This is a genomic window from Streptomyces sp. NBC_01306 (assembly GCF_026340465.1).
Lineage (GTDB): Bacteria > Actinomycetota > Actinomycetes > Streptomycetales > Streptomycetaceae > Streptomyces.
In genome coordinates, this window is sequence record NZ_JAPEPC010000001.1 from 1,598,187 (window position 1) to 1,654,556 (window position 56,370).

Here is a 56,370-nt window from a genome sequence, read left to right on the forward strand (position 1 = left end):
CATCCAAATGCCTGCAGAACGTGCCTATTCGGTCGTCAGGACGACATTGTCCAGCGGCTCATCCGCGGCGAACCGGGTCAGCTGCGAAGCCAGCAGACGCGTGGCGCGCGGCATGAACGCCGAGGTGGGACCGCCTGCGTGGGGACTGATGAGACAGCCGGGAGCGTGCCACAACGGGTGCCCCGCGGGCAGCGGTTCGGGGTCGGTGACGTCGAGGGCCGCGTGCAGCCGTTCCGACTCCAGCTCGGCGAGGAGCGCCTTGGTGTCGACGACGGGGCCGCGCGCGACGTTCACCAGCAGCGCACCGTCCTTCATCCCCGCCAGGAACTCCGCGTCCGCCAGCCCCCGGGTCTGCTCGGTGAGCGGCGTGGAGAGGACGACGACGTCCGCTTCCGGCAACAGTTCGGGCAGATCGGTGAATGCGTGCACTTGACCGCGCTCCGTAGTGCGTGAGGAGCGCGCGACGCGCGCCACCCGCGCGCACTCGAAGGGCACGAGCCGGTCCTCTATGGCAGCACCGATCGACCCGTATCCGACGATCAGTACCGTCTTGTCGGCGAGCGCCGGGCGGAAACCGGACTGCCACTCCTCACGCTGCTGACCGCGCACGAAGTCGGGTATGCCGCGCAGTGAGGCCAGTATCAGGGTGAGGGTGAGTTCGGCGGTCGACGCCTCGTGCACACCGCGCGCGTTGCAGAGCTGCACGCCCGCGGGGAGACGGTCAAGTCCCGGGCGTACGTGGTCGACACCGGCCGAGAGGGTCTGCACCACACGCAGATTCGTCATCGCGCCGAGCGGGCGCAGGGCGACCTCCATGCCCTGCATGTAGGGGACCACGTAGAAGGCACAGTCCGCGGGGTCCGCCGGGTACTGCGGACCGCCGTTCCAGAAACGGTATCGGAGGGCGTCGGGCAGCCCGTCGATCTTGTCGGGCGGGAAGGGGAGCCACACATCAGCAGTCATGACCAGGAGGTTAGTTTGGGGGCGGGAAGAGGGAGGATGCGGCCAGGTGGAGCGCAGGACAATCGGGGCGGCAGCGCTCGAAGTGGGCGCGATCGGGCTCGGCTGTATGCCGATGAGCTGGGCGTACACCGGATCCCAGCAGCGCGGGGACCGTTCCCTGCGTACCGTGCACGCCGCACTCGACGCCGGCTCGACCCTCCTCGACACGGCCGACATGTACGGCCCGTTCACCAATGAACTGCTGCTGGGGCGGGTCCTGAAGGAGCGCAGGGCCGATGCCTTCCTCTCCACCAAGTGTGGCCTCCTCGCGGGCGAACAGCACATCGTCGCCAACGGCAGGCCGGGTTACATACGCCGGGCCTGCGATGCCTCGCTGCGGCGGTTGCAGACCGATGTGATCGACCTCTATCAGCTGCACAGGGCCGACCCCGAGGTGCCCGTCGAGGAGACCTGGGGGGCGATGGCCGAGCTGGTCGCCGCGGGGAAGGTGCGGGCCCTCGGTTTCTGCGCGGTCGGAGCGCGCGCCTCCCGGCGCCCCGGCGCACGCCTTCATGACGCGACGGTGGGACAGCTGGACCGGGTGCAGCAGGTTTTTCCGGTGAGCGCGGTACAGGCCGAGCTCTCGGTCTGGTCCCGGGACGCTCTCGACTCACTGCTGCCGTGGTGCGAGGCGCGCGGGGTCGGCTTCCTGGCGGCGATGCCGCTGGGGAACGGTTTCCTCTCGGGCACGCTCACGCCGGGGCAGGGCTTCGAGCCCGACGACATGCGGGCCAGGCATCCGCGGTTCACCGCCGAGATGATGGCGGCGAACCAGCCGGTGGTGGCGGGGCTGCGGCGGATCGCGGGGCGTCATGGGGCGACGCCTGCCCAGGTGGCGCTGGCGTGGGTGCTGAGGCAGGGGCCGCATGTGGTGCCGGTGCCGGGGACCAAGCAGGAGCGGTGGGCCGTGGAGAACGCTCGCGCTGCGGAACTGGTGCCGACAGCAGAGGATCTTGGGGAGATCGCGGAACTGCCGCCCGCACGGGGCTCCTGGGACTGAGTCGTCCCGGTGCCGCCTCTTCCGTACGGCCCTTTCTGTACGGCTCATTCTGTGTGCCCGGGGGACAGGGCTGCGCCGGGGCGGCCCTTTCGGGGCCGAACGGGCGCGGGTGGGAACCGGCGGCGGACCTGCGGTGTATGAACAGTAGCTGTGCTGTCGTCGAAGGGATCAGAACCGTGCAACGTCCAGCTGTGACAGCCGTGTTGGCGTCGGCCCTGCTGTTGTCGGCCGTCGGGTGCTCCTCCGGGGGCGGTGATGAAATCACCGGCACCGGCCGCGCCCCCGGGCCGCACGCACCCGCCTCCGCGTCGGCGTCCCCGTCCAGAGCCGTCCCGCCTGCGAAGGGGACGGTCAAAGTGGTCTCGACCCTCACCACGGGTCTCGACTCACCGTGGGGGGTAGCGGTGCTCCCGGAGGGCGATCTGCTGGTCTCCTCGCGCGATCGGGGGACGATCACCGAGGTCGATGCCAAGACCGGCCGGAAGACTGTGATCGGGAAGGTCGCGGGGGTCGCGCCCGCCGGTGAGGGCGGGCTGCTGGGGCTGGCGCTCTCCCCTTCGTACGCCTCGGACCATCTGGTCTACGCGTACTTCACCACCACGTCCGACAACCGCATCGCGCGCATGTTCTACGACGCGAAGCAGCCGGCAGGACAGCAGTTGGGGGCACCCGACACGATCTTCAAGGGCATCCCGAAGGGAACCGTTCACAACGGCGGGCGGATCGCGTTCGGACCGGACAAGATGCTCTATGCCGGGACCGGGGAGACCGGCGACCGAGGTCTGGCCCAGGACAAGAAATCACTGGGCGGAAAGATCCTCCGGATGACACCGGACGGACAGCCGGTGCACGGCGACCCCTGGGCCGACTCCGTCGTCTACTCCTACGGCCACCGCAACGTGGAAGGCCTCGCCTGGGACGCGGACGGGCGGCTGTGGGCCGACGAATTCGGCCAGGACACCTGGGACGAACTCAATCTGATCGGCCCCGGGAAGAACTACGGCTGGCCCGAGGCGGAGGGCAGAGCGGGAAAGGCGGGGTTCACCGACCCGGTGGAGGAGTGGAAGCCGGCGGACGCCTCTCCCAGCGGTCTCGCCTATGCCGAGGGTTCCCTGTGGATGGCGTCCCTGCGGGGTGAGCGACTGTGGCGGATCCCGCTCAACGGAGACAAGCCATCGGCCAAGCCGCAAGCCTTCCTCCAGGGGAAGTACGGGCGGCTGCGCACGGTGGTCTCCGCGGGCGGGGACAGGCTGTGGCTGGTCACCAGCAACACCGATTCGCGGGGCAGGCCCAAGGCCGGGGACGACCGGATCCTCCAGCTGGAGGTGAAGTAGCCCGGGGTTACGCTGGGGAGGGCTCACCGCACGGGAGTCCGGCCGGGGCTCACCGCAGGGGGTCTGGATGTTCAACCTGATAGAGCAGCTCTTCGCACCCGGGCGCAAGCACACCGAGGACGAGAACAAGCGGCTGGAGCTGTCCCGCGTCGATCTCAACGACGGCGATCCGGGGCGCGGTCCGATAGACCTCGACTCGGGCACAGTGATCATCCGGTCACAGGAGCAGGATAAGAGCCAGGACCGGGACCAGGAGCAGGAGTAGGAGTAGGAGTAGGAGTAGGAGCAGCGTCGCCCGGCGTCCGAGTCCTAGGGCCACCGGCACCCGCACCCCCGCATCCGTACAGCTGCCTGCACCCCCCATCCGTACAGCTCAGAAGGCCCCCTGAGCGGCGGCCTCCGAAAGGTCCTCCGCGGTGTCCGTGAAGAGGCGCAGCCGGTGGGTCAGGGCGGCCGCCTCGCCTCGTCCTGTGACGCCCAGCTTGGCCAGGATGTTGGAGACGTGCACGCTCGCCGTCTTGGGCGCGATGAACAGCGTCTCGGCTATCTGACGGTTGGTGCGGCCCGCTGCTACCAGGCGCAGGACGTCCTGCTCACGGCTGGTGAGGCCGAAGTCGTCGACAGCGCTGCGCATGTCTGCCGGTGCCGGAGCACCTACGTGGTCCGCGGCTTCGGTGAGGGGGAGTCTGGCGCGCTGTGCGAGCAGCCTGATCTCCTCGGCCAGCGGGCGGGCGCCGAGCCGGTCGGCCGTCGCGAGGCTGCTGCGGAGCAGCTTCGCGGCACGTTCCCGGGCCGCGGGTTCGCGGTCGGAGCCGTGCGCGAGCAGGGCGGCGGCCCAGTGCAGGTGCACCTGCGCCAGCTCAAAGGGGCGTTCCAGTGGCTCCAGGGCCCCGGCAGCCGCGCTCCAGTGCTCCGGCCGGTCCAGACCGTCGGCACGGGCCAGCTCGGCGCTGACGTGCAGGGCGTAGGCACTCCAGAGCGGTACGGGCGTGGCGAGCCGCTTCGCCGTGGAGCAGATGAGTTCCAGGGATTCCGTGCGGCCCGGCTCGGCCGCCGGCAGGCCTCGGGTGTTGGCTTCGGCGGTGGCGGCGGCGAGAACCAGGGGCCAGCCGTAGCGCTGGGTGCCGGGCGGGAACCCCGCTTCCACCGCCCCGGCCAGTACCGCACGGGCCTCGTCCAGCTGCCCCTGGGCGGCCAGAATCCCGAGGCTGAGCCTGGCCAGCGGTATGGAGTGCTGGGGCATCGGGTCATGGGTGCCGAAGTGGGCGTTGGCCGAGGCGAGGTGCCGGGCTGCCTCGTCCTGCTCCCCGCGGAGCAGCGCCAGGTCCGCGAGCCGCAGGCAGACGTTGCCCCGGGGCTTGGCGCTCTGCGCGCACCGGAGCACCCACTGCGCGCACGCCGACGCCTCCTCCCAGCGGCCCAGGGCGAACAGCGAGTCGGTCATGTTGCCCCGGACCCAGGCCTCCTGGTCCCGCAGGCCGTACTTGCCCGCGAGGGCGATACCGGCGGTGCCCACGTCGACGGCCTCGGCGGAACGGCCGATGGACTCCAGGTTCGACATCAGATTGGTGTGCGCGCGGCAGCCTTCGGCGACCAGGCCGAGTTCGGTCGTCCGCTTGAGGGCGGCCCGCATGGTGGCCAGCCCGGTCTCGATGTCGCCGGAGTCGATCAGGAGGCCGCCGAGGGTGAGGCGGGCGCTCAGTTCGATCTCCTCCGCACCGACCAGCCGGGCGTAGTCCACGGCGCATTCGGCCGCGGTCAGGCTGTCGGGTCCCGGTTCGTGGAGCATCGCCCAGCTCGCCGCAGTGGTGAGCACCTGGGCATGGACGGCCGACGGGGGCAGCCCGCGTACCAGCTCCTGCGCAGTGGCGATCTCCCGCCAGCCGTTGCCCCGGGCGAGGCTCTGCTCCAGCTTGGCCCGCTCGGTCCAGAACCAGGCGGCGCGCAGTGCGTCGTCGGCGCCGCCGTCGATGATGCGCAGGGCCTTCTTGGAGATCTTCAGGGACCGTTCACGCTCACCGCAGCAGCGCGCGGCGACCACCGCTTCGGCGAGCAGGTCGAGATAACGCAGCGCGGACGGCGCGGATGTCCCTGGTTCGTGTCCGCAGGCCGGGTAGGCATCGGCGGAGTCCATCGGCCGCAGCCCGTCCCGTACATCGACCGGCGCACTGTCCCAGACCTCCATCGCCCGCTCCAGGAGCCGCAGTTGCTCGGAGTAGGCGTGGCGCCTGCGTGCCTCCGCCGAGGCCAGCAGCACAGCGGGCAGGGCCTTCGCCGCGTCGTGCGCGTAGTACCAGTAGCCGGCGAGCCGGGTGGTGCGCGCGTCGGCCCGTACGAGCGAGGGGTCGTTCTCCAGGGCCTCGGCGCAGCGGCGGTTGATACGGGAGCGTTCTCCCGGCAGCAGATCGTCGCTGACGGCCTCGCGTACCAGGGAGTGCCGGAAGCGGTAACCTCCGCCGTCCGGCGCGGCGATCAGGATGTTGGCCCCGACGGCGGCCCGCAGCGCCTCGATCAGATCGTCCTCGGACAGCCGGGTCACGGCGGCGAGCAGCGGATACTCGACGGTCGAGCCGCCCTCGGCCGCGAACCGGACAACCCGCTGGGCGTCGTCGGACAGGGCCTCGACCCGGACCAGCAGCAGATCGCGCAGTGAGTCGCTGATCCCGGAGACCGAGCAGTTGCCTCCGCTGCAGACGGCCAGCTCCTCGACGAAGAAGGCGTTGCCGTCGGAGCGGGCGAAGATCTCGTCGGCCAGCGAGGCCTCCGGCTCGGCGGCGAGGATGCCGGTCAGCTGGAGCCGCACCTCGGACCGGGTGAAACGGGCCAGCTCGATCCGGCGGACCGTACGCAGCCGGTCCAGTTCGGCCAGGAGCGGACGCAGCGGGTGGCGCCGGTGGATGTCGTCGGCCCGGTAGGTGGCGACGACCACGAGGCGTCCGCTGCTCAGGGTCCGGAAGAGATAGGCGAGCAGATGGCGCGTGGACGCGTCGGCCCAGTGCAGGTCCTCCAGGACCAGCACCACCGTACGGTCGGCGGCGATCCGCTCAAGGAGCCGGGAGGTCAGCTCGAAGAGCCGGGCCGTGCCGTCCTCGTGGTGCGCCTGCCGGCTGGTGTCGCCCAATTCGGGCAGCAGCCTGGCCAGTTCGCCCTCCTGACCCTCCACTGCGGCGGCCATCTCGTCGGGAAGGTGGCGGCGCAGCGCGCGCAGGGCGGTGGAGAACGGGGCGTACGGAAGGCCGTCGGCGCCGATCTCGACACAGCCGCCGACGGTGACGACGGCCCCGGCGCGTCCGGCGCCCTCGATGAACTCCTCGACGAGCCGGGTCTTGCCGACACCGGCCTCCCCGCCGATGAGCAGCGCCTGCGGCTCCCCTCCGGTGGCGCGGGAGAGCGCGTCTCCGAGCACGGCCAACTCATCGGCTCGGCCGACGAATACGGGGCTGACTGAGGTGAACTCCACAGCGCCGAGCATCGCACAGCGGTCCGACAGTGCGGCACCCGATATACGGATGCCGCCTGCCGCGGTGCCGGTGTCCGGCTGCGCACCGTTCAACTGGGCATCAGGCAGCAGGACTCGTGGACGAATCATCACGCCGCGTGGACGAACCGGTCCCGGAGCGATCTCACCGTCCTCTGCGTATCGTGCCGGCCGGAACGGCGGGCTGCCCTGCGGGCCTCCCGTGCCTGTCCCGCCAGCCGCTCGGCCTCGGCCCGGCGGGTGAGTTCGGCGGCGTGGGCCTTCTGGAGCTCGTACTGAATCATCGTGTTCTCCCCTGTGGCGGAAGCCGGTTGTGCGGCGGAAGCCGGTTGTGCGGCGGAAGCCGGTTGCGGCTTCCTTCGATGCCTCGACTTTCGTCGCCCAGGGGGTCCGCCACATCGGGCGAGTGCCGCATCCTCATGGCGGAGGGGGCCTTAGGCGCTGTACGTGAATGCTTACGTACGGCCCAGGCCCCCTCGGGGATGCCTTACGGGGTTCTGCCCACCGGCCCTACTGGGTCGGGGCGGGCGCGGTGGCGGGAGCGGTCGGGAGCGCGGCGAACAGGTCGAAGTACATGCCGACGGCGACGATCAGGCCGATGACGGCAACGCCGACAGCGCCCCAGGCGACGGCGCGGACCCAGACGGCCTGCGGGCGGATGGGCGAGCTGAAGAACGGACGGGCCAGGACGAGGGCTCCGACGACCAGTGCCAGCAGCGCGAAGACGCCGTTGACGAGGGCGGTGGTGTGCCAGGAGTCGGCGTAGACCTCGTGGATCTGCTGCGAGGCGCTGGCGCTCTGCGAAAGCTTCAGCTGGCCGGTCAGGGTCTCGCGCTCGGAGAGCACCTTGCCCATCCAGCTGCCGGAAAGCCCGACGAAGCCCAGCGCGGCGGCGACGACGGCGGCCGCGCCAGCGCCGATCCCGGAGCCGGCGGCGGCGGGGCTGCCCGCCGCGAGCTCGGCCTCCGCGGCCTCTTCCTCAGCTGCTGCTTCCGCCGCGGCTTCATCCACGTCGGTGTCGGTGTCCTCAGCGGTCGCCTCCGCCGCGGCCTCATCGGCCTCGGCGTCCTGCACCTTGGCGGCGGAGTCGTCGGTCGTGTCGGTCTTGGTGGTGGCGTTCATGCGGCGCACGCTAGGCGCCCTTTCTGAGAGCGGGCTTAATGCTCTCTGTGTGCCTTCCACTCAGGCGCCAGTACCGACCAGACCTCGGTGTCGTGCCGGGTTCCCCGATGAGGGTGGTTCTGCCGCAGTACGCCCTCGCGCACCATCCCGAGCCGTTTCGCGACGTTGATGCTCCCGGTGTTCCCCGGGTCGACGTGCCACTCGACGCGGTGCATCCCGCGCTCGTGCACCGCCCAGTCGATCAGCACCCCGGCGGCGCGTGTGACCAGCCCCCGGCCCACCGCGGCCGGCTCCAGCCAGCAGCCGACTTCGCAGCAGCCGGTCGCGGCGTCGAACTGCGGGAACAGCACCCCGCCGACCAGCGTGCCGTCCAGCCGGATGCCGAAGAGCCGGCCGCCGTCGGCGGCCTGTTTGTCCGCGAACGACTGGAGGAACGCACGCGCCGAAGGGAGATCCCTGGCGGCGTCCGCCAGTCCGATGTACTGGCCGATGAATTCGCGGCCCCGGTCGATATGGGCCAGGTAGTCCGCGGCCTGCCACGGCTCCAGGAGTCCCAGCTCCGCGCCCTCACCGAGCGATATCGCGAACATGCTTCTCCTCCATCACCGGTGTGTGCTGCGGATGAATTTTCGCACGGTCACCGGTGTCACCGGCGCCGGGCGCCTCGATGCTGATGCGGGGCAGCCGCCGGTCCAGCCAGCCGGGCAGCCACCAGTTCGCCCGGCCGAGCAGGTGCATCAGCGCGGGGACCAGGAGCGTCCGCAGTACGAAGGCGTCGAGCGCCACAGCTGCGGCGAGGGCGATCCCGAACATCGCGATGACCCGGTCGCCGCTCAGCACGAAGGCGAGGAAGACGGAGATCATGATGACGGCCGCGGAGTTGATCACGCGGCTGGTCTCGGCGAGGCCGACCCGGACGGCCCGCCGGTTGTCGCCGGTCTCCCGCCACTCCTCGTACATCCGGCTGACCAGGAAGACCTGGTAGTCCATGGAGAGTCCGAAGAGCACCGAGACCATGATCACCGGCAGGAAGGGCTCGATCGGCCCCGCGCTGCCGAGTCCCAGCAGCTCACTCCCCCACCCCCACTGGAAGACCGCGACGACGACGCCGAAGGCGGACGCCACCGCTGCCACGTTCATCACGGCGGCCTTGAGCGGAATGCCGATCGAGCGGAACGCCAGCAGCAGGAGCAGACAGCCGAGCGTGATGACCACGGCGACGAAGAGCGGGAGTTTGCCGATGATCACCTCCGCGAAGTCGTCGTAGCTCGCGGTGACACCGCCGACCTCGACGTCGAGCGAGGTCCGGCTCTCGGCCCGGGGCAGGACATCCGTACGCAGCCGGTCGACGAGGTCACTGGTCTTCTGCGACTGCGGGGCCGAGTCGGGGACGACCGTGATGAAGGCCGTGTCGCCACTGCTGTTGTAGGTGACCGGGCTCACGGATGCGACGTCCTCGGTCGTACGCAGCCGGGCGGGCAGCTCGTCCAGCGCCACCCGGTCCCCCGCGCCGTCCAGCTTGGCGGCCAGCGTGAGCGGTCCGTTGGCCCCGGGCCCGAATCCCTTGCCGATGAGGTCGTACGCCTCCCGGGTGGTGGAGCCCGCCGGGCTGTTGCCCTGGTCGGACGTGCCCAGGTGGAGCCCCAGGGTCGGCAGCGCGAGGACCAGCATCACGGCCGCGGCGAGTGCGCCGAGCAGTCTGGGGTGCCGCTCCACGAAGGCCGACCAGCGGGCGGCGAAACCGGTGGGCGGATCGGGCTGCGGGCCACGCTCGGCGAGCCGTGCGCGTTCCCGGCGGCTCAGCGCCCGCATCCCGATGAACGAGAGCAGCGAGGGCAGCAGGGTCACCGACGCGGCCACGGTCAGGACGACCGTGAGAGAGGCCGCGATGGCGACACCGTTGAGGAAGTCCAGCCGCAGGATGAGCATCCCGAGCAGGGCGATGCAGACGGTCGCTCCGGCGAAGACGACGGCGCGGCCCGTCGTGCTCACCGCGTGTGTCACCGCCTCGGCGACCGGCAGACCGCGGCGCAGCGCCTTGCGGTGTCTGGTGACGATGAACAGCGCGTAGTCGATACCGACACCGAGTCCGACCAGCATCCCGAGCATCGGCGCGAAGTCGGCGACGGTCATGGCGTGTCCGAGCAGCTCTATGCCGGCGTACGCGGTGCCGACGCTGACCAGGGCGGTGGCGATCGGCAGCAGGCTCGCGGCGAAGGCGCCGAAGGCGAGGAAGAGCACCAGCGCGGCGACGGCGACCCCGATGGCCTCGCTGAGATGCACGCCGGTGGTCTGGGTGAGCGCGACGGCGCTGCCGCCCAGCTCGACCTGGAGCCCGTCGGCCTCGGCGGCCTTCGCGGTGTCGACGACGGTCCGGGCCTGCTGCACGGGGATCTCGTCGGACTGCGCGTCGAAGGTGAACACGGCGTAGGCGGTGTGCCCGTCGGCGCTGGTCCGCGGCGTCCCGACGGAGGAGATCCCGGGGAGGTCGTCGATCTTGTTGAGGGTCTGCGTCATGCGCTGTTCGACCCCGGACGCGCGCACGCTGCCCTGCGCGGTGTGCCAGACGATGGTGTCGCTGTCGCCGCCCTGGCCGTGGAAGCCCTGGTCGAGCAGGGCGGTGGCCCGCCCGGACTCGGTGCCCGGCACTTCGTAGTCGTTGGAGTACGCGGATCCGGCGAAGCCCGCGGCGGCCGCGGTGCCGCCGAGGGCGAGGAGCCAGAGAAGAACAGTCAGAAGGCGGTGCCTGATGCACCATCGCGCGATGGCTGCCAACGGACTGCTCCCTCGGGATCGACCTGGGTGGTTCGTCGGCCTTTATCGGGAATAAACCGTAAAGAGCAGAGACCTTTAGCGCATTACTCTGACATCGAAACGTGATCCTTTGCCTGTTTCGTGGGGTTAGTCACAAGGGTGCGCGTCGCCGTAGGGTCGGGGTATGGCTGCTGAAGAGGGGACCGTACGGCTCGACACCTGGATCTGGTCGGTGCGGCTCACCAAGACACGCTCGCAGGCCGCTGCGGCCTGCCGCGCCGGTCATGCCCGTCTCAACGGTGAGCGCGTCAAGCCCGCCCACCCGGTGCAGGCGGGCGACGAGGTACGGCTGTTCCACGCGGGACGCGAGCGGATCGTCGAGGTGTCACGCCTGGTGCGCAAGCGGGTGGGTCCGCCGGTCGCGGCCGAGTGCTATGTGGACAACAGCCCGCCGCCCCCGCCCCGGGAGGCCGTTCTCGACATCCCGGTACGCGACCGGGGTACGGGACGGCCGACGAAGCGGGACCGGCGTGAACTGGAGCAATTGCGCGGGGACATCGGACTGCGCTGACCGGTCCGGGGGCGGGTGAACGGAGCGGGCAGCTCCGTGCGGAGCGGCAACCGCACGCCCGGATGGACCGGCTCACACTCCGATGACCAGCAGGGCTCCCCACAGTGCGACGGTCGACACGGCCAGCGTCGCCGGTACGGTCAGCAGGCCGAGCCGGGAGAAGGTGCCGAGCTCGGGCTCCTGTCCGTACTCGTTCATGATGCGGCGCCACAGCAGCGTGGCCAGTGAGCCGACGTACGTCAGGTTCGGGCCGAGGTTCACGCCGATCAGCGCGGCGAGTACCGGTCCGGGCCCGGCGGGGCCGACGACCGGCAGCAGCGCCAGGATCGCCGGCAGGTTGTTGATGGCGTTGGACAGGACGGCGGCGACCCCGGCCACCGCGAGCAGCGCGGGGAGTGTGGCGCCGCCGGGCAGCAAGTGCCCGATCCCGTCGCCCAGTCCGTTGTCGACGACCGCCCGCACGACGACCCCGAGCGCGAGCACGAACAGGCAGAAGAACGGGTTGGCGTCGCGCACCAGGCCGGTGACGGTGGTCCGTCCGCGGCGCAGCGCGCGGACCCCGAGCACCAGGACCCCGGCGAGGGCGGCCCAGACCGGTTCGGCGCCCGCGAAGGAGGTCACCACGAAGCCGGCGAGCGTCAGACCGACCACCACCAGGGTGAACACCGGCGTCTCGGGCCGTTCGGCCGCGTCGGGCGCGTGCGCGGGCGCAGCCAGCTCGGCCGCGAAGAACCGGCGGAAGACGGCGTACTCGACCGCCACCGCGGCCAGCCACGGCAGGGCCATCAGAGCGGCGAACCGGGTGAAGGTCAGACCGCTCGCGGAGAACGCCAGCAGATTGGTCAGATTGGAGACCGGCAGCAGCAGGGAGCCGGAGTTGGCGAGGTGCGCGCACGCGTAGACATGGGGCCGCGGCCTTGCGCCGACCCGCGCTGCTGTCGCGAAGACGACCGGGGTGAGCAGTACGACGGTGGCGTCCAGGCTGAGCACCGCGGTGACCACGGCAGCGACCACGAAGACACCGCCGAGCAACCGCACCGGCCGCCCGCCGCACACCCGCGCGACCCGGTCGCCCAGGACGTCGAACAGCCCGTCGTCGGCGCAGAGCTGGGAGAGCACGAGCACCGCGGCGAGGAAGGCCACCACGGGCAGCAGGGTGCGCGTCTGGTCCCATGCCTCGGACGGCGAGACCGCGCCCAGAGCCACCACAAGTGCCGCCGCGGGTACGGCGGCTGCCGCCTCGGGCCGGCCCTGCGGACGGGTCACGGCGAAGGCGAGTACGCCCAGGAGCAGCGCTACGGAGAGGATCTCGGCGGGGACGGTGTTCAGGGCGTGCTCCGTGGTGGAAGCGGGCCGGGGCCGCGCCCCGGACCTCCGGCTCTTCCGACGCCGGGGGGATGTGATCGCGGGCCGGGCCTGCGATCACATCCCCCCGGCATCCGTGGAGCAGGGTCCGGGGCGCGGCCCCGTGCGACCGTGCGTGGGCGGGTCAGCCTTCGGCGCCGAGCTTCTCCAGGATCAGCTCGCGGACGCGCGCCGCGTCCGCCTGTCCCCGGGTGGCCTTCATGACCGCGCCGACGAGCGCACCGGCGGCGGCCACCTTGCCGCTGCGGATCTTGTCCGCGATCGCGGCGTTGCCCGCGATGGCTTCGTCCACAGCGGCGCCGAGCGCGCCGTCGTCGGAGACGACCTTCAGACCGCGCTTCTCGACGACCTCGTCCGGTCCGCCCTCACCGGCGAGCACGCCGTCGATGACCTGGCGGGCCAGCTTGTCGTTGAGGTCGCCCGCCGCGACGAGCTCCGCGACCCGAGCGACCTGCTCCGGCGTGATGGGCAGCGCGGCGAGGTCGCGGCCGGTCTCGTTGGCGTTGCGGGCGAGCTCACCCATCCACCACTTGCGGGCCTGGTCGGACGGGGCGCCCGCGTCGATCGTGGCCAGAATCGGGCCGAGCGCACCGGCGTTGAGGATCGACTGCATGTCGAACTCGGTGACGCCCCACTCCTCGCGCAGCCGGTTGCGGCGCACGCGCGGCAGCTCGGGCAGTGCGCCCCGCAGCTCCTCGACCCAGTCGCGCGCGGGCGCGACGGGGACCAGGTCGGGCTCCGGGAAGTACCGGTAGTCCTCGGCGTTGTCCTTGATGCGGCCGGCCGTGGTGGAGCCGTCCTCCTCGTGGAAGTGCCGGGTCTCCTGCACGATCGATCCGCCGGAGCTGAGCACCGCGGCGTGCCGCTGGATCTCGTAACGCGCGGCGCGTTCGACCGAGCGCAGCGAGTTGACGTTCTTCGTCTCGGAGCGGGTACCGAGCTTCTCGACACCGTGCAGGCGCAGCGACAGGTTGACGTCGCAGCGCATCTGGCCCATCTCCATCCGGGCCTCGGAGACGCCCAGCGCCTTGATCAGCTCGCGCAGCTCGGCGACGTACGCCTTGGCGACCTCGGGGGCACGCTCGCCCGCTCCCTCGATCGGCTTGGTGACGATCTCGATGAGCGGAATGCCCGCGCGGTTGTAGTCGAGCAGCGAGTGGGACGCGCCGTGGATACGGCCGGTGGCGCCGCCGACATGCAGCGACTTGCCGGTGTCCTCCTCCATGTGGGCGCGCTCGATCTGCACCCGGAAGGTCTCGCCGTCCTCCAGCTGGACGTCCAGATAGCCGTCGAAGGCGATCGGCTCGTCGTACTGCGAGGTCTGGAAGTTCTTCGGCATGTCCGGATAGAAGTAGTTCTTCCGGGCGAAGCGGCACCACTCGGCGATCTCGCAGTTCAGCGCGAGACCGATCTTGATGGCCGACTCGACGCCGATCGCGTTGACGACGGGCAGCGAGCCGGGCAGACCCAGACAGGTGGGGCAGGTCTGCGAGTTGGGCTCGGCCCCCAGCTCGGTGGAGCAGCCGCAGAACATCTTGGTCCTGGTGCCGAGCTCGACATGGACCTCCAGGCCCATGACGGGGTCGTACGTCGCGAGAGCTTCCTCGTACGACGCGAGTTCAGTGACGGTCACGATGAGACTTTCCCTCTCAGCCCAGCAGGACGTCGTCGTCGCCCAGGCGCTTCAGCTCACGTACGAGCAGAGCGATGCCGGTGGCGATGGCGGCTGCGGAGACGACGGCGTCGACCAGACGGAGCGTGTCGTTCTCGGTACGGGCCTTCTTGCCCTGCTTGATCACGCTCAGCGCACCGAAGGCGGTGGTTCCGATGGACAGGTACGTACCGGCCTTGGACTTCTTGAATCCCTTGGCCTTGCTCACAACAGCACTCACAATGACGGAGCCTCCTCAAGCAGCGGGTGTCCCCACCTTTCCACGAAGGCGGCCTCGACGGCAGCTCCGACCTTGTACAGCCGGTCGTCCTTCATGGCGGGGGCGATGATCTGCAGGCCGACCGGCAGTCCGTCTTCCGGGGCCAGGCCGCAGGGCAGCGACATGGCGGAATTTCCGGCCAGGTTGGTCGGAATGGTGCACAGGTCGGCGAGGTACATCGCCATCGGGTCGTCGGCGCGCTCACCGATCGGGAAGGCGGTGGTGGGCGTGGTCGGCGAAACGATCACGTCGACGCCGCTGCCCTCCTCGAATGCCTTCTCGAAGTCCCGCGTGATGAGGGTGCGGACCTTCTGGGCGCTGCCGTAGTACGCGTCGTAGTAGCCGGAGCTGAGCGCGTACGTACCGAGGATGATGCGGCGCTTGACCTCGTCGCCGAAACCGGCCTCACGGGAGAGCGCGGTGACGTCCTCGGCGGACTTCGTGCCGTCGTCGCCGACCCGCAGGCCGTACCGCATGGCGTCGAAGCGGGCCAGGTTGGAGCTGCACTCCGAGGGGGCGATCAGGTAGTACGCGGAGAGCGCCAGGTCGAAGGAGGGGCAGTCCAGCTCCACGATCTCGGCGCCGAGTTCCCTGAGGAGCTCGACGGACTCGTCGAAGCGCTGGATGACCCCGGCCTGGTAGCCCTCGCCGCGGAACTGCTTGACGACTCCCACGCGCAGCCCGGCGACCGAGCCGTTGCGGGCGGCCTCGACGACCGGCGGGACCGGGGCGTCGATGGAGGTCGAGTCGAGCGGGTCGTGCCCGGCGATGGCCTCGTGCAGCAGGGCCGCGTCCAGGACCGTACGGGCGCAGGGGCCGCCCTGGTCGAGGGAGGACGAGAACGCCACCATGCCGTAGCGGGACACCCCGCCGTAGGTCGGCTTGACGCCGACGGTGCCGGTGACGGCGGCGGGCTGGCGGATGGAGCCGCCGGTGTCCGTGCCGATGGCCAGCGGGGCCTCGTACGCCGCCAGTGCGGCGGACGAGCCGCCGCCGGAGCCGCCGGGGATCCGGGAGAGGTCCCAGGGGTTGCCGGTTGGCCCGTAGGCGCTGTTCTCGGTCGAGGACCCCATGGCGAACTCGTCCATGTTGGTCTTGCCGAGGATGACGACGTCGGCGGCCTTGAGGCGCTTGGTGACGGTCGCGTCGTACGGCGGGAGCCAGCCTTCGAGGATCTTGGAGCCGACGGTGGTCGGGACGCCCTCGGTGGTGAAGATGTCCTTCAGCGCCAGGGGTACACCGGCCAGCGGTCCGAGCTTCTCGCCGTTCGCCCGCTTGGCGTCGACCGCGCGGGCCTGCGCGAGCGCGCCCTCACGGTCGACGTGCAGGAAGGCGTTGACCTTCTCGTCGACGGCCTCGATCCGGGCGAGGTGCGCCTCGGTGACCTCGACGGCCGTGAGCTCGCCGGAAGCGATCTTCCCGGCGATCTCGGCGGCGGTGAGCTTGATGATGTTGATGTCCGTCATGGCTTAGTCCTCCCCCAGGATCTGCGGCACCTTGAAACGCCGCTGCTCCTGGGCTGGGGCGCCGGAGAGGGCCTGCTCCGGGGTGAGCGACGGACGGACCTCGTCCGCGCGCATGACATTCGTCAGCGGCAGCGGGTGGGAGGTCGGCGGTACGTCTTGGTCGGCAACCTCGGAGACGCGGGCGACCGCGCCGAGAATGTCGTCGAGCTGTCCGGCGAAGTGGTCGAGCTCTTCGTCCTTCAGCTCCAGACGTGCCAGCCGTGCGAGGTGGGCGACCTCCTCGCGCGTGATGCCAGGCATGCAGCGATCCTCAGGGGTGAGTGTGTGGATTTTGGCCCAATCCTATGGGGCCGGGGGCCGTGGCCACTAAACGGTTTCACCGGGGACAGCCGCGGAGACGAATCCGGCGCTGCGGAAAGCCGGGCGCAGGGACGTCTCAAGCCCGCTCGTACGCGGTCCCTGTGGTCCCCGCGGTCCCTGTCCCGCGCGGTCCCTGGGGCGGCCCCTCGGTCCCTGTGGTCGAGAAGCGGGGTCCTCACCGGAGCCCGGGTTACGGGTGTGAGGGGCCGGGTCAGGGGCGCTCCGGGGTACGGGCGCGGGAGCCGGACCCCGGGGGGAGCCCGGGTTACGGGTGCTGGTCCTGCTGCGGTCGCGGGCGGCTGTGCAGCACCACCTGCCCGGACGGCAGCTTCTCCTTCTCCGCGGCGGCCGCAGCCGCAAGCTCGGCCGGCCGCTGCCATCCCCGGGACCCCCGGGCCAGCAGCCATGCCGTCGCCTCGTGCGGCGGCATCGCGGCCGCCACCAGCCAGCCCTGTACGGCGTCGCAGCCCAGATCGCGGAGCCGCTCCCAGGTCTCGTCGTCCTCGACGCCCTCGGCCACGACGATCAGGCCGAGCGAGTGGGCCAGGTCGACCGTGCAGCGGACGATCTCGGCGTCCTCGTTGTCCACCGCGAGCCGGGCCACGAACGACCGGTCGATCTTCAGCTCGCTCACCGGGAGCCGCCGCAGATGGACCAGCGACGAGTACCCCGTGCCGAAGTCGTCCAGCGACATCTTCACGCCGTGTGCGGTCAGCCCGGCGAGGGTGTCGGCGGCCCGCTGCGGGTCCTCCAGCAGGACATGCTCGGTTATCTCCAGCTGGAGCGCGCCCGGCGGCACCCCGTGCCTGGCCAGCCGGGCTGCCACCGCTCCGGCGAAGCCGGGGGTGTGCACATCGCGCGGCGAGACGTTGACGGCCACCGGGACCTTCAGGCCCTGGAGGCGCCACTTGGCGACCTGGGCCAGGGCCGTCTCCAGGACGTACTCGGTGAGATGCGGCATCAGCCCCGACGACTCGGCGATGGCGATGAACTCGTCCGGGGGGACCCTGCCGCGCTCCGGGTGCACCCACCGGACCAGCGCCTCAAGACCCGCCACCTGTCCGTCGAACCGGACCTTCGGCTGGTAGTGCAGCTCCACATCGCCCGCGTCGAGCGCGCGCCGCAGATCGCCGAGCAACCCGAGCCGGTCAGGGGTGTTGGAGTCCCGCTTGGACTCGTACACCTCGACACCCGTGCGGTCCCGCTTGGCCTGGTACATCGCCACGTCGGCGCGCTGGAGGAGCCCCTCGGCGTCCAGCGCGTGGTCGGGAAAGACCGAGACGCCGGCGCTCGCCTCAAGGACCAGCGTCAGCCCGTCGAGGTCGAGCGGGGAGCTCAGTTCGGCCACCAGGTGGCGCGCGATGCGCATCACGCTCGTCGCCGAGTCGGCAGCCGGGAGCAGCACGGCGAACTCGTCGCCGCCGAGGCGGGCGACCTCCGCACCGCGCGGCAGTGCGAACCGCAGCCGCTCCGCTATCTGCAACAGCAGCCGGTCGCCCGCGAGATGCCCGAGCGTGTCATTGACCGAGCGGAACCGGTCGAGGTCGATCAGTACCAGTGACGATCTGAATCCGCCATTCTCCGCCTCCGCCAGCGCGGCCCAGGTCCGCTCCAGCAGCCACTGGCGGTTGGGCAGTCCGGTCAGCGGGTCGCGCAGCTGCTCCTCCGCACGGGCCCTGGCGATCCACAGCGTGGAGTCCAGAGCGATCAGCGGCACCGCGAAGAGCGGCAGCAACAGCGGCAGGGACACCGCGACCACGCAGATCAGCGGGGCGATCCCGAGCAGCGCGACGCCGACGAGTCCCTGCCTGACCAGAGCCGTACGGGCGACGGTCGGCAGCCCGCGGCTGGGCGGCGGCGCCGCGGACCAGAGCAGCATCCGCGCGACGACCAGATAGGCGGCGGCCGCCAGCACGATCTCCGCCGCGGACCCGATCCCCCAGGTGAGTGGCTGCCAGGGGTGCGCGACCGTCGAGGTCTCGCCGAAGGCGGCGAGGACGAGGGCGGCGGCGCCGATCCCCAGGATGTCGGACGCGCCGTGCAGCAGCCCCTGCCGCCAGCGGCGGCTGCGAGCAGCCCCCACGAGGACGACGACGGCTAGGCTGACCAGCGCCGCGGGCAGCCAGCCGTACAGCAGCAGGACGGCGAGGGTGAGAGCGGCGCCGGAACCGGTACCGCCCCACCAGCGGTCGCGGCCCAATGCGACCAGATGGCCCACGATGATGCCGGTGAGGACGGCGAGCGCCCAGCCCGCCGTGCCGTCGGGGAACAGCGCGCGGCCGTCTCTGACAGCGGCTAACGATCCGGTCACCAGGACGACTGCGGCCAGTCCCACGACGAACGGGAAGGCGGGCAGCCTCGCCAAGGAGTGAGCGAACTGCGCGAAACCGCGCACCCGCGACTCCGGATCGGCGCTCTCGGTCGGTTTCATGCCCGTCCCTCTCACAGCCGGCAGTGCCCATGCACGTGATGGCCCGCTGTCATGCCGTCACGGCTCATATCTTGTCCCGGACTCGGGAAGAAACTCCAGAGGAAGAATCTCCAGAAGAGCAGGGCAGGCCCATTGCAGCCGTGCGGGACGGGCGCACTCTTCAACAGTAGGCCGCGGAAGGGCCTGACGGGCAGCGTCCTGCAGGTCTTGCCCGAATGCGACCCGACCGTCCCGAACCATCTGCTATGGGCCGAACGGGTGAGCTTGGCCCCACCGTTCACTCCCGCTCCTCCGCTACTCCTCCACCGGCACCGCTGCCTCCCTGGCCGCGTCAGGGCCCTGTTCGAGAAGCACGGCGAAGCCCTCCTCGTCCAGTACGGGGACCTTCAGCTGCATCGCTTTGTCGTACTTCGAACCGGGGCTGTCCCCGACCACCACGAACGCCGTCTTCTTGGAAACGGAGCCGGTCACCTTCGCGCCGAGGCTCTGGAGGGCTTCTTTCGCGCCATCCCGCGTGTGGTGCTCCAGGGTCCCCGTGACGACCACGGTCAGCCCGTCCAGCGGTCGCGGGCCCTCGTCCGCGCCGGCCTCGTCCTCCATACGGACCCCGGCCGCCCGCCACTTGCGGAGAATCTCGCGGTGCCAGTCCTCTTCGAACCACTGCTTGAGCGAGGCCGCGATGGTCGGGCCGACGCCCTCCACGGCAGCCAGCTCCTCCTCCGTGGCCTGCTCGATGCGCTCGACCGAACGGAACTCACGTGCCAGCGCCTCCGCTGCCACCGGGCCCACATGACGGATCGAAAGCCCGGTGATCACCCGGGCGAGCGGGCGCTCCTTCGCGGCCGCGATGTTCTCCAGCATGGCCAGGGCGTTCTTCCTCGGCTCGCCCTGCTGGTTGGCGAAGACCGTGGCGATCTTCTCCTCGCCCGTCTTCGGGTCCCTCTTGGGGAGTCCGCTGTCCTGGTCGAGGACGTACGCCTTGATCGGCAGCAACTGCTCGATGGTGAGGTCGAAGAGGTCGCTCTCGTCCTTCAGCGGTGGCTCGGCAGGTTCCAGTGGCTGGGTCAGAGCGGCCGCGGCGACATAGCCGAAGTTCTCGATGTCCAGGGACTTCCGGCCGGCGAGATAGAACAGCCGCTCACGCAACTGGGCAGGGCAGGAGCGTGCGTTGGGGCAGCGGAGGTCGATGTCCGCCTCCTTCATGGCCCGCAGGGCCGTACCGCACTCGGGGCATGCGGCGGGCATCACGAACTCCCGCTCGCTGCCGTCCCTGAGGTCCACGACCGGGCCGAGGATCTCCGGGATGACATCGCCGGCCTTGCGCAGCACCACGGTGTCGCCGATGAGCACCCCCTTGGCCTTCACCACGTCCTGGTTGTGCAACGTCGCGAACTCGACCTCGGAGCCGGCCACGGTGACCGGCTCGACCTGTGCGTACGGCGTGACTCTGCCCGTACGCCCCACGCCGACCCGGATGTTGACCAGCTTGGTGTTGACCTCCTCCGGCGCGTACTTCCAGGCGATGGCCCAGCGCGGCGCCCGCGAGGTGGAGCCGAGGCGCCCCTGGAGAGGGATCTCGTCGAGCTTGATGACGACCCCGTCGATCTCGTGTTCCACGGAGTGCCGGTTCTCGCCGAAGTACGCGATGAAGTCCCTGGCACCCGCGAGGTCGTCAACCACCTTGTTGTGTTTGGCGGTGGGCAGGCCCCACTCGTGCAGCAGCTCATACGCGTGTGACAGGCAGTCGATGTCGAAGCCCTCGCGGGCACCGATGCCGTGGACGACCATGTGCAGCGGGCGGGTCGCGGTGATCTTCGGATCCTTCTGGCGCAGCGAACCGGCCGCCGCGTTGCGCGGGTTGGCAAAGGGTTTGTCACCGGCCTCCACCAGCCGTGCGTTGAGCCCTTCGAAGGCCTCCATCGGGAAGTACACCTCGCCCCGGATCTCCACGAGGTCCGGGATCCGCTCCCCGTGCAGCCGGTGCGGGATGTCCGCGATCGTCAGGACGTTGGGGGTGATGTCCTCGCCGGTGCGGCCGTCACCGCGGGTGGCGGCGCGGACCAGCCTGCCGTGCTCGTACGTGAGGTTGACGGCCAGGCCGTCCACCTTGAGTTCGCACAGGAAGTGGTAGCCCGGCGAGCCGACCTCGCGCGCCACGCGCTCGGCCCAGGCGGCCAGCTCCTCGTCGTCGAAGGCGTTGTCCAGCGACTGCATCCGGTCTCGGTGCTGCACGGAGGTGAACTCCGTCTCGTACGCCCCGGCGACCTTCTGGGTCGGTGAGTCCGGAGTCCGGAGCTCCGGGTACTCCTCCTCCAGGGCCTCCAGCGCACGCAGCTGCGTGTCGAACTCAGCGTCGCTGACGACGGGCTGGTCCCTCACGTAGTACCGGAAGCGGTGCTCCTCGATCTGCTCGGCCAGCTGGGCGTGGTTCTCCCGTGCCTCCGCAGGCACCGCACCTTGCTGTTCGACAGCCACCGTCTCGTCCTCCCGTTGATGAAACCGATCCCGCTACTCAGGGTTGTCAGCGAGTGACCTCGCCGCGCGGGCGCAGTGGGCGAGTGCCGTGCGGGCGTACTCGGGTGAAGCGCCCGCGAGCCCGCACGCCGGGGTGAGCACCAGGGACTCGGCGAGAGTCCCCGGATTCAGCCCCAGCCTGCGCCACAGCGTTCTGACACCCATGACGCTACCGGCAGGGTCCGACAATGCGGTGTCAGTGCCGGGCACCACACCGGCGAAGAGCTGGGTACCGCCCTCCACGGCCTCGCCGACCGCCTCCTCATCACGCTCGGTGAGGAGGCTGAAATCGAACGAGATACCTGCCGCACCGGCACGCCGCAGCAGGGCGAACGGCACGTCGGGCGCGCAGGAATGCACGATCGCAGGTCCGTCGCCGACCGCCAGCACGTCCCGCAGTGTGCCTTCGACCGCCTGCCTGTCCACGGCCCGGTGTGTCCGGTAGCCGCTGGCGGTCCTGATCTGCCCGCGGAGCACGGAGACGAGTGACGGCTCGTCGAGCTGAAGCACGACCTGCGCGCCGGGCACCCGCCGCCGCACCTCGGCGAGGTGGCCGCGCAGCCCCTCGGTGAGCGAGGCCGCGAGGTCCCGGCAGGCTCCGGGGTCCCCGAGCGCGGCCTCGCCGCCCCGCAGTTCGAGCCCGGCGGCCAGCGTCCAGGGGCCGACCGCCTGGACCTTGAGCGGCCCCTCGTACCCCTGGGTGAACTCCTCCAGCGCATCGAGGTCCTCGCCGAGCCAGGAACGTGCCCGCCTGGTGTCGCGCCCGGGCCGGTCGCTCACCCGCCAGCCGCTGGGCTCCACGTGTGCGTACATCTCGACGAGCATCCCGAGGGTGCGTCCGAGCATGTCGGCACCGGGCCCACGCGCCGGCAGCTCCGGAAGAAAGGGGAAGTCCTCGAAGGACCCGATGACGGTTTTCGCACTCTCCCGCGCGTCGCCGCCCGGCATGGACCCGATCCCGGTGGCAGGACCCCAACTGAACTTGCTGTTCTCGCTCACCCCCGAAGGGTACGAGAGGGCCCGGGCGGAACCGGGGCGGCCCGGACGGTGTATGTATCGAGGAACACCATCGCGGACGGACTTCGAGGGGGAGACCGATGAAGGACCGGCTGGACGGCTGGACATGGAATTCCGGCGACAGTGACACGGAGGCCGATTCGGGGCCCCCTTCGAGGGGTCAGTACGCCGTTCCGCGGATACGGCGGACTCCGGCCGAGTCGGCGCGCGCCTCGGCTGCCTGGATTCATGCCAGATGGATCAAGCTGGTCACCGTCGTGACCGTGCTGGCCCTCGCGATCGGTGGCTGGCAGACATACAAGTACCTCACCCGCTACCACGAGCAAATCAGCGGCACGCACGGCTCCTTCCCCAGCGCACTCGGCACCGCCGCACCCGAGCGGCCGGACCGCGTACTGCCGAGTGGTTCCGGCGCCCCGGTGGGTGTCGTCGGCGGCCTGGTTCTGCACGAGCGGGACAACGGCATAACGGCGGACAACGTCCGTACCGACCGGACCTACTGGCATTACGGGCGCGAGAAGTCCGCTCTGATTTCGGAGTCCGTCGTCAGCGGCGCCGTCGTCCTCTGGTACGAGGACGGACTCGCGGTCTCGGTGGACCTGCACAGCGGGAAGCCCCGCTGGCACACGAAGGTGGCAGGGAAGGTGCGGGATTCCGGAGACAGAGTCTGGCCGTCCGCGAACACCGTGATCATCAACCAGCGGGACCGGTTGACCGGCCTGTCCGGTCGCAGCGGAAAGCAACTCTGGTCCATCGCACCGCCCAAGGGATGCAGGGGATGGGAGCTTCGGCCACCGCTGGATCTGTCGGGCACCGAGGCATTCGACGCCACCGACTGCTCAGGGTCGTTGGACGGGCTGTACGGAGTGGATCCGACCAGCGGCCGGTCCCGCTGGCACCTCCAGGATCCGTATCTCGACTACGGACGTCTCGGGGACCACACCCTGGTCACCCTGACGCCTGTCGGCTCCCTGGTCACGGTGGATGTGTCGGGGGCGCGGCCCCGGACCCACTCGGCCTTCCTCGCGCACCACCTGGATCTGCGCGCCGTAAGTGACGGCATGGTCATTCTCAGCTCCGCCGACGACACCTCATTCACCGCACGGCAGGTGAGCAACGACAGCAGCAGCAAGGCTCTCTGGACCGTGAAGGCGGACAAGGGGAGCGAGCTGGGGCTCCCCCGGACCGCCGACAACCGGGTGTACATACCGCAGTACCAGCCATCGGCGAAGGCGAAGCAGAAGAAGACTCATGGCTCGGCGCAACTGCTCGTCCTGGACGCACGGACCGGTCACGAGCTGCACCGAACCGAGCTGCCCGATTCCCTCTACGGGAATCCGGACGACCTCGATGTGGGCATGATGGCCGTCCTCGGAGCGAAGTACGGCGTGGTCAGGGTCGGCTTGAGCGGCTTCCTGGTCTCTCCCGAGGACCAGGTCACCCTGGCGGAATAGCGCCCGGCAGGGTCGCGGACGATCGGCAGTGGCGATCCGACCGGCCATGGCCGACCAGGAGGAGCGCTCGCCCGCTCCGGCCCCTGCCCCTGCCCCTGCCCCTGCCCCTGCCCCTGCCCCTGCCGTCAGCTCCCCGCCCGGACTGTCACGTCGTTGATCTCCGCGTCGCGCGGGAGGTCCAGGGACGTCAGGATGGTCATGGCGACCGACTCGGGGTCGATGAGGCCTTCCGGCCGGTACTCCTTGCCCTCCTGCGAGTGGATCTTGGCTTGCATGGGACTCGCCGTGCGGCCCGGGTAGACGGATGTGACCCGGACACCGTTCGCGTGCTCCTCCTGGCGCAGAGCGTCGGCCAGGGCCTTCAGGCCGTGCTTGGCGGCGGCGTAAGCGCCCCACTCCGCATGGGCGTTGAGGCCGGCGCCGGAGTTGACGAAGACGACCTGGCCGCGGACGGCGCGCAGTTGGGGCAGCATCAGCCGGGTCAGCTCGGCCGGCGCGATGAGGTTGGTGTTGAGCTGCTGGTGCCAGGTCGGGGGACGCAGTTCCGCGACGGGAGAGAGGTCGACGATGCCCGCGATGTGCAGCAGCGAGTCGACCTGCTCCGGCATCGTCTGCTTGCCGAGCGCCCAGGAGATGCGGTCGGGATTCGCCAGGTCGGCGACGAGCGTTTCCGCGCCGGGGAAGCGTCCCGCCAGCTCCTTGGCGCGCCCCGTGTCGCGCGCCACGATGACGAGGTGGTCGCCGCGCTCATGGAGGCGGCGCGCGACAGCCGCGCCGATGCCGGAACCAGCACCAGTGATCACATGTGTAGCCATGGGCCCCATCGTCGCACTACTGGACGCCCTGCGACTCCTCCAGGTACGCCAGCGCGGCCACCCCGTCCTCGGCGAACAAGACCAGGTCAGTGAGGGGAACGGGCAGGAACCCCTCATCCTCCATCCGCTGAAACTGCTGCTTCAGACCGTCGTAGAAGCCGGCCGTGTTCAGCAGCACCACCGGCTTCGCGGTCTTCCCGTGCTTCTTCAGCTCAAGGATCTCGGTGGCCTCGTCGAGCGTGCCGGTGCCACCCACCATGATCACAACCGCGTCGGACTTGGCGAGCAGCAGCGCCTTGCGTTCGGCCAGATCGGAGGCAATCACCATTTCGTCCGCGTCGGTACGGGCCTTGGCCGCGAGGAAGTCCACCGACACCCCGACGAGCCGTCCGCCGGTCTCCTGCACGGCGTCGGCCACCACCTTCATCAGTCCGCTCTCCGAGCCACCCCAGACCAGGGTGTGGCCGCCCCTGCCGAGCAGTTCGGCGAATTCACGGGCGGGGCGGGTGTAGCGCTCGTCGAGATCGGCGGCGGAGAGGAAGACACAGATATTCATGCGTCCACGGTAGAGGCAGCCCGCAGGGAAGAAGTTCCGGCCCGGATGCGCTGAATCACATATGACGACTGGACATCGCATCACCATCGAGCAAGGTACCGAGCATGTACGGGTGGTCCGCGAGGGCCGGGTCCTGGCGGAGAGCCGTCGGCCCCTGCTGCTGCACGAGACAGGGCTCCCGGTGCGCTACTACCTCCCGCCGGAGGACGTGCACACCGAGCTGCTGACCCCCTCGGACACGCACACCCACTGTCCCTTCAAGGGCGACGCGTCCTACTGGTCGCTGCCCGAAGCAGCCGATCTTGTCTGGGCGTACCCGGAGCCGCTGGCCCAAGTCGCCCAGATCAAGGATCACTTCTGCTTCTACGACACCGAAGTGGTCTGAGAAGCGGTGGTCTGAGGAGCGGTGGTCCGAGACGCAGTGGTCCGAGGCGCGGCTGTCTCGGGCCCGGCGGCACCGGACGTGGTCGCCCCGGTCTCCCGGGGCGGTGTCGTCCTGGCTGCCCGGTCCGTGGTGGCGATGGTTGCCGAGCCGACGACGCGTGTGCCGTCGTAGAGCACGATCGCCTGGCCGGGTGCCACGCCGCGTACCGGCTCGTCGAACGTGACGTTGAGGGTGCCGCCCACCAGCTCGGCGGTCACCGGCGTCTCGCCGCCGTGCGCACGCAGCTGGGCGGTGTACGTCCCGGCCCCGGCCGGGGCGTCGCCGCACCAGCGGGGCTTGATCGCGGTGAGCGCGGTGACGTCCAGGGCCTCGACCGGCCCCACCGTCACGGTGTTGTTCACCGGGGAGATGTCGAGGACGTAGCGCGGCTTGCCGTCCGCGGCCGGGTGGCCGATGCGCAGCCCCTTGCGCTGGCCGATGGTGAAGCCGAAGGCGCCTTCGTGGCTGCCGACCTTCGTACCGGACTCGTCGACGATGTCGCCCTCTGCCTTGCCGCCGAGGCGTGCGGCGAGGAAGCCCTGGGTGTCGCCGTCGGCGATGAAGCAGATGTCGTGGCTGTCGGGCTTCTTGGCGACGGCCAGGCCCCGCCGCTCGGCCTCGGCCCGGATCTCGTCCTTCGTGGTCAGAGTGTCACCGAGCGGGAACATGGCGTGCGCGAGCTGGCGCTCGTCCAGCACCCCGAGGACGTACGACTGGTCCTTGGCCATGTCGGAGGCCCGGTGCATCTCGCGTGAGCCGTCCTCGTTGAGGACGACCGTGGCGTAGTGGCCGGTGCAGACCGCGTCGAAGCCGAGGGCGAGAGCCTTGTCGAGGAGCGCCGCGAACTTGATCTTCTCGTTGCAGCGCAGACACGGATTGGGGGTGCGTCCGGCCTCGTACTCCGCGACGAAGTCATCCACGACGTCCTCACGGAACCGCTCGGCCAGGTCCCAGATGTAGAAGGGGATGCCGATGACGTCCGCCGCACGACGGGCGTCGCGGGAGTCCTCGATGGTGCAGCAGCCACGCGCGCCGGTGCGGAACGACTGCGGGTTGGCGGAGAGCGCCAGGTGCACACCGGTCACATCGTGTCCGGCCTCGGCGGCACGGGCGGCGGCCACGGCGGAGTCCACACCGCCGGACATCGCGGCCAGTACCCGGAGGGGACGGGGGCGGGGGCTCTGGGGTGTCTGAGTCATAGCCGTACCAGGGTACGGGCATGGGGGAATCCCGCGCTCGCACGGATGCGTTGAGGCACATATGGAAGGTACGGGCGGCGACAGGGACCGGCACGTGGGCAGGCGGACCCTGCTGATCGGCGGGCTGGGCGCCGCGGCGGGTGCGGCGGCGTTGGGCAGGGGTGTGTGGGACCACCTGTCCGGCGGCGGGAAGCCGCACGAGAACGGGGCAGTGGATTTCGCCGGGGCCCAGTGGGCCGCGGCCTCCCCGGCCAACTACCGGCCGGCCGACCGGCCCCATGACTATGCGATCGACCGGGTCGTCATCCATACCGTCCAGGGCAGTTACGCGATGGCGCTCAGGGTCTTCGCCGACCCGGCCCACGCGGCCGCCGCGCACTATGTCGTGCGAAGGGACGGAAAGGTGGCGCAGACGGTCCGGGAGCTGGACGTGGCGTTCCACGCGGGCAACCGCGCCTACAACGAACGCAGCATCGGGATAGAGCACGAGGGGTTCGTGGACCGGGCATCGTCGTTCACGGACGCCATGTACCGGTCGTCCGCGCGGCTGACCGCGGACATCTGCACGCGGTACGGGATACCCGTGGACCGGCAGCACATCATCGGGCACGTGGAGGTCCCGGGGGCCGACCACACGGACCCGGGGCCCTACTGGGACTGGGCCTGGTACGTACGGCTGGCGCGAAAGGCGCGGGAGCGGTCCGGAACGTAACGGGGCCGGCCCGGACAGTAACGAGAGGTCGATCGCGGTCCCGGACTGTGAAGAGCCCGGTGCGGACCGTGCAGCGTCCGCCTCAGCTCAGCCCGCCTCAGTTCCGCCTCAGCTCGGTCCGGCCCAGCTCAGCACTCGACCCGACCCAGCCCAGCGGCCAGTCCCGCCTCAGCTCAGTCCGGCCGACCGGGCCCGTTCCACCGCCGGGCCGATCGCCTCCGCCACCGCCGCCACATCCGCCTCGGTCGAGGTGTGCCCGAGGGAGAACCGCAGGGTGCCGCGGGCGAGATCGGGGTCCGTGCCCGTGGCCAGGAGCACGTGGCTGGGCTGCGCCACGCCCGCCGTGCAGGCCGAGCCGGTGGAGCAGGCGATGCCCTGGGCGTCCAGGAGCAGCAGCAGGGAGTCGCCCTCGCAGCCGGGGAAGGTGAAGTGGGCGTTGGCGGGCAGGCGGTCCGACGGGTCGCCGCCCAGGATCGCCGTGGGGACCGCGGACCGTACCGCGGCGATCAGTCCGTCGCGCAGCGCGCCGATCTCCCGGGCGAAGGCCTCGCGCCGCTCGGCGGCCAGCGTGCCCGCCACGGCGAAGGAGGCTATGGCCGGGGCGTCCAGCGTCCCGGAGCGTACGTGGCGCTCCTGGCCCCCGCCGTGCAGGACGGGCACCGGTGTGTACTCACGGCCGAGCAGCAGGGCGCCGATCCCGTAGGGGCCGCCGATCTTGTGGCCCGACACCGTCATCGCGGCCAGGCCGGACGCGGCGAAATCCAGCGGGAGCTGGCCGTACGCCTGCACCGCGTCGGCGTGCAGCGGAATGTCGAAGTCGGCTGCCACATCGGCCAGTTCACGGACCGGCATGACCGTGCCGATCTCGTTGTTGGCCCACATCACGGTGGCGAGCGCGACATCGGACGGGTTCCGTTCGATCGCCTCGCGGAGGGATTCGGGGCGCACCCGGCCGTAGCCGTCGACCGGGAGGTACTCGACCGTCGCGCCCTCGTGCTCGCCCAGCCAGTCGACGGCGTCCAGGACGGCGTGATGCTCGACCGGGCTCACCAGCACCCGGTTCCTGCGCGGATCGGCGTCGCGGCGGGCCCAGAAGAGGCCCTTGACCGCGAGGTTGTCGGCCTCGGTGCCGCCCGCGGTGAAGACCACCTCGCTGGGGCGCGCGCCGAGCGACTCCGCGAGAGCCTCCCGGGCTTCCTCGACGGTACGCCGGGCCCGTCGCCCGGCGGCGTGCAGCGATGAGGCGTTGCCGGTGACGGTGAGCTGGGCGGTCATCGCCTCGACCGCCTCCGGAAGCATGGGAGTGGTCGCAGCGTGGTCGAGGTAAGCCATGGTGCCGACGATTCTACGAGTTCCGGGGTGGGCTCCCCGCCGCGCATCCCCCGGTGGGCGACCGGTGACCGGTCAGCCGCCGAAGTTCCAGATCACGGCGCCGCTCGAAGTGAAGACGGTGGCCAGGACCACCAGGTCGGCCACGCCGAGTGCGAGGCCGAGGAGGGCACGGCCGCGGCGGGCCGTTCCGCGCCAGAGCGCGAGGCCGGCCAGCACGATGGCTATGGGGCCGAGGACGAGATTCAGGACGAGCAGGCCCAGCAGACCGAGCACGAACGAGGCGACGGCCATGCCGTCGGCGTCCCGGGTGCCGGTCCGGGTGCGGGTGCGGGCTGATGCGGTGAGTTCCATGATGCAGCTCCCTTACGTGGTGAGGCGCCGGCCTTGGTGAGGCGCTCGGCTACTTGTCGATGCGCTCGGCGAGGCGCCCGCGGCCGAGGCGCTCGCGCACGGCGAACACGGCGAGCCAGCCGCCGATGACAGCCGCGGCGATCAGGGACACGGAGAGCGGGAAGTGGGCCACGGCACCCAGCACGACTCCGAAGACGAGGAGAAGCGCGACGAGGGCAATCATCACTGTCCTTTCGGTGCGCCCGGTTCGGCGCACATCCAGATCGATTGAGTGAACAATTGTGATTACGACTGTTCACTGACTCTGAGTCTACGCTTCCCTTCGACGGAGAACGGTTGTTTACTGAATGGCATGAGTCACACCGCGGGCATCCGCCAGGCCCAGAAGCAGAAGACCCGCCAGGCCCTCCTGGACGCGGCACTCGGGCTGCTGGAGGAGCAGAGCCTGTCCAGCCTCGGCCTGCGCGAGGTGACGCGCGCGGTGGGCGTCGCGCCGACGGCCTTCTACCGGCACTTCCGGGACACCGCCGACCTCGGGGTCGCACTCGTCGAGGAGACCCTCGGCTCGCTGCACGGGCTGATCGCCGCGACGCTCGCGGACACCGGCGACAGCGAGGTGCGGATCGGCACCACGGTGGACCTGATCGCCGCCCTGGTCCACACACACCCCGCACATGTCCGGTTCATCGCCCGCGAACGGCACGGGGGCGTCCAGCCGGTGCGTGCGGCGATAGCGGAGCAACTGCGGCTGTTCACGCGGGAGGTGGCCGCCGCGTTCGCGGGCGAGCCGCGGTCCGAGGGCTGGAGCGAGGACGACCTGCTGATGCTGGCGGGCGTCTATGTGGATCACATGGTGATGACCGCGTCGGTCCTGCTGGAGGCGGCGGAGGACGGCCCGCAGGCCTCGGAGCGGGCGCGGGACATGGCCCGGCGCCAGATGCGGCTGGTCAGCCTCGGCCGGCTGCACTGGCTCGACTGAGGCTCGGCCGAGTGATGACCCCTCGGCCGAGGTACTGAGGTGGCGAGGTGGCGAGGTACTGAGGTACCGAGCACGGCCCGGCTCCCCCGCTTGCAGCCGGGCCGCCCCGCGCCCCTCCCGGCCAGGACCGGGCGGTGCCACCAAAGGGCAGGAGGTGACCCTCCGTCCCTGGAGGCGGCCCCCTACCCCCGCGGCGCCAGCGCCAGTTGCCGGGACTGAGCCACCAGGCGGTCCGCGCTGTCCCAGACCTCCGCGTCCTCCTCCAGGAAGCCCCCGGCGAGGTTGCGCGTGACGATCGACACCCGCAGCGGGCCCGGCGCCGGGCGACACCTGACGTGGGCGGTCAGTTCGACCGTGGGCACCCAGCCCTTGATGCCGAGTTCGAACGCGGTCGGCGGCAGCGCGTCCACCGTCAGCAGCAGCGAGAGCGGATCGGCGTCACGGCCGTCGGAGAGTCCGAACCACGCCCGCATCTCGCCCTTGCCGGACGGCTCGCCCACGGCCCACCCGCAGGTCGCCGGGTCCAGCTTCAGCATCAGACGGTCCGTGATCGCGGACGAGCCGGGTATGGGCGCCGGTCCGTCGCCGGAGCCCAGGCAGTGCTCGATGGGCGGGATCGACGGCGGCTTCGCCGTGGTACGCACATCGTCGGAGAGCGCGTCCAGGTCGCCGTACGAGGCGAGCACCCGGATCCGTTCGACCTCGGTGCCGTCCTCCTCGTACTGGAAGAGCGACGCCTGGCCGGTGGAGAGCGTGCGGCCGCTGCGGACGGTCTGGGTACGGATCACCGCGGGGCCCGGACGAGAGGCGGTCACATAGTGCGCGGAGACCGAGAACGGGTCGGGGTGCGGGAGCGCGTCGCCGAGGGCGCGGCCCATCAGGGCCAGCAGATATCCGCCGTTGACCGCCTGGATGATGGTCCAGCCCGCGGAGAGCTCCGCGTCGTAGACGCCTTCTTCACGACGGGTGACTGCGGTGTCGCGGTCGAACTCACTGTCCCCGATGGATGCCTGTGCCATGGACAGCACCGTACACCGCAAAGTTACTCGTCGGTAGAGACGGCCGCCGAACGCCGGTGCCAGGCCCGCGGGGCCCGCCAGTGGAAGCGCAGCGCGAGCAGCCGCAGCACGAAGCAGGTGAGCACCGCGATGACGCCCGTGGTGGTGCTCAGCACGTCGAACCGGATGAAGAGGGCCACCATCGCGGCCCCCACCATCGCCGGCACGGCGTACAGGTCGCGGTCCCAGCGCACCAGCGACGGCGTCTCGTTGGCCAGTACGTCGCGCAGCACACCGCCGCCCACCGCCGTGGCGAGGCCCAGCACGGCGGAGGCGGTGAGGCCGAGCCCGTAGTCGTACGCCTTGGTGGTGCCCGCCACACAGAAGAGCCCGAGCCCGGCCGCATCGAAGACGTTCACCCCGACCTGGATCCGTTCGACCTCCGGATGGAGGAAGAAGACCAGCGCCGCCGCGATCAGCGGGGTGATGAAGTACCCGAGGTCGGTGAAGGCGGCGGGCGGCACCGCGCCGATCACGATGTCGCGGAACAGCCCGCCGCCCAGCGCCGTGACCTCGGCGAACACCGCGATCCCGAAGACGTCGAAGTTCTTCCGGACGGCGAGCAGCGCACCCGAGATCGCGAAGACGAAGATCCCCACGAGGTCGAGCGCGTGCTGGACGGAGGTGTTGAACAGTTCATGGAGCACCCGACAGTTCTACCCCCGACCGCCACCCCTGCCGTGCGGGCCCCGGCTCGCCGCTCCGCGCCCTACAACTCCGGTTTGCCCGAAGTGCGCAGCCACGCGTCGAAGAATCCACCGAGCCGCTGCCCGGAGATCTTCTCGGCGAGGGCGGTGAACTGCCCGGTGTCGGCGTTGCCGTAGCGGTGCGCCTTCGTCCAGGCCGGGAGCAGCCGGAAGAACGCCTTGTCCCCGATCCGGTCGCGCAGCGCCTGGAGCGTCATCGCTCCCCGGTCGTAGACGGCCGACGCGAACATCGTGTCGCGCTGGGGGTCGGCGACCTTCGTCTGCCAGAAACGGGAGCTCGCGGGCGTCGCGTTGTACTCGGCGAGGAAGGCGTCGTGGGCCGAGCGCTTGCCCTGGTGTTCGTCCCAGAGCCACTGGGCGTACGTGGCGAAGCCCTCGTTCAGCCAGATGTCCTTCCACTGCTTCACCGAGACGGAGTCGCCGAACCACTGGTGGGCCAGCTCGTGCACGATCGTCAACTCGTCGCGTACGGCGGAGTAGCTCGGCTTGGACTGGGTCTCCAGCGAGAAGTCCGCCTGCGGCATGTCGTCGACCACCGCGCCCGTCTCCTCGAACGGATAGGGCCCGAAGAGCTTCGACCAGTAGTCGGTGACCTCGGCCGTCACGGCGTACACGTCGACGGCGTTGCTGTTCGCGAGCACCGGGTCGATGGCCACGTAGATCGGCGTGCCGGCGGGTGTCCTGCCGGTCCTGACGTCGAACTTGCCGATCGAGGCGGTGGCGAGGTAGGTGGCCATCTGCCGCGACTCGCGCCAGTGCGAGACGGTCGACGCGCCCTGGGTACGGGTGGAGAGCAGCCGCCCGTTGGAGACCCCGGTCAGCCCCTTGGGCGCCTTGATGGTGATGTCGAAGGCGGCCTTGTCGGAGGGGTGGTCGCTCGAAGGGAACCAGGTGGAGGCGGCGTTGGGCTCACAGGCGACGAAGACACCGTCCTTGGTCTTCATCCAGCCGTAGTCGGACCCGAAGACGATCGGGCCGCTGAGCGCCTGCGGCACACCGCCGTAGACGACCCGCACGGTGAAGGTGCGGCCCTTGCGCAGCGCGCCGGACGGGGTGATGCGTATCTCGTCGCCGGAGCGGGTGAAGCGGGCGGGTCTGCCGTTCACCTCGACCGATGCGACCGTCAGCTTCTGGAGGTCCAGGTCGAAGGAGGAGAGGTTCTGGGTGGCCCGCGCCGTGACCGTCGTACGGCCGTCGAGCCGGCCGGTGTCCGGGTTGTACGCGACATCCAGGCCGTAGTGCAGGGCGTCGAAGCCGCCGTTGCCCAGCTGCGGGAAGTAGGGGTCGCCGATTCCGGCCGAACCGGGTGAGGGTGCCGGAGCGGCGGCGATGACACAGAGGGCGGCCGTCGCGGTGGCGAGGGCGGCCAGACGTGCCGAACGGGAGAGCGCCAAGAGTCTGTCCTTCGTGCGTGTGCCGTTGTTACGGACACGCTGACTCTGCACTCTCCCGCTTAGGCATGTACATGACTTTACTAACTCGTCATGGGCAAGCCCGCGCCACCACTCGTGGCGGACTACTTCGCGTCGGGCCCGGCCTCGGCCTCCGGCTCCACCGCGGTGTCACCCGCCGCGGTGTCCTCCACCGCGGTGTTCTCCGCCGCGGTGCCCTCCGCAGCGGCGCCCTCCGCAGCGGCGCCTTCGACCGAACCGTCCTCGGCTGAACCGTCCTTCGCTGAACTGTCCTTGGCCGGACTGTCCTTGGCTGAAGCGCCCTTCGCCGGACCGCCCTTCGCCGACGGCTTCTCCGCCGCCGCGTCCTCGGCCGGCTTCCCCGCGTCCTCGGCCGGCTTCGCCGCGGACTGGTCGGCGGGCTCGGGCTTCGCGACCGAAACCAGCTCGGCCGCCTCCCGCGCCTGCGGCAGCCGCTCCTCGCCCGGCGCCTGGTCGGGTGCGTTCTCCGGGTGGTGGCAGGCCACCTGGTGCCCGGTCCGCAGCTGCAGCAGCGGCGGCTCCTGCACCCCGCAGATCTCCGTCGCCTTCCAGCACCGGGTGTGGAACCGGCAGCCGGCCGGCGGCGAGATCGGTGAAGGGACATCGCCCTCCAGCCGGATCCGGTCGCTCCTGGTCCCCTTGCGCCGCGGGTCGGGCACCGGCACCGCCGAGAGCAGCGCCTTGGTGTACGGGTGCATCGGCGACTCGTACAGCGACTTGCGGTCCGCCAGCTCGACGATCTTCCCGAGGTACATCACCGCGATCCGGTCCGAGACATGGCGGATGACGGAGAGGTCGTGCGCGATGATCACATAGGTCAGACCGAGCTCGCTCTGGAGGTCGTCCAGCAGGTTCACCACCTGCGCCTGGATCGACACGTCCAGCGCCGAGACCGGCTCGTCCGCGACGACGAGCTTGGGCCGCAGCGCGAGCGCGCGGGCGATACCGATGCGCTGGCGCTGGCCGCCGGAGAACTCGTGCGGGTACCGGTTGTAGTGCTCGGGGCTGAGGCCCACCAGCTCCAACAGGCCCTGGACCTCCTTCTTCACGCCGCCCTCGGGCTCGACGCCCTGGAGCCGGAAGGGGGTGCCGACGATCCCGCCGATGGTGTGCCGGGGATTCAGCGAGCCGTACGGGTCCTGGAAGATCATCTGGACGTCGCGGCGCATCGGCCGCATCTGCCCGGTGGACAGATGCGTGATGTCCCGGCCCTCGAACTCGACCTTGCCACCGGTCGGTTCGAGCAGCCGCGTGATCAGCCGGCCCATGGTCGACTTGCCGCAGCCCGACTCGCCGACGACGCCCAGGGTCTCCCCCGGGTACACGTCGAACGACAGCCCGTCGACAGCCTGGACCGCGCCCACCTTGCGCTTGAGCAATCCCTTGGTGATCGGGAAGTGCTTGACCAGGTCGGTGACCCTCAGCAGCGGCTCCGCCCCGGTGTCCTTGGCGGAAGCCGCCGCGGAACCCTTGGACGCCTGCTGCGGAACCTTCGGTGCCTCGGAAGCCTCGGGAGTCTGCGGAGCCTTCTTCTTCTCCGCCTTCTTCTTCTGATCAGTCACAGCTTCGGCGCAATCTCTTCGGTCCAGATCTTTTCCCGCTGCGCCTTCGTCATGTGGCACGCGGAGAAGTGCCCCTCCGTGCCCTCCCGCAGCTCAGGACGCTCGGTGCGGGTGATGTTGTCCTTGGGCACGTCGGCGTACGGGCAGCGCGGGTGGAAGGCGCAGCCGGACGGCACGTTGATCAGGCTGGGCGGGGAGCCCTTGACGGGCACCAGACGCTCGGTCTGCTCACGGTCGATGCGCGGCATGGAGCCCAGCAGCCCCCAGGTGTAGGGGTGCTGGGGCCCGTAGAAGACCTTCTCGGCCGAGCCGCGCTCGATGCAGCGGCCCGCGTACATCACCAGGAGCTCGTCCGCGATCTCGGCGACGACGCCGAGGTCGTGGGTGATGATGACGACCGCCGAGCCGAACTCACTCTGCAGATCGCGGATGAGGTCGAGGATCTGCGCCTGGACGGTCACGTCCAGGGCGGTCGTCGGCTCGTCGGCGATGAGCAGTTCGGGGTTGTTGACCAGTGACATCGCGATCATCGCGCGCTGGCGCATACCGCCGGAGAACTGGTGCGGGTAGTCCTCGAAACGCCGTTGCGGCTCGGGGATGCCGACCCGGTCGAGCATCTCGACCGCCCGCGTGCGCGCGGTCTTCTTGTCGACCTTGTTGTGGACGCGGTAGGCCTCCACGATCTGCGCGCCGATGCTGTAGTACGGGTGCAGCGCCGACAGCGGGTCCTGGAAGATCATGGACATCTTCTGGCCGCGGAGATTGCGGACCCGCTCGGGCCCGGCTCCGATCAGCTCCTCGCCGTCGAGCCAGATCTCACCGGAGATCCGGGCCCGGTCCGAGTTGTGCAGACCCATGATCCCCAGCGAGGTCACGGACTTGCCCGAGCCGGACTCGCCGACGATGCCGAGCGTCTGACCGGCCTTCAGGTCGAAGCTGACGCCGTCCACGGACTTGACCAGGCCGTCGTCGGTGTCGAAGTGGATCCGCAGGTCCCGCACCGAGAGGAAGCTCTTGGCGTCCTCGGACGGCGCACCGGCCGGGCCGCTCTTCGCGGGCTCGCCGGAACCCTTCTTGCGCACGTCGCTCATGAGAGCCTCACCCGGGGGTCGATCGCGGCGTACACAAGGTCCACCAGCAGGTTGCAGACAACGATGAAGAAGGCGGCCACCAGCGTCACACCCATGACGATCGGGAGGTCGCTGCGGGTCACGCCCTGGATGGCGTAGGCCCCCATCCCCTGGAAGGAGAAGACGGTCTCCGTGATGACCGCGCCGCCGATGAGCAGCGCGAAGTCCATCCCGAAGATGGTGACGAGCGGGGTCAGCGCGGCGCGCAGGCCGTGCTTGACGACCACGTTCCGCTCCCGCAGACCCTTGGCCCGCGCGGTTCTGATGTAGTCCTCGCCCATGGTCTCCAGCATCCCGGCCCGGGTGAGCCGGGCGTAGAGCGCCGAGTACAGGAAGGCGAGGGTGCACCAGGGGAGGATCAGGTTCCAGGCCCACTCCGCCGGATTGTCCGTGAAGGACACGAACCGCAGATCGCCCCAGATCGTCCAGTGGAAGCTGAACAGGGCGAGCGATACCAGACCGGTGAAGAACATCGGCAGCGAGACGCCGGCCAGTGCCACGCCCATCGCCAGCCGGTCGACGAGCGAGCCCCGCTTGAGTGCGGAGAGCACGCCGGTCGCGACACCGGTGATGACCCAGATGACCGCCGCACCGACCGCGAGCGACAGCGTCACCGGAATACGCTGCTCGATCTCGGGCCAGACGGCCGAGTGGGTCTTGAAGGAGTAGCCGAAGCACGGCGCGTGGCACACCGCGGGGTCGGGCCCGAAGTGGTAGTTCGCGCCGACAACGATGCCCTTGATGAAGTGCCAGTACTGCTCGTAGAGGGGCTGGTCGAGCCCCAGGTTCTTCTTGACCGCGGCGAGCGTCGCGGGGTCGGGGCTCTTGCCCACGAACTGGGCGGCCATGGAGTCGGTCGTCTGCCCGCCGAGGCGGGGGACGAGGAAGAAGATCGCGAAGGTGACTGCGCTGACCACCAGCAGCAGCAACACCGCGGCGAATACGCGTCGGATGATGTACGCAGCCACAGCCGTGCGGCGCCGGGTCGGACGGACGGGGTAGGCCCGTCCGTCCCGGCGCCTTCACCTGCCTTTCAGGGGGTGCTGTCGATGAACAGGTGTGTTACTTGGTCGAGGTCATCAGCGCGTAGTCGTACATGCCGAGGTACGCCTGACTGACCGTTACGTTCGCCGCCGAGTCCGGGCGGTAGAGCAGGTTCTTGCGGTAGAACAGCGGCACCAGCGAGGCGTTCTCCATCACCATCTGGTCGACCGTGCCCCAGGTGGCGTTGCGCTTCGTGGTGTCCAGCGTCCCGATGCCCTTGACGATCTCCGCGTTGATCTTCGGGTCGTTGAGCTCCATCAGGTTGGTGCCACCGGAGGCCTTGATGGCCTTGCCGTCGACGATCTGGTCGATGTAGCCGAAGCCGGCCGGCCAGTCGGCGCCCCACGCCATCATCATCATTCCGGCGTCGTTCTTGTGGACCCAGTCCGGGACGCCCGCGAAGTCGGTGAAGTACTTGTCCGACGGGAACGTCTTGATGTCGGCGACGATGCCGATCTTCTTCAGGCTCTGCTGGAGCTGCGTGGCGCTGGTGACCTCGTCGGGACGGTCGGAGCGCGCGGTCAGCGTCGTCTTGAAGCCCTTGGGCTTACCGCACTTGGCCAGGTACTGCTTGGCCTTGGCAACGTTTCCCTTGTTGCCGGCAGTCGGGTACAGGTCGAACTTCTTGTAGCCCGAGACACCCGGCGGGATGACGGTCGTCGCCGGGTCGCCCCGGACCTCGCCGCCGATCGCGTCGACCATGTCGGCCTTGTCCGCGACGTACTGCACGGCCTTGCGGCAGTCGGCGTTGTCGAACGGCTTCACGTGCACGTTCAGCGCGAGGTACTGGAGCGCGCCGGCGTACGGGTCGTCCGTCTTCGCCTTCTCGGACGCCTTGGTGATGACCTTCGGCTGGGTCTTGGACTGAAGACCGGTACCGGCGATGTCCGCGGTGCTGGTGTCGTTGAGCAGGTGCTCGTCGACGGTCGTCGGCTGGACGTTGAAGTTCAGGACGATCTTGTTCGGCAGCGCCTTGCGGATCGGGTCCGTCTTCGGGTCCCACTGCGGGTTGCGGACCAGCGTCGCGCCCCGGCTCTCGCTGTACGAGGCGAACTTGTACGGGCCCGATGACACGATGTTCTGGACGTACGAAGCGCCCTTGTCGGCCTTCTGCGGCACCGGCGCCGTCTGCGAGAACGAGGCCAGGTAGTCCATGTCCGCGAACGGCTTGTCCAGGTGGAAGACGATCGTGGAGTCGTCCGGGGTCTCGATGGACTTGAGGCCGCCGGGCGACTTGTCCTTGTAGGGACCCTTGTACTTGTCGCCGCCCTTGAGGTACGTGCTGAAGTACGTGGGCCCGTTGGACAGCGCCTCACGGGCGAAGGTCCGCTCGACGGCGTACTTGACGTCCTTCGAGGTGATCACGGAGCCGTCCTGGAACTTCACGCCCTTGCGGATGTGGTACGTCCAGGTCTTGGCGTCCGGCGTGGCCTTGCCGAGGCTCGTCGCCAGGTCGGGCACGATCTTGAGCCCTTCCTTGCCCGGAGCCGGCTTGAAGGTCACCAGTGCACGCGCGTAGAGCCGGGAGAAGTTCTGCACCCAGCCGTAGTACGTGTTGCCGGGGTCCAGGGAGTCCGGGCCACTGGCGTGCTCGTAAGTGACCGTTCCCCCCTTCTTGTCGGTCTTGTTGACGATGCTGGTCAGAGCTGCGTCGGCCTTGGCGTGGCTGCCCCCGCTGCCACTGTCACTGCTCCCGCAAGCGGTGGCAGCGAGCCCCAGCGCTACCGTCGCGGCTATAGCCGCTGCCGTCTTTCTGCTCTTCATGCTGAGGAAAGCCCCCTCGGTTGTCCGGTGTGCGGCATGGCCGCGATTACTTGCCACGGGGGTCGAGTGCGTCGCGCAGCCCGTCCCCCAGCAGATTGAAGGCCAGCACGGTGATGAAGATCGCCAGGCCGGGAATGACCATGAACATCGGGTCGACCTGGTAGAGGTCGACCGCGGTGGACAACATGCCGCCCCAGGAGGCCTGCGGCGGCTGGATGCCCACGCCGAGGAAGCTCAGGGACGCCTCGAAGAGGATGTTGGTGGGGATCAGCAGCGTCGAGTAGACGAGGATCGGCGCGATCAGGTTCGGGAGCAGCTCACGGAAGAGGATGAAGGGCCCGCGGGCCCCCAGCGAGCGGGCGGCCTCGACGAACTCCCGTTCACGCAGACTCAGCGTCTGCGCCCGGACAATACGGCCCATGTAGGGCCAGTTGAAGAAGCCGATCACGAAGATCAGTACGCAGATACGGAGCGTCAGCCCGTTCAGGCCGAACGCGTTGCCCTGCAACGAGGCGGAGATGGAGATCGCGAAGAGCAGCAGCGGGAACGCCAGGAAGGTGTCCATCAGGCGGCTGATGCCGCTGTCCACCCAGCCGCCGTAGAAGCCGGCCACCACGCCCATGACGACGCCGATGACGACCGAGAGGAGCGTCGACCCCGCCGCGACCACCAGGGAGACCCAGGAGCCCTCGATGATGCGCGCCAGGATGTCCCGGCCCGTCTGCGGCTCCACACCGAGCGGGTGACTCCAACTGATGCCGCCGAAGCTGCCCTTGGGCGCCAGCAGAGCCGGATCGACCAGGTTCTGGTGGAAGTCGTTGGGGTCGAGCCCGAACATCGCCTGGATCGGCTTGGACAGGATGGCGACCAGCACCAGCAGGATCACGACGACCCCGCCGGCCATGGCGACCTTGTCCCGCTTGAAACGCGTCCAGGCGATCCGGCCGAGTGAACGGCCCTCGATCTGGCTCTGCGTGGCCCCCGTGAGTACTGCCTCCGGCTGCGCTTCGGCAGTCGATCCGGTGGTCTCGATCGGTGCGGTCACAGTGCCTTTGACCCCTCCCGGCCGGCGGTGGCCGGCCCGTACCTGCCGCGGTGGCGGCTGCTGTGCATCAAGCGCATCGGGTGATGCCACTGTGCTGAAGTGACGGAATGTGTTCATGACTCGTCGCACAAGGGCACGACGATGCTCAATGCACGGAGTCTTCATCGCGGTTGCGATCACCCGCCAGACCTGAAGGTGAAAGTATGCGCAACCGTGATGCGCTTAATGAGCTTCCGTTATCCGGACGCCAGGACCGGCTGAGCGGAAATCTTCCTCACTAAAGCGCCAGTTCGGACATCACGCCCAACGGCCGCCATTGACGGCCCAATTGGTGCAGTCAGCCTACCGGCGGGTAGCCGTATCCCGCCGCGGGAGAGGGCGCCACATGGGCCTCACGGTCGTAAAAGGGGCGGGAGTTGGCCCGCAGCCACATCCCGACCGGGTCGTACGCATCGGACATCGCCACGGTCGAGACGGGCAGCCCCTCGGGCACCGCGGCGATCGACTGCTGCATCATCGCCCGCACCGAATCCACGGACTGCTGGCTCGTGTCGTACAGATCGAGCCCGATGGCCAGATACGGAGTGCCGAGCGCGGGCTGCACCCAGACGCGGCTCAACGAGCGGATCGCCGGGGTGTGGTGGGCGCTCTGCGTCAGCAGCGCGTAGAACTGCGGGATCTCGATGGCCGGCTCGGACAGCCGCAGCGGCCCGGCAGGCATCCGGTCCAGACCGGTGGCGATGCGCCGCAGATCGGTCCAGGGGATGCCGACACCGCCGCCGGGGGCATGGGGATTGAGCCAGATTCCCCAGTGGTCGGGGTAGAGGGAGCGGGCGACGTCACGTCCTGTGACCACCTCGTGCGAACGGTTCCAGCCGGAGACCGCCAGCTCCTGTGCCGACGTCACACACGGGGCGTAACCGAGACCTTCGATCTCCATGTTCCCGTACTGGGCGTCCGGCGACCCGGCCTGGCCGTGCCAGAGCAGCATCCAGACCTGGCTGTCGGCGAGCGCCTGCAGCAGTGCCTCATAGGCGTCGTACCGCCCGGGGGTCACCTGGAGCAGCATCTGCTCGACCTGCCCGGCCGCCGTGCCCGACGCACTCACTCTGGGTCCCGCCCCTCTTCGATCCACCCGTTTTGGTCCACGCGTTGACGTTCCACCCGCCGGGACGCGGCTCGCACGGCCCGGCCCGCACGGAGCCGTTCCGTTCCGTGCGTCCGTTCCGTTCGATCCGTTCGGTGCGCGATTGGTTCCGTGCAATTTCGGCCAGTCGACGTGCCGGCCGTCCCGCGCGTCCCGCACATCCGACCAGCTTAGAGCGACCGGCCCTACAGCACCGGCCCCACGGCGTCGGCCCTGACGTAGAACGGCCTGACCTTGTCCAGCATCCAGTCGGCGACCGGGTCCTGCGCCACGTCCAGCAGGACGAGATTGACCGGCCAGGGCACCTCGACCCGGTGCAGCGCCCGGCCGAGCGCGTCCATCGGGGCGTTGCGGCCCGCACCGTCCCAGGTCGCGAACTCGACCCCGACGAAGAGGACCGGGTCGCCGCCCTCGATGGAGGCGAGGGCCCGGCGCGCCGAAAGGACCACGCCCGACTCCTCGAACTCACCGGCGGCGGCGGAGAGGAAGTCGACCGGCTCCTCCTGCCAGTCCGGCTCGAAGAGCCGCACCCGGCCGCCGGTCGCCGGCCCGTCGAGAGAGGTCCGGCCGCTCCGGCACAGTTCGGCCACGGCGGCCGGCGGCAGCGGCATACCGATCGCACCGCCCGGATTCACCGCGACGCCCAGCTGCGGCGGCAGTCCGCGGGCGAACTCGACCGCCGGGGCCACCGCGAAGGAGTAGTGCGAGCCGACGCACTGGAGGAACTGCGCCTCGGAGCTGAAGACGGGGACATAGGCCCCGCCCTCGATGTCCACGGTGGGCAGGTCGAGCGAACTGCTGTCCTGCCCTCCGCCGTTGGGCAGCGGGACCCAGAGGTTGCTGCGCCCCAGCACCTCGATCAGCCGGCCGCCCGCGGCGGGGTTCCCGACCGATGCGGTCAGGACCTCTTCGAGCTCATTTCCCGGCCATGCCATGTCCACCGAGGTATCCCCTTCTCACCTGTTCACCTGCCGACCGACCTTAGGGCCTGCCCTCCGGATCATCCCGCCCGATCCGAACGGAGGACCCTGACGGCCTCCCCCACGATAGAGAGTGGCGCCGTCACACCGCCGCCCCGAACCCGATCCTGCGCAGTGCGGCCGCCGCGTCCCGGTCGAGCAGCACGACCGAACCGCACCCCGCGGGCAGCCGCGCCCGCTCGGCGTTCCGGACCAGCCCGGCGACCGCCCTGCGGTGCCGGGCGAAGGCGTAGGCGGAGACCTTCCGGCCGCGCTCCGCCTGACCGGCCAGCGCCACCCCGGGCGCCACGTCGAGCAGCAGCAGGTGCAGGGCGCTCCGGCGCCGCCGTGCCGCCCTGACCAGCAGGGCGCGCACCCAGGAGTGCGTGCCGCAGTCGTGCACGACGACACCGGCGCCCGAGCGCAGGACGCGCCACAGCCTGCCGTAGTGGGCGGCCCGGACCAGCGGGCGGTAGCTCCAGTACGGCAGCAGGCCGGGCATCCGGCGCTCCCAGCGGTCCCGGGTGTCCTGCGAGTCGATCCCGCGCGCCCCGGCGACCCTGCGTAACAACGTGGACTTCCCGCTGCCCGGGAGGCCGGACAGGACCACCACGTCCCCGGCGGCGAACACCAGGCGGTCCGGGCTGCGGCCGGCCCGCCTGCGCAGGTCCCGCACCGCGGGCGGTCTGCGGCCGGCCGCCTCCCGTCCGGGCCGTACGAGCCGCCCGGGCATCACCCCCGGCCCCCCGGATGTCACTTCGGGCGCCGCATCAGCACGCCGCCACTCCTGCCCCACCATGGTCACTCCCCCTGTGCCACCCCGTATGCCTGCGTATCCCCTGCATACCCCCGCTGAGGAAGTGTAAAGAAAGAGTAATGCGACACCGGTGGGGCGCCGCGCGCGCGGCATGCAATGATGTGCGCGCCAACTCCATACAGGCCGTTCGAATCCGCGCGGGAGAGTTCCCGGTCACCAACCGGGGCGCCGAAGGAGCAAGTCCCTCCCTTGTAATCTCTCAGGCCCCGTACCGCGCGGACGAGGCAGATCTGAAAAGCGGGCCGCCCTGCGGTCCCACCCAAGGTGCAAGCCGTGCCTCTCAACAGGCGCCGGCGAACCTCTCAGGTTCCGATGACAGATGGGGAGGATTGTCCTCGTCTGTCATGCCCTGGGAGTACCGCATATGAGCCCCACGCCCCGCCTCACAGCACTCGACGCCCTGCACAGGTCGCTCGGCGCGACCATGACCGACTTCGCGGGCTGGGACATGCCGCTGCGCTACGGCAGTGAGCGCGACGAGCACATCGCCGTACGGACGCACGCCGGCCTCTTCGACCTCTCCCACATGGGCGAGATCACCGTCAGCGGCCCGCAGGCCGTGCGGCTGCTCGATCACGCGCTGGTCGGCAACATCAGCACCGTCGGCAACGGCCGCGCCCGCTACACCATGATCTGCCAGGAGGACGGCGGGATCCTGGACGACCTGATCGTGTACCGGCTCGGCGAGCAGGAGTACATGGTCGTCGCCAACGCGGGCAACGCCCAGGTGGTCCTGGACGCGCTCACCGCCCGCGCGAGCGGCTTCGACGCCGTCGTACGGGACGACCGTGACGCGTACGCCCTGCTGGCCGTACAGGGGCCGGAATCCTCCGGCATCCTGAAATCGCTGACGGACGCCGATCTGGACGGGCTGAAGTACTACGCGGGCCTGCCCGGCACCGTCGCCGGCGTCCAGGCGCTCATCGCCAGGACCGGCTACACGGGCGAGGACGGGTTCGAGCTGTTCGTCGCCCCGTCCGACGCCGAGAAGCTCTGGCAGGCGCTGACCGAGGCGGGTGCGCCGGCCGGTCTGGTGCCCTGCGGCCTCTCCTGCCGCGACACCCTGCGTCTGGAGGCGGGCATGCCCCTCTACGGCCATGAGCTGACCACGGCGCTGACCCCCTTCGACGCCGGTCTCGGCCGGGTCGTCAAGTTCGAGAAGGAGGGCGACTTCGTCGGGCGCGCGTCCCTGGAGGCGGCCGCCGAGCGCGCGGCGGCGGCCCCGCCGCGCAAGCTGGTCGGCCTGATCGCCGAGGGCCGCCGGGTCCCCCGCTCGGGCTACCAGGTCGTCGCGGACGGCCAGGTCGTCGGCGAGGTCACGTCGGGCGCCCCTTCGCCGACGCTGGGCAGGCCGATCGCCATGGCGTACGTCGACGCGGCCCACGCGGAGCCCGGCACGTCCGGTGTGGGCGTGGACATCCGCGGTACCCATGAGCCGTACGAGGTCGTGGCCCTCCCCTTCTACAAGCGCCAGAAGTGACCCACACCATCTCAGCCCGTAAGACCACCGTTCATCAGCACTCCCCCGCATCCAGGAGAATCAGGTCATGAGCAACCCCCAGCAGCTGCGTTACAGCAAGGAGCACGAGTGGCTGTCGGTCGCCGAGGACGGCGTCTCGACGGTCGGCATCACGGAGTTCGCGGCCAACGCGCTCGGTGACGTCGTCTACGCCCAGCTCCCTGAGGCCGGGTCCACGGTCGCCGCGGGCGAGACCTGCGGTGAGCTGGAGTCGACCAAGTCGGTCAGCGATCTGTACGCCCCGGTTTCCGGTGAGATCACCGAGGTCAACCAGGACGTCATCGACGACCCGTCGCTGGTGAACACCGCCCCGTACGAGGGCGGTTGGCTGTTCAAGGTGCGCGTCACCGGCGAGCCGGACGACCTGCTCTCCGCCGACGAGTACGCCGCTCTCTCCGCCGGCAACTAGGGAACTAGGGACTATCGATGTCACTTCTTGACTCCTCCCTCCACGAGCTCGACCCGGACGTCGCCGCCGCTGTCGACGCCGAGCTGGTCCGCCAGCAGTCCACCCTCGAAATGATCGCCTCCGAGAACTTCGCTCCGGTCGCGGTCATGGAGGCCCAGGGCTCGGTCCTCACCAACAAGTACGCCGAGGGCTACCCGGGCCGCCGCTACTACGGCGGCTGTGAACACGTCGATGTGATCGAGACGATCGCGATCGACCGCGTCAAGGCGCTCTTCGGCGCCGAGCACGCCAACGTCCAGCCGCACTCGGGCGCCCAGGCGAACGCCGCCGCGATGTTCGCGCTGCTCAAGCCCGGTGACACGATCATGGGTCTGAACCTCGCCCACGGCGGGCACCTGACCCACGGCATGAAGATCAACTTCTCCGGCAAGCTCTACAACGTGGTCGCGTACCACGTCGACGAGGAGACCGGCCAGGTCGACATGGCCGAGGTCGCGCGCCTGGCCAAGGAGTCCCAGCCGAAGCTGATCGTGGCCGGCTGGTCCGCCTACCCGCGCCAGCTGGACTTCGCCGCGTTCCGCAAGATCGCGGACGAGGTCGGCGCGTACCTGATGGTCGACATGGCGCACTTCGCGGGCCTGGTGGCCGCGGGCCTCCACCCGTCGCCCGTGCCGCACGCACACGTCGTCACCACGACCACGCACAAGACGCTGGGCGGCCCGCGCGGTGGTGTGATCCTCTCCACCGCCGAGCTCGCCAAGAAGATCAACTCCGCGGTCTTCCCCGGTCAGCAGGGCGGCCCGCTGGAGCACGTGATCGCGGCCAAGGCGGTCTCCTTCAAGGTCGCGGCGACGGACGACTTCAAGGAGCGCCAGCAGCGCACCCTGGACGGCTCCCGCATCCTGGCCGAGCGTCTGGTGCAGGCCGATGTCACCGAGCACGGTGTCTCCGTCCTGTCCGGCGGCACCGATGTGCACCTGGTCCTGGTGGACCTGCGCAACTCGGAGCTGGACGGCCAGCAGGCCGAGGACCGTCTCCACGAGATCGGCATCACGGTCAACCGCAACGCCGTCCCGAACGACCCGCGCCCCCCGATGGTCACGTCGGGGCTCCGGATCGGTACGCCGGCCCTGGCCACCCGCGGTTTCCAGGCCGAGGACTTCTCCGAGGTCGCGGACATCATCGCGGGCGCGCTGAAGCCGGCCTACGACCGGGAGGCGCTGGCCGCACGGGTCACCGCGCTGGCCGAGAAGTTCCCGCTGTACCCCGGACTGAAGTAGGACCGCTCGGTCCGGATCAGTACCGTTTTGTACGAAACACGGGGCACCCCGCACACTGGACAGTGAGCAGGGTGCCCCGCACCGCGTACGCACCCCGCTCTCTGCTGTACCGCGCTTCCTCTGCACCACCCCGGCAGACAACGGCGTCTACCAACACCCAAGGAGTTCTCCCGTGGCCATATCGGTCTTCGACCTCTTCTCGGTCGGCATCGGCCCGTCCAGCTCCCACACGGTGGGCCCCATGCGGGCCGCCCGGATGTTCGCCGCCCGCCTGAAGAACGAGGGTCTGCTGGCCCACACCGGATCGGTCCGCGCCGAGCTCTTCGGCTCGCTGGGCGCGACGGGTCACGGACACGGCACCCCGAAGGCGGTGCTCCTCGGTCTGGAGGGCGAGTCCCCCCGCACGGTCGACGTCGAGCACGCCGACGAACGCATCGAGCAGATCCGCACCAGTGGCCGCATCAGCCTCCTCGGTGCGCATGAGATCGCCTTCGACTACGACGCGGACCTGATCCTGCACCGGCGCAAGGCGCTGCCGTACCACGCGAACGGGATGACGGTCTCCGCGTACGACACCGAGGGCGCCCCGCTCCTGGAGAAGACGTACTACTCGGTGGGCGGCGGCTTCGTGGTGGACGAGGACGCCGTCGGCGAGGACCGCATCGTCCTCGACGACACCGTCCTGAAGCACCCTTTCCGCACGGGCGACGAGCTGCTGCGGCTGACCCGGGAGACGGGTCTGTCCATCTCCGCGCTGATGCTGGAGAACGAGAAGGCCTGGCGCACCGAGGCGGAGATCCGCTCGGGGCTGCTGGACATCTGGGGCGTCATGCAGTCCTGCGTCGCCCGCGGCATGTCCCGCGAGGGCATCCTCCCCGGCGGCCTCAAGGTCCGCCGCCGCGCGGCCAACTCGGCCCGCCAGCTGCGCGCCGAGGGCGACCCCCTGGCGCGCGCCATGGAGTGGATCACGCTCTACGCGATGGCGGTGAACGAGGAGAACGCGGCGGGCGGCCGTGTCGTCACCGCCCCCACGAACGGCGCGGCCGGCATCATCCCCGCCGTCCTGCACTACTACATCAACTTCATCCCCGGAGCCGACGAGGAGGGCATCGTGCGTTTCCTGCTCTCGGCGGGCGCCATCGGCATGCTCTTCAAGGAGAACGCCTCCATCTCCGGCGCCGAGGTCGGCTGCCAGGGCGAGGTCGGCTCCGCCTGCTCGATGGCGGCGGGCGCCCTGGCCGAGGTCCTGGGCGGCTCCCCCGAGCAGGTGGAGAACGCGGCGGAGATCGGCATGGAGCACAACCTCGGCCTGACCTGCGACCCGGTCGGCGGCCTTGTCCAGATCCCGTGCATCGAACGGAACGGCATGGCAGCGGTCAAGGCGGTCACGGCGGCCAAGATGGCGATGCGCGGCGACGGCAGCCACAAGGTGTCCCTCGACAAGGTCATCAAGACGATGAAGGAGACCGGCGCCGACATGTCGGTCAAGTACAAGGAGACGGCGCGGGGCGGGCTCGCGGTGAACATCATCGAGTGCTGAGAGAGAGCCTCGGGCAAGTGGGGACCGGGCTCAGGCGTCGGACTCGTCCGGCGCCGCAGGTATCACCCGGAACACCCAGGTTCGGTAGGACCAGAACCTGAAGAGGGTGGCGACTCCGATGCCGATGAACTTGAATACGTTGCTCTGCAGCGGGCTGTCCCAGCCGAAGCCATAGGTCGCCAGATAGAGGATGCCGTTCTCGATCACCAGGCCGATGGCGCTGAACAGCAGGAAGAGCCCCATCTCACGGGTGCAGCCGCTCTTGTCCCGGTCACGGTAGGCGAAGTAACGCAGGCCTGCGTAATTGAAGGCGATCGAAACGACGGTGGCGACCACACTCGCGCTCACCACCGGTATCGAGGTGGCGTGGCGCACGAGATTGAACACCAGAAGATTGACCGCCACGCCGGACACCCCGACGGCTGCGAATTTCACGACCTCCCGCGCCTTCGGAGGTGGCGCCTTCGGAGGCGGCGATGCCACTCGTACCGCTTGCTCGCCTCTTACGGACATCGGCACAGTTCCTTCGCTTCGCGGGAGGGCTGGGGGGCGATGTTCTGCACCCCACCGCGCTCACACGCGTGATGCGGGCGTGGAGCATGGGGCCGGTGGCGGAACCGGGCATCCGGCACCCGGGCGCTGACTGAGACAGGTGGCTGCCCGGGCCACTCGGCCGGGCTTCTGTACGGGGAGAGCCGTACGGAAGCGGCTGCATGAAGCAGCCGGCGGCGGTTGCGATGTGGTGGCGCTCCCTCGTGGGGACGCTCCCCTGTGGGGTTCTGCGCGACACCGTCCCCTCCAGACTCCCACTGGAAGTCGGCCTGTCAAGGCGATCAAGAAACGGCGGGATCGGGGGGCTGGAAAACCATCGTGACCTGCACCCTCACTCCTGGTCGTCCAGCTGGAACGATCCGTACTCGGGCTTCCCCGCCCGCTCGTAGGCGCAGTACTGCACGCCGACGCTGGTCACGCGGGATTCCGTGAGCGTCCAGGCGGCAGGAGCGGCGCCCTCGGCGAAGAGCCGCTTGCCGGTACCGATGATCACGGGATTGACGAGCAGCCGGCACTCGTCGACGAGGTCGTGCAGTTGCAGGGTGCGGATGAGGTCGCTGCTGCCCTGCGTCATGATCACGCCGTCGAGCCGCTCCTTCAGCTCGGCGACGGACTCCTCGGCTTCGCCCTTCAGGAGATGGGAGTTGTGCCACTCCAGGCTGCTCCGGGTACGCGAGGCGACGTACTTGGGCATGGCGTTGAGTTTCACGGCGATCGAGTCGTTCTCATCGGTGACGCGAGGCCAGTGGGCGGCGAAGATGTCATAGGTCTTCCGGCCGAGCAGGAGGTGGTCGGCGGTCTGCTCGAAGATTCCCGTCATGAGGCCCATGAAGTCGTGGTCGACGTACGGGACTTGCCAGCCGCCGTACTCGAAGCCTTCGTCGACGTCCTCGCCCGGGCCGCCCGGGGCCTGCATGACGCCGTCCAGAGTGACGAACGCGGTGACGATCAGCTTGCCCATGATCCTGCCTTCCGAGCGTGAGCGGTACGGAAACTGCCTGCACCAGGGTTGACTCCCGGGCCGTCGAGAACTCATCGCCCACTGCCCGGCCGCCCGTGACACCATGCCGGTCCGCGCAGGTCCCGGTGGAGAAGGAGCCAGCGATGGCCAGGACGTCAGGTCGGTGCACGGCCGCCGGAATCGGTGTACGCGAAGGGGCCGCCGTCGTCACCGCCTCGCCTCCGTGCCCGTACGGGCGGGGTCAGCCCGACGGGTCCGGGGAGGGCGGGGCCAGCTTGCGGGCCGTCTCCACCACGTAGGCCCGCAGTGCGTCGGCATCCGGCGAGCCCTCTCCCGCGCCCAGGACCAGGCGGGCCATCTGCGGGAACGCCAGCGGCCAGACCGCCACCCCGATAAGGGCGAGGAACGTGGCAGCGGCGTCCCCCACCAGCCGCCCGCCCGTGGACTCCGCCAGCGCTGCGGCCTTCCGTGCGTACTGCTCGGTGCGCACCTCGTCGTCGGGCAGCTCCCGGTCGCCGTAGTACAGGGCCTCCCACATCATCATCCGGGTCAGCTCGGGGTTGCTGCGGTGGAAGTCGTACACCCGTCCCGCGTACTCGCCCGGGTCGCCGTCCGGCAGTCCGACCCGTACCGCGTGGTCGACCACGGACTCCGCGACGACCGCCGCGAACAGCTTCTCCTTGCTGCCGAAGTACCCGTAGATCCGCTCCTTGTTGGCCCCTGCCCGAGCGGCGATGCGGTCGACGCGGGCGCCGCCCATGCCGTGTTCGGCGAACTCCGTGCGCGCGGCCGCCAGCAGGCGGGCGCGGGTCCCCTCGGTGCGGGTGTTTGTCGTCATGGAGAGATCATACGAAAGTTGCCAACCAACTGGATGGTTGGCTACGGTCCCCCGCATGGCGACAAGAACGGATGTCTGGGTCACCGGCCTGGGGGCCACCACGCCGCTCGGCGGCGATGTCCCGCGTACCTGGGCCGCGATGACAGCGGGCGAGAACGGAATCAGCAGCCTGGACGGTGAGAGCTGGGCGCGGCAGTTGCCGGTGCGGATCGGGGCCCGGATGCGCCAGGACCCGGCGGAGTCACTGAAGCGCACCGAAGCCCGCCGGCTCGACCGGTGCGAACAGGCCGCACTCGTCTGCGCCCGCGAGGCCTGGAGGGACGCCGGCGCACCCGAAGTCGACCCGGAGCGCCTCGCGGTCGTGATCGGTACGGGTACCGGCGGCCTGCTCTCCCTGCTCGGGCAGAACCGCGTGCTGGAGGAGTCGGGCCCCAGGAAGGTCTCGCCGCACACCGTCCCCATGCTCATGGCGAACGGCCCGGCCGCCTGGGTCTCCATCGACCTGGGAGCCCAGGGCGGAGCGCACACCCCGGTGAGTGCCTGCGCGTCCGGCGCGGAGGCCATCGCGTACGGCCTCGATCTCATCCGGGCGGGGCGGGCCGACATCGTGGTGGCAGGCGGCTCCGAGGCGAGCCTGCATCCGCTGCCGCTGACCGCCTTCGCGCAGATGATGGCGCTGTCGACGGCCAACGACGATCCTGACGGCGCCTCACGCCCCTTCGACGCCGTGCGGGGCGGCTTCGTACTCGGTGAGGGCGCAGCCGTCCTGATCCTGGAGAGCGCCGAGCACGCCCGCGCCCGCGCCGCGCGGGCGCACGGAGCGGTGGCCGGGGCGGGCACGACGTCCAGCGCGCAGCACATCACCGCGTCCGACCCCGACGGCCAGGCCAGGGCGATCCGCAAGGCATTGCGGGACGCGGAGCTCACCCCCGCGGACATCGGGCACGTCCACGCGCACGCCACCTCCACCCCGCAGGGAGATCTCGCGGAGGCGGAGGCGGTCGCGGCGGCTGTCGGCACCCATCCGGTGGTCACGGCCACCAAGTCCATGACCGGTCATCTGCTGGGCGCCTCGGGCGCGTTGGGTGCGATGGCGGCGATCCTGGCCCTGCGGGACGGGACCGTTCCCCCGACCCGCAATCTGACCCGGCTCGACGAACGGGTACCGCTGGATGTCGTCACCGACAGTGCCCGCAAAGGGCGTTGGGACGCCGCCCTGGCCAACTCGTTCGGATTCGGCGGCCACAACGTATCCCTGGTTCTCACATCGCCCAGGTGAGCGAATGCAGTCGAGCCCTCCGGAATGGGTAAGTGGAATATGGAATACCTGAGTTCCACGACACACCGGGAGGCGGTGCCCGTGCTGCACGGCATCGATGTCAGTACGTACCAGTCGTCGTTCGACACCGACGGTCTGGCCTTTGTGTTCATCAAGGCCTCCGAGGGCCACACCTATGTCAATCCACGGCTGACCACACAGACCAAACTGGCGCGGGACGGCGGGTGCGTCGTCGGCTTCTACCATTTCCTGTGGCCCGGCAACATCCAGACGCAGGCCGAGTACTTCGTCAGCAAGGCCCCCGAGAAGGGGGGCGACCTGCTCGCTGTGGACTGGGAGACCACCGGCGACGGAACCCGGGCCAGCAACGCCGAGAAGGACAGCTTCATCCGCGCGGTGAAGAAACTGCGGCCGCACAACCGGGTGCTGCTGTACACGAACCGCGACTACTGGCTGCACCACGACACCACGTCGTACGCCGGGGACGGGCTGTGGATCGCGGACTACACCACGGCGGGCAAGCCCAGGATCAAGGCGACCTGGACCTTCCACCAGTACAGCGACAGCCCGCTCGACAAGGACGTGGCCCACTCGCGCTTCGCGAGCAAGAGCGCGCTGAAGGAGTGGGCCACGCCGTAGGGATCGGCTGCACCGCAAGAAGCCGCAGGAATCCGCCGGGACCAGCAGGGGCCGGCAGGGGTCAGGCCCGGAAGGCGGCGGGGCGCTCGCGCGGTGCGTCGGCGAGCGCCTTGGCGATCCCGTCGGCGTCGGCCGAGAGTCCGTAGACAGGGGTGTCCGGCTGCTGGCGCCAGGAGTCGTCGATGCCGCCCGCGTCGACGGTGTCGAAACCGATCTCGTCGATCAGCTCGCGCACGACCCGCTTGGCGGCCTCGTCGTCCCCGGCGACCGGCAGGGCGAACCGGCCGGAAGCCCCCTGGGGCCGGGCCGCGTCGATGATGTTGTGCGCGTAGATGCCGTTGAACGCCTTGATGACCGGGTGGCCGATCTGCTGCTCGGTCCAGCGGCTCTCCGGGAGCCCGTCCTCGATGGCGTCGATCCGGCCGTCCCGCTCCCGCGGGTAGTAGTTGCCGGTGTCGATCACGGCCACGCCAGGAGCGGCGCCGTCGAGCAGACCGGACGGCAGATCCGGTACGGCCTTCAACGGGATGGTGACCACGACGACCTCGGCACCGTGCGCCGCCTCTGCCACCGGGACAGGGGTGGCGCCCGTCTCCTCGGCGAGATCGCCCAGGGTGTGCGGGCCGCGCGAGTTGGCCACGGACACGTCGTGCCCGAGCGCCGTGAGCCGCCGGGTGAGATTGCCGCCGATGTTTCCGGCGCCGATGATGCCGATCTTCATGATGTGCCCTCCGCTACAGGTGTTCCGGGTGCGGTGCTGTGGGTCGTACGGTGCTGTGGTGGTCCGGTGCCGTGGTCGTACGGTGCTGCGGTCGCCAGGTGCTGTGTCGTCAACTCGGTGTCGTGCCCTGTGCTGTCGCCCGGTGCGCTGCTCCGCGCTGTCGCATCGGTGGCCAACCTCCGCGCCGTCCGGGCTATTCCGGCGCACTCTCCCGTTCACCCGGACGCCGCGCCCGGACGACCGCCTTCCCCGCCTTCAAGTGGTGAAGGCGGAAAAGAATATGAGAGCGCTCTCAGCCATAGGTATTGACCTGTCCCCCGAGCCTCGCAACAGTAAGTGCCGTGCGGGAGGCCACCCCCCACAGCACGTCCGCCTCCCGCGCGCTCCGCCCCCCACAGACCACAGGAGACTTGCGTGATATCCCGCAGACTGTTCCTGACCGGCGCCGCGGCGACCGCCACTGCTCTCACCTACCCCGCCTGGGGAAGCGCGCTCAGTCCACGCGCCTCGGCCTCCGCCGCCACCTGCGAACTGGCCCTGGAGAACAAGTCGTTGCCCGGCAACGTCAACGCCTATGTCACCGGCCACGAGCAGGGCACCGACCAGTGGGTCCTGCTGCGCGCCGACGGCAGCGTGTACCACCCGCAGTCACCGTCGGCCCCGCAGACACCGCTGCCGGTCGACTGCGCCATCCCGCTGAAGGCCGCAGGCGCGGGTCCGGTCACCTTGACGCTCCCTCAGATGTACGGCGCCCGCGTTTACTTCGTACGCGACGACACACTCGACTTCTTCCTCAACCCGGGCCCCGCCCTGGTCGAGCCGGCCTTCGCCACCGCCGCGGACCCGAACTACGGCCGCACCTGGTCGTTCTGCGAGTTCACCTTCAACCCGGACCAGCTGTACGCCAACATCTCCTACGTCGACCTGGTGACCGCGGTCCCCATCGGGCTCTCGCTCACGGGCGACAGCGACCACACCGTCGCCCCGCTGCCGGACGGCGCGGTCGACAAGATCGCCGCGGATCTCACCACCCAGGCGGGCAAGGACGGCCAGCCCTGGGACAAGCTGATCATCCGTGGCTCGGACGGCAAGGTGCTACGGGTGATCTCGCCGCAGAACCTGATGGCGTCCGCCTCCCCCGGCGCGATGCCGTTCGGCGATCTGTGGACCGGCTATGTGGACCAGGTCTGGGAGAAGTACAGCTCCACCGACCTCACCATCGACCTGCAGGGCGGCAAGGGCAGCCTGAAGGGCCGGGTGAGCGGCGACACCCTCACCTTCGACGGCGGCCACACCTTCACCAAGCCCGACTCGAAGTCCATCTTCACCTGCAACGACGGCCCCTTCGCCAACAATCCGGGTGACCCGGACGACAAGAAGGCGCTGCTCGCCAGGATCGCGGCCGGGTTCAACCGGTCGATCATGCTCACCCACCCCAGCCAGCCGAACGGCACCACGGCTGCCGACTACTACCAGGGCGACGTCACCAACCACTGGGCGCGGGTACTTCACGCCAACTCGCCGATCGGGTACGCCTTTCCGTACGACGATGTGGTCCCCGACGGCCAGCCCGATGTCTCGGGCGCCGCGAACGACGGCAATCCGGTCCGGTTCACGGTGTCCGTCGGGTCCTGACGCAGGACACAGCACGCCGGTCCCGCGTACGAGCAGCACGCCGGTCCCCCGTACGACGCGACAGCCCCCCGGCACCGGTGCCGGGGGGCTGTCGCGCTGCTTGTCCGTACGCGCTACTTGTTCAGCGACGCCCAGAACTCCTCGAAGGAGAGCCTGCCGTCACCGTTGGCGTCCTTGGACCTGATGATGGACTGAGCCACGGTCTCGGTCACATGGAAGTCACCGAGCTGCGCCATGACGCTCTTGTACTCGCTCGCCGTGATCCGGCCGTCGCCGTCCACGTCGAGACGCTCGAACGCCTTGCGGGCCTCTTCTTTGTCCGCCACTGGGTCCACCCCTTCTTGGTACGTGCCTGACGGTAGTCAGATTAACCGGCGGGGCGGGACCGCATTACCCGGCGGGGTGGGCCCGCAGGGCGGCGGCCAGCCAGGCGAAGTCCTCGTTGTGCCGGGGCTGCGCCTCCCGGCCGTTGATGACCGCCATCAGCCGCCGGTAGCGGTCCGCCTCGGCGAAGGCGGCGCCCTCCAGTCGCTGGAGCAGCGCGTCCCGGTCCGCGGTGGCGCCGAGCAGCTGGTCCAGGATACCGGCGGCCTCCGCGGAGCCGGGGGCGACACCGCTCTCGCGGGCGTCACCGGCCAGCCGGGTGACCTGCTCGACGAACCACTGCCGGTCCCCGGTGCCTGCGGCTCCCCCGTCGTCCTGGGCCGCCCGGGTGTTGAACTCGGCCATGGCCCGCATCCGTTGCCGGAAGGCCGGGTCCTGGACCAGCTCGGCGAGCTCCACCCAGGCGTCGACCTGCTCGGGGGTGGGGTCGTCGGGCAACTCCACGACGGTGCGCCGGACCTGCTCCTGGATGCCCGGGGTGATGTCGAGGCCGCCGAACACCTCCTCGGTGAACTCCTCGATGATGCGCTTGCGTTCCACGGTGGACAGCCGTGCCAGTCGGTTCATGAGTGCCATCTCCTCTGCGCCTGACGCGCGTTTCGCGACGGTCGACAACACGGCCCGGTTCAGCCTCAGCGAACGGATCTGCGTGTCCAGGGCCGCCACATGGGCGGCGGCCACGTCGGCGATTCCGCTCTCCCCGGCCAGCACCCGGCGCACCGTGGCGAGACCGAGGCCGAGCTCCCGCAGGGTGCGGACGAGTTCGAGCCGGGCCACGCACGCGGCGTCGTACAGCCGGTAGCCTCCCGTCGACCGCCCGGCCGGCGGCAGGGCGCCGATGTCCGACCAGTAGCGGATGGTCCGTACGGAGAGCCCGGTACGGCGGGAGAGCTGTCCGATCGTGAAGACTTCGGGTCCGTCGTCGTTCATGTCTGCGAGTCTGTTCCTTCCAGCCGCTGGAGACTCAAGCCGAGGAGTTACCCGAAAATGCGTTCGACCGGGAGCGGTGCGTCACGCGGCACTCTGGCTGCCATCCTGACAGCGGCTGCACACGGTTCCTTCCCTCCGGCGGACGGGGCGACGACCGTGATCGCCCAGCCGAACGCCCGGGACGCCGGGGTGCTGGCCCTGACCGCCCACTCGGTGGTCTTCCTCGACGAGGATCCGCTGTGGGTACGCAGGACGCTGGCCGATATCGCGGCGGACCCGCTCGCCGCGGCGATGAACCCGGCCTTCCTGGCCGCGCTGATGGCCCGTACCGGCCGCCGGATGAACACCATCGACCTGCTGACGGCCGCCCCCGCGCTGCCGGGCGAACCGCCAGTCGCGCTGCGGGAGATCAAGGATCCGGACCACCCGAGGGTGGTCCGGTCCCGGACGTTCCGCGACGAGGTCCGGGTGTGGGCGGCTGACGGCGGCGTGCTGATCATGGGACGCGGGGTCGCGGGGCGCCCGGAGGCTGCCATCGAGGTGGACGAGGCGGCGCGTGGCCGGGGGCTGGGACCGCGGCTCGCGGTGGCCGCCCGGCACCTCGTCGAGGGGGACGTCGTATGGGCGCAGCAGTCGCCGGGCAACGCCCGCAGCGTACGGGCGTTCCAGCGAGCGGGGTACCGGCCGGTGGGCTCGGAGGCACTGCTGGTGGCGGAGTGACCCGGGATACCGATGCGGCGTGAACCCGCCCCGCCCGCGTATCCGGAAGTGCCCTAGCGGAAGATCCCGGTGTGACCCAGCGAGTAGCGGCCGGGCTGCGGGTACACCGCGAGTCCGTGCGGGCCGCTGC

Annotated in this window: 53 protein-coding genes, 1 pseudogene and 1 riboswitch (1 of these 55 cut by a window edge); of the genes and pseudogenes, 16 read left to right on the forward strand and 38 right to left on the reverse strand. The window is 70.0% G+C overall.

Annotated features, from left to right (window positions below):
• Positions 1-24: 24 nt before the first annotated feature.
• Complete coding sequence (locus OG385_RS06740; protein WP_266852738.1) at positions 25-963, reverse strand: 2-hydroxyacid dehydrogenase; 939 nt, start codon at positions 961-963, stop codon at positions 25-27.
• Between the two features lie 46 nt (positions 964-1,009).
• On the opposite strand from OG385_RS06740, the gene OG385_RS06745 reads away from it, so the two are divergent.
• The 3 genes from OG385_RS06745 (at position 1,010) to OG385_RS06755 (ending at position 3,601) form a co-directional block, all read left to right on the forward strand.
• Entirely contained in the window at positions 1,010-2,002 is a 993-nt protein-coding gene (locus OG385_RS06745) for an aldo/keto reductase (protein WP_266852740.1), read from the forward strand.
• A 191-nt stretch (positions 2,003-2,193) separates the two neighbouring features.
• Complete coding sequence (locus tag OG385_RS06750; RefSeq protein WP_266852742.1) at positions 2,194-3,336, forward strand: sorbosone dehydrogenase family protein; 1,143 nt, start codon at positions 2,194-2,196, stop codon at positions 3,334-3,336.
• Between the two features lie 67 nt (positions 3,337-3,403).
• Positions 3,404-3,601, forward strand: coding sequence for a DUF6191 domain-containing protein (locus OG385_RS06755; RefSeq protein WP_266852744.1), 198 nt, complete (start codon positions 3,404-3,406; stop codon positions 3,599-3,601).
• 108 nt (positions 3,602-3,709) lie between these two features.
• Here OG385_RS06755 and OG385_RS06760 read toward each other — a convergent pair whose 3' ends face one another.
• From OG385_RS06760 to OG385_RS06780, 5 genes are all read right to left on the reverse strand, one after another.
• Positions 3,710-6,808, reverse strand: coding sequence for a helix-turn-helix transcriptional regulator (locus tag OG385_RS06760; RefSeq protein ID WP_266860685.1), 3,099 nt, complete (start codon positions 6,806-6,808; stop codon positions 3,710-3,712).
• Between the two features lie 116 nt (positions 6,809-6,924).
• Complete coding sequence (locus OG385_RS06765) at positions 6,925-7,098, reverse strand: hypothetical protein (protein ID WP_266852746.1); 174 nt, start codon at positions 7,096-7,098, stop codon at positions 6,925-6,927.
• 226 nt (positions 7,099-7,324) lie between these two features.
• A complete protein-coding gene (locus OG385_RS06770) occupies positions 7,325-7,936 on the reverse strand; it encodes a hypothetical protein (RefSeq protein ID WP_266852748.1) in 612 nt (203 codons plus the stop codon).
• A gap of 35 nt (positions 7,937-7,971) precedes the next feature.
• Positions 7,972-8,526 (reverse strand): GNAT family N-acetyltransferase, encoded by a 555-nt coding sequence (locus tag OG385_RS06775; protein WP_266852750.1) that lies wholly within the window; start codon positions 8,524-8,526, stop codon positions 7,972-7,974.
• Complete coding sequence (locus OG385_RS06780) at positions 8,504-10,711, reverse strand: MMPL family transporter (protein ID WP_266852752.1); 2,208 nt, start codon at positions 10,709-10,711, stop codon at positions 8,504-8,506. The genes OG385_RS06775 and OG385_RS06780 overlap by 23 nt, the downstream gene beginning before the upstream one ends.
• Positions 10,712-10,874: 163 nt before the next feature.
• On the opposite strand from OG385_RS06780, the gene OG385_RS06785 reads away from it, so the two are divergent.
• Complete coding sequence (locus OG385_RS06785) at positions 10,875-11,261, forward strand: RNA-binding S4 domain-containing protein (RefSeq protein ID WP_266852754.1); 387 nt, start codon at positions 10,875-10,877, stop codon at positions 11,259-11,261.
• A gap of 72 nt (positions 11,262-11,333) precedes the next feature.
• On the opposite strand, the gene OG385_RS06790 is transcribed toward OG385_RS06785, so the two are convergent.
• The 8 genes from OG385_RS06790 to OG385_RS06825 form a co-directional block, all read right to left on the reverse strand.
• Positions 11,334-12,590, reverse strand: a complete 1,257-nt coding sequence (locus OG385_RS06790; protein WP_266860687.1) for an SLC13 family permease — start codon at positions 12,588-12,590, stop codon at positions 11,334-11,336.
• Positions 12,591-12,750: 160 nt separating this feature from the next.
• Complete coding sequence (gene gatB, locus OG385_RS06795; RefSeq protein WP_266852755.1) at positions 12,751-14,259, reverse strand: Asp-tRNA(Asn)/Glu-tRNA(Gln) amidotransferase subunit GatB; 1,509 nt, start codon at positions 14,257-14,259, stop codon at positions 12,751-12,753.
• 16 nt (positions 14,260-14,275) lie between these two features.
• Positions 14,276-14,518 (reverse strand): hypothetical protein, encoded by a 243-nt coding sequence (locus OG385_RS06800; protein ID WP_266852757.1) that lies wholly within the window; start codon positions 14,516-14,518, stop codon positions 14,276-14,278.
• Positions 14,515-16,023: an Asp-tRNA(Asn)/Glu-tRNA(Gln) amidotransferase subunit GatA gene (gene gatA / locus OG385_RS06805; protein ID WP_266852759.1), complete on the reverse strand. Its 1,509-nt coding sequence runs from the start codon at positions 16,021-16,023 to the stop codon at positions 14,515-14,517. Before gatA ends, OG385_RS06800 begins: the two co-directional genes overlap by 4 nt.
• Before the next feature lie 3 nt (positions 16,024-16,026).
• Positions 16,027-16,323, reverse strand: a complete 297-nt coding sequence (gene gatC / locus OG385_RS06810) for an Asp-tRNA(Asn)/Glu-tRNA(Gln) amidotransferase subunit GatC (RefSeq protein ID WP_266852761.1) — start codon at positions 16,321-16,323, stop codon at positions 16,027-16,029.
• A 325-nt stretch (positions 16,324-16,648) separates the two neighbouring features.
• Positions 16,649-18,814 (reverse strand): bifunctional diguanylate cyclase/phosphodiesterase, encoded by a 2,166-nt coding sequence (locus tag OG385_RS06815; RefSeq protein WP_266852763.1) that lies wholly within the window; start codon positions 18,812-18,814, stop codon positions 16,649-16,651.
• Positions 18,815-19,108: 294 nt separating this feature from the next.
• Positions 19,109-21,289 (reverse strand): NAD-dependent DNA ligase LigA, encoded by a 2,181-nt coding sequence (gene ligA, locus OG385_RS06820; RefSeq protein ID WP_266852765.1) that lies wholly within the window; start codon positions 21,287-21,289, stop codon positions 19,109-19,111.
• Positions 21,290-21,322: 33 nt separating this feature from the next.
• Positions 21,323-22,327: a methionine synthase gene (locus OG385_RS06825; protein WP_266852766.1), complete on the reverse strand. Its 1,005-nt coding sequence runs from the start codon at positions 22,325-22,327 to the stop codon at positions 21,323-21,325.
• A 98-nt stretch (positions 22,328-22,425) separates the two neighbouring features.
• On the opposite strand from OG385_RS06825, the gene OG385_RS06830 reads away from it, so the two are divergent.
• A complete protein-coding gene (locus tag OG385_RS06830; RefSeq protein ID WP_266852768.1) occupies positions 22,426-23,799 on the forward strand; it encodes a PQQ-binding-like beta-propeller repeat protein in 1,374 nt (457 codons plus the stop codon).
• A gap of 125 nt (positions 23,800-23,924) precedes the next feature.
• On the opposite strand, the gene OG385_RS06835 is transcribed toward OG385_RS06830, so the two are convergent.
• Both OG385_RS06835 and OG385_RS06840 read right to left on the reverse strand, forming a co-directional pair.
• Positions 23,925-24,623 (reverse strand): SDR family oxidoreductase, encoded by a 699-nt coding sequence (locus OG385_RS06835; protein ID WP_266852770.1) that lies wholly within the window; start codon positions 24,621-24,623, stop codon positions 23,925-23,927.
• 7 nt (positions 24,624-24,630) lie between these two features.
• Positions 24,631-25,170 carry a TIGR00730 family Rossman fold protein gene (locus OG385_RS06840; protein WP_266852771.1) on the reverse strand — a complete coding sequence of 180 codons (540 nt, stop codon included), beginning with the start codon at positions 25,168-25,170 and terminating at the stop codon, positions 24,631-24,633.
• A gap of 61 nt (positions 25,171-25,231) precedes the next feature.
• Here OG385_RS06840 and OG385_RS06845 point away from each other — a divergent pair, with 61 nt between their 5' ends.
• A complete protein-coding gene (locus OG385_RS06845) occupies positions 25,232-25,555 on the forward strand; it encodes a DUF427 domain-containing protein (protein WP_266852773.1) in 324 nt (107 codons plus the stop codon).
• On the opposite strand, the gene mnmA is transcribed toward OG385_RS06845, so the two are convergent.
• Positions 25,534-26,793, reverse strand: a complete 1,260-nt coding sequence (mnmA, locus tag OG385_RS06850) for a tRNA 2-thiouridine(34) synthase MnmA (protein WP_266852775.1) — start codon at positions 26,791-26,793, stop codon at positions 25,534-25,536. The genes OG385_RS06845 and mnmA overlap by 22 nt on opposite strands.
• A gap of 61 nt (positions 26,794-26,854) precedes the next feature.
• On the opposite strand from mnmA, the gene OG385_RS06855 reads away from it, so the two are divergent.
• Entirely contained in the window at positions 26,855-27,505 is a 651-nt protein-coding gene (locus OG385_RS06855) for an N-acetylmuramoyl-L-alanine amidase (RefSeq protein ID WP_266852777.1), read from the forward strand.
• Between the two features lie 168 nt (positions 27,506-27,673).
• Here the strand turns inward: OG385_RS06855 and OG385_RS06860 are convergent, their stop codons facing one another.
• From OG385_RS06860 to OG385_RS06870, 3 genes are all read right to left on the reverse strand, one after another.
• Positions 27,674-28,837, reverse strand: coding sequence for a cysteine desulfurase family protein (locus OG385_RS06860; RefSeq protein WP_266852779.1), 1,164 nt, complete (start codon positions 28,835-28,837; stop codon positions 27,674-27,676).
• Between the two features lie 72 nt (positions 28,838-28,909).
• Positions 28,910-29,188: a DUF4190 domain-containing protein gene (locus OG385_RS06865; RefSeq protein WP_266852781.1), complete on the reverse strand. Its 279-nt coding sequence runs from the start codon at positions 29,186-29,188 to the stop codon at positions 28,910-28,912.
• Positions 29,189-29,237: 49 nt separating this feature from the next.
• Positions 29,238-29,411 carry a hypothetical protein gene (locus tag OG385_RS06870; RefSeq protein ID WP_266852782.1) on the reverse strand — a complete coding sequence of 58 codons (174 nt, stop codon included), beginning with the start codon at positions 29,409-29,411 and terminating at the stop codon, positions 29,238-29,240.
• Positions 29,412-29,540: 129 nt separating this feature from the next.
• On the opposite strand from OG385_RS06870, the gene OG385_RS06875 reads away from it, so the two are divergent.
• Positions 29,541-30,167, forward strand: a complete 627-nt coding sequence (locus tag OG385_RS06875; RefSeq protein ID WP_266852784.1) for a TetR family transcriptional regulator — start codon at positions 29,541-29,543, stop codon at positions 30,165-30,167.
• A 182-nt stretch (positions 30,168-30,349) separates the two neighbouring features.
• Here OG385_RS06875 and OG385_RS06880 read toward each other — a convergent pair whose 3' ends face one another.
• The 11 genes from OG385_RS06880 to OG385_RS06930 form a co-directional block, all read right to left on the reverse strand.
• Positions 30,350-31,186 carry a thioesterase family protein gene (locus OG385_RS06880; RefSeq protein WP_266852786.1) on the reverse strand — a complete coding sequence of 279 codons (837 nt, stop codon included), beginning with the start codon at positions 31,184-31,186 and terminating at the stop codon, positions 30,350-30,352.
• Between the two features lie 23 nt (positions 31,187-31,209).
• Positions 31,210-31,872, reverse strand: coding sequence for a trimeric intracellular cation channel family protein (locus OG385_RS06885; RefSeq protein WP_266852788.1), 663 nt, complete (start codon positions 31,870-31,872; stop codon positions 31,210-31,212).
• Between the two features lie 62 nt (positions 31,873-31,934).
• Positions 31,935-33,326, reverse strand: coding sequence for a M1 family metallopeptidase (locus OG385_RS06890; RefSeq protein WP_266852790.1), 1,392 nt, complete (start codon positions 33,324-33,326; stop codon positions 31,935-31,937).
• 122 nt (positions 33,327-33,448) lie between these two features.
• Complete coding sequence (locus OG385_RS06895) at positions 33,449-34,927, reverse strand: ABC transporter ATP-binding protein (protein WP_266852792.1); 1,479 nt, start codon at positions 34,925-34,927, stop codon at positions 33,449-33,451.
• Positions 34,924-36,018 (reverse strand): ABC transporter ATP-binding protein, encoded by a 1,095-nt coding sequence (locus tag OG385_RS06900; RefSeq protein WP_266852794.1) that lies wholly within the window; start codon positions 36,016-36,018, stop codon positions 34,924-34,926. Before OG385_RS06900 ends, OG385_RS06895 begins: the two co-directional genes overlap by 4 nt.
• Positions 36,015-37,025 carry an ABC transporter permease gene (locus OG385_RS06905; protein ID WP_266852796.1) on the reverse strand — a complete coding sequence of 337 codons (1,011 nt, stop codon included), beginning with the start codon at positions 37,023-37,025 and terminating at the stop codon, positions 36,015-36,017. Before OG385_RS06905 ends, OG385_RS06900 begins: the two co-directional genes overlap by 4 nt.
• A 94-nt stretch (positions 37,026-37,119) precedes the next feature.
• The gene (locus OG385_RS06910) at positions 37,120-38,865 is read right to left on the reverse strand and encodes an ABC transporter substrate-binding protein (protein WP_266852798.1); all 1,746 of its coding nucleotides are present in this window, start codon (positions 38,863-38,865) and stop codon (positions 37,120-37,122) included.
• Positions 38,866-38,911: 46 nt separating this feature from the next.
• Positions 38,912-39,910 (reverse strand): ABC transporter permease, encoded by a 999-nt coding sequence (locus OG385_RS06915; RefSeq protein ID WP_266852800.1) that lies wholly within the window; start codon positions 39,908-39,910, stop codon positions 38,912-38,914.
• A gap of 337 nt (positions 39,911-40,247) precedes the next feature.
• Complete coding sequence (locus OG385_RS06920; protein ID WP_266852801.1) at positions 40,248-41,018, reverse strand: enhanced serine sensitivity protein SseB C-terminal domain-containing protein; 771 nt, start codon at positions 41,016-41,018, stop codon at positions 40,248-40,250.
• A 224-nt stretch (positions 41,019-41,242) separates the two neighbouring features.
• Positions 41,243-41,992 (reverse strand): enhanced serine sensitivity protein SseB, encoded by a 750-nt coding sequence (locus tag OG385_RS06925; protein WP_266852803.1) that lies wholly within the window; start codon positions 41,990-41,992, stop codon positions 41,243-41,245.
• Between the two features lie 127 nt (positions 41,993-42,119).
• Positions 42,120-42,749 carry an ABC transporter ATP-binding protein gene (locus tag OG385_RS06930; RefSeq protein WP_266860689.1) on the reverse strand — a complete coding sequence of 210 codons (630 nt, stop codon included), beginning with the start codon at positions 42,747-42,749 and terminating at the stop codon, positions 42,120-42,122.
• Positions 42,750-42,961: 212 nt separating this feature from the next.
• Positions 42,962-43,057: riboswitch (glycine riboswitch) on the forward strand.
• Between the two features lie 140 nt (positions 43,058-43,197).
• Here OG385_RS06930 and gcvT point away from each other — a divergent pair.
• The 4 genes from gcvT to OG385_RS06950 all read left to right on the forward strand — a co-directional run bounded on the left by gcvT (position 43,198) and on the right by OG385_RS06950 (position 47,581).
• Positions 43,198-44,313 carry a glycine cleavage system aminomethyltransferase GcvT gene (gene gcvT / locus OG385_RS06935; protein WP_266852805.1) on the forward strand — a complete coding sequence of 372 codons (1,116 nt, stop codon included), beginning with the start codon at positions 43,198-43,200 and terminating at the stop codon, positions 44,311-44,313.
• Between the two features lie 67 nt (positions 44,314-44,380).
• Positions 44,381-44,761 (forward strand): glycine cleavage system protein GcvH, encoded by a 381-nt coding sequence (gene gcvH / locus OG385_RS06940; RefSeq protein ID WP_266852807.1) that lies wholly within the window; start codon positions 44,381-44,383, stop codon positions 44,759-44,761.
• 17 nt (positions 44,762-44,778) lie between these two features.
• On the forward strand, positions 44,779-46,041 hold the full coding sequence (gene glyA, locus OG385_RS06945; protein WP_266852809.1) for a serine hydroxymethyltransferase: 1,263 nt from the start codon (positions 44,779-44,781) through the stop codon (positions 46,039-46,041).
• A 172-nt stretch (positions 46,042-46,213) separates the two neighbouring features.
• Positions 46,214-47,581: an L-serine ammonia-lyase gene (locus OG385_RS06950; RefSeq protein ID WP_266852811.1), complete on the forward strand. Its 1,368-nt coding sequence runs from the start codon at positions 46,214-46,216 to the stop codon at positions 47,579-47,581.
• 54 nt (positions 47,582-47,635) lie between these two features.
• Here OG385_RS06950 and OG385_RS06955 read toward each other — a convergent pair.
• The 3 genes and pseudogenes from OG385_RS06955 to OG385_RS06965 all read right to left on the reverse strand — a co-directional run.
• Positions 47,636-48,064 (reverse strand): annotated as a pseudogene (locus OG385_RS06955) (GtrA family protein); the annotation flags it as partial.
• A 400-nt stretch (positions 48,065-48,464) separates the two neighbouring features.
• Positions 48,465-49,094, reverse strand: coding sequence for a dihydrofolate reductase family protein (locus OG385_RS06960; protein ID WP_266852813.1), 630 nt, complete (start codon positions 49,092-49,094; stop codon positions 48,465-48,467).
• A gap of 241 nt (positions 49,095-49,335) precedes the next feature.
• The gene (locus OG385_RS06965; protein ID WP_266852815.1) at positions 49,336-49,932 is read right to left on the reverse strand and encodes a TetR family transcriptional regulator; all 597 of its coding nucleotides are present in this window, start codon (positions 49,930-49,932) and stop codon (positions 49,336-49,338) included.
• Between the two features lie 55 nt (positions 49,933-49,987).
• Here OG385_RS06965 and OG385_RS06970 point away from each other — a divergent pair, with 55 nt between their 5' ends.
• The gene (locus tag OG385_RS06970; protein ID WP_266852817.1) at positions 49,988-51,211 is read left to right on the forward strand and encodes a beta-ketoacyl synthase; all 1,224 of its coding nucleotides are present in this window, start codon (positions 49,988-49,990) and stop codon (positions 51,209-51,211) included.
• An 81-nt stretch (positions 51,212-51,292) separates the two neighbouring features.
• A complete protein-coding gene (locus OG385_RS06975) occupies positions 51,293-51,850 on the forward strand; it encodes a glycoside hydrolase family 25 protein (RefSeq protein ID WP_266860691.1) in 558 nt (185 codons plus the stop codon).
• Positions 51,851-51,911: 61 nt separating this feature from the next.
• Here OG385_RS06975 and OG385_RS06980 read toward each other — a convergent pair whose 3' ends face one another.
• Positions 51,912-52,571, reverse strand: a complete 660-nt coding sequence (locus tag OG385_RS06980; RefSeq protein ID WP_266852819.1) for an NADPH-dependent F420 reductase — start codon at positions 52,569-52,571, stop codon at positions 51,912-51,914.
• A 414-nt stretch (positions 52,572-52,985) separates the two neighbouring features.
• Between OG385_RS06980 and OG385_RS06985 the strand changes: the two genes are divergently transcribed.
• On the forward strand, positions 52,986-54,206 hold the full coding sequence (locus tag OG385_RS06985) for a glycoside hydrolase family 64 protein (protein ID WP_266852821.1): 1,221 nt from the start codon (positions 52,986-52,988) through the stop codon (positions 54,204-54,206).
• A 113-nt stretch (positions 54,207-54,319) separates the two neighbouring features.
• On the opposite strand, the gene OG385_RS06990 is transcribed toward OG385_RS06985, so the two are convergent.
• On the reverse strand, positions 54,320-54,532 hold the full coding sequence (locus OG385_RS06990; protein WP_266852822.1) for an EF-hand domain-containing protein: 213 nt from the start codon (positions 54,530-54,532) through the stop codon (positions 54,320-54,322).
• A 64-nt stretch (positions 54,533-54,596) separates the two neighbouring features.
• Complete coding sequence (locus tag OG385_RS06995; protein ID WP_266852824.1) at positions 54,597-55,520, reverse strand: MerR family transcriptional regulator; 924 nt, start codon at positions 55,518-55,520, stop codon at positions 54,597-54,599.
• Positions 55,521-55,577: 57 nt separating this feature from the next.
• On the opposite strand from OG385_RS06995, the gene OG385_RS07000 reads away from it, so the two are divergent.
• On the forward strand, positions 55,578-56,240 hold the full coding sequence (locus OG385_RS07000) for a GNAT family N-acetyltransferase (RefSeq protein WP_266852826.1): 663 nt from the start codon (positions 55,578-55,580) through the stop codon (positions 56,238-56,240).
• A gap of 53 nt (positions 56,241-56,293) precedes the next feature.
• Here the strand turns inward: OG385_RS07000 and OG385_RS07005 are convergent, their stop codons facing one another.
• Positions 56,294-56,370, reverse strand: partial view of a YncE family protein gene (locus tag OG385_RS07005; RefSeq protein ID WP_266852828.1) — the 3' end only. Its footprint extends 1,138 nt past the window's final position; only the last 77 of its 1,215 coding nucleotides appear in the window; its start codon lies off the right edge, out of view; the stop codon is at positions 56,294-56,296.

What these genes read in the sequence shown, in the direction of transcription:
- OG385_RS06965 (WP_266852815.1), bottom strand. Translation starts at nt 49,932, where the DNA reads ATGACGACAAACACCCGCACCGAGGGGACCCGCGCCCGCCTGCTGGCG.
- OG385_RS06840 (WP_266852771.1), bottom strand. Translation starts at nt 25,170, where the DNA reads ATGAATATCTGTGTCTTCCTCTCCGCCGCCGATCTCGACGAGCGCTAC.
- OG385_RS06765 (WP_266852746.1), bottom strand. Translation starts at nt 7,098, where the DNA reads ATGATTCAGTACGAGCTCCAGAAGGCCCACGCCGCCGAACTCACCCGC.
- OG385_RS06875 (WP_266852784.1), top strand. Translation starts at nt 29,541, where the DNA reads ATGAGTCACACCGCGGGCATCCGCCAGGCCCAGAAGCAGAAGACCCGC.
- OG385_RS06815 (WP_266852763.1), bottom strand. Translation starts at nt 18,814, where the DNA reads ATGAAACCGACCGAGAGCGCCGATCCGGAGTCGCGGGTGCGCGGTTTC.
- OG385_RS06845 (WP_266852773.1), top strand. Translation starts at nt 25,232, where the DNA reads ATGACGACTGGACATCGCATCACCATCGAGCAAGGTACCGAGCATGTA.
- OG385_RS06930 (WP_266860689.1), bottom strand. Translation starts at nt 42,749, where the DNA reads ATGCCCGGGCGGCTCGTACGGCCCGGACGGGAGGCGGCCGGCCGCAGA.
- OG385_RS06995 (WP_266852824.1), bottom strand. Translation starts at nt 55,520, where the DNA reads ATGAACGACGACGGACCCGAAGTCTTCACGATCGGACAGCTCTCCCGC.
- gcvH (WP_266852807.1), top strand. Translation starts at nt 44,381, where the DNA reads ATGAGCAACCCCCAGCAGCTGCGTTACAGCAAGGAGCACGAGTGGCTG.
- OG385_RS06910 (WP_266852798.1), bottom strand. Translation starts at nt 38,865, where the DNA reads ATGAAGAGCAGAAAGACGGCAGCGGCTATAGCCGCGACGGTAGCGCTG.
- OG385_RS06865 (WP_266852781.1), bottom strand. Translation starts at nt 29,188, where the DNA reads ATGGAACTCACCGCATCAGCCCGCACCCGCACCCGGACCGGCACCCGG.
- OG385_RS06860 (WP_266852779.1), bottom strand. Translation starts at nt 28,837, where the DNA reads ATGGCTTACCTCGACCACGCTGCGACCACTCCCATGCTTCCGGAGGCG.
- OG385_RS06760 (WP_266860685.1), bottom strand. Translation starts at nt 6,808, where the DNA reads ATGCTCGGCGCTGTGGAGTTCACCTCAGTCAGCCCCGTATTCGTCGGC.
- OG385_RS06755 (WP_266852744.1), top strand. Translation starts at nt 3,404, where the DNA reads ATGTTCAACCTGATAGAGCAGCTCTTCGCACCCGGGCGCAAGCACACC.
- OG385_RS06980 (WP_266852819.1), bottom strand. Translation starts at nt 52,571, where the DNA reads ATGAAGATCGGCATCATCGGCGCCGGAAACATCGGCGGCAATCTCACC.
- OG385_RS06830 (WP_266852768.1), top strand. Translation starts at nt 22,426, where the DNA reads ATGAAGGACCGGCTGGACGGCTGGACATGGAATTCCGGCGACAGTGAC.
- OG385_RS06925 (WP_266852803.1), bottom strand. Translation starts at nt 41,992, where the DNA reads ATGGCATGGCCGGGAAATGAGCTCGAAGAGGTCCTGACCGCATCGGTC.
- OG385_RS06960 (WP_266852813.1), bottom strand. Translation starts at nt 49,094, where the DNA reads ATGGGCAAGCTGATCGTCACCGCGTTCGTCACTCTGGACGGCGTCATG.
- glyA (WP_266852809.1), top strand. Translation starts at nt 44,779, where the DNA reads ATGTCACTTCTTGACTCCTCCCTCCACGAGCTCGACCCGGACGTCGCC.
- mnmA (WP_266852775.1), bottom strand. Translation starts at nt 26,793, where the DNA reads ATGACTCAGACACCCCAGAGCCCCCGCCCCCGTCCCCTCCGGGTACTG.
- gatC (WP_266852761.1), bottom strand. Translation starts at nt 16,323, where the DNA reads ATGCCTGGCATCACGCGCGAGGAGGTCGCCCACCTCGCACGGCTGGCA.
- OG385_RS06835 (WP_266852770.1), bottom strand. Translation starts at nt 24,623, where the DNA reads ATGGGGCCCATGGCTACACATGTGATCACTGGTGCTGGTTCCGGCATC.
- gatA (WP_266852759.1), bottom strand. Translation starts at nt 16,023, where the DNA reads ATGACGGACATCAACATCATCAAGCTCACCGCCGCCGAGATCGCCGGG.
- OG385_RS06785 (WP_266852754.1), top strand. Translation starts at nt 10,875, where the DNA reads ATGGCTGCTGAAGAGGGGACCGTACGGCTCGACACCTGGATCTGGTCG.
- OG385_RS06740 (WP_266852738.1), bottom strand. Translation starts at nt 963, where the DNA reads ATGACTGCTGATGTGTGGCTCCCCTTCCCGCCCGACAAGATCGACGGG.
- gcvT (WP_266852805.1), top strand. Translation starts at nt 43,198, where the DNA reads ATGAGCCCCACGCCCCGCCTCACAGCACTCGACGCCCTGCACAGGTCG.
- OG385_RS06775 (WP_266852750.1), bottom strand. Translation starts at nt 8,526, where the DNA reads ATGTTCGCGATATCGCTCGGTGAGGGCGCGGAGCTGGGACTCCTGGAG.
- OG385_RS06970 (WP_266852817.1), top strand. Translation starts at nt 49,988, where the DNA reads ATGGCGACAAGAACGGATGTCTGGGTCACCGGCCTGGGGGCCACCACG.
- OG385_RS06880 (WP_266852786.1), bottom strand. Translation starts at nt 31,186, where the DNA reads ATGGCACAGGCATCCATCGGGGACAGTGAGTTCGACCGCGACACCGCA.
- OG385_RS06870 (WP_266852782.1), bottom strand. Translation starts at nt 29,411, where the DNA reads ATGATTGCCCTCGTCGCGCTTCTCCTCGTCTTCGGAGTCGTGCTGGGT.
- OG385_RS06770 (WP_266852748.1), bottom strand. Translation starts at nt 7,936, where the DNA reads ATGAACGCCACCACCAAGACCGACACGACCGACGACTCCGCCGCCAAG.
- OG385_RS06855 (WP_266852777.1), top strand. Translation starts at nt 26,855, where the DNA reads ATGGAAGGTACGGGCGGCGACAGGGACCGGCACGTGGGCAGGCGGACC.
- OG385_RS06900 (WP_266852794.1), bottom strand. Translation starts at nt 36,018, where the DNA reads ATGAGCGACGTGCGCAAGAAGGGTTCCGGCGAGCCCGCGAAGAGCGGC.
- OG385_RS07000 (WP_266852826.1), top strand. Translation starts at nt 55,578, where the DNA reads ATGCGTTCGACCGGGAGCGGTGCGTCACGCGGCACTCTGGCTGCCATC.